The sequence below is a fragment of the Paenibacillus sp. B01 genome (assembly GCF_009649995.1).
GTDB classification, from domain to species: domain Bacteria; phylum Bacillota; class Bacilli; order Paenibacillales; family Paenibacillaceae; genus Paenibacillus_O; species Paenibacillus_O pasadenensis.
The window spans coordinates 574,774-632,444 of the sequence record NZ_CP045802.1 but is presented as its reverse complement, the minus strand read 5'-3'; the positions used below and the strand labels follow the sequence as shown (position 1 = coordinate 632,444).

Here is a 57,671-nt window from a genome sequence, read left to right as displayed (position 1 = left end):
CGACCTGATCACGCTGCTGCTCATCTTTTTCGTCGTGCTGTACGCGATGAGCCAGCTGGACGTGAAGAAGTACGAGGTGCTGGCGCAGTCGCTGCAGCTCCAGTTCGCCAAGTCCGACTCCGTCATCGAAGGCGGCAAGGGGCTGACGGGCGAGCTGCTCGCTGGCGGAACGACTCCCGTGCCGTCCCATAGCGCCAAGCCGCGCGCCTCCGAGTCGCCCCAGCAGCAGCTGAAGCGGCTGCAGGAGGAAGAGCTGCAGAACCTGCTCAAGCTCATCCAGACGTACATCCGGGAGCATAAGCTGCAGGACAAGGTGACGGTCGCCGACACGCCCAAGGGCATCGCCATCCGGCTCAACGACCTGTTCCTGTTCGATCTCGGCAAGGCGAAGCTGAAGCCGGAGGCGACGCCGGTGCTGGACCGCCTGTCGACGCTGTTCCGCTCGCTCGGCAACACGGTCAGCGTCGAGGGCCATACGGACAACCTGCCGATCGGAGCCGGCGGGCAGTACGGCGACAACTGGGAGCTGTCGGCCGCCCGCTCGCTGTCGGTGCTGCACTATTTCATCGGTACGAGCAAGCTCGCCCCGGACAAGTTCGAGATCGCCGGCTACGCGGACACGCGGCCGGTCACCTCCAACGCCACCGAGGCGGGACGTTCCAAAAACCGCCGCGTCGAGATCACCGTGCTGCGCGCGAGCGCGGACGCGGGCGGCAGCTGAGTCCCTTTTCATCCAAACAAGCCCCGAGGAGCGATCCGTTCGCTCCCTCGGGGCTTGTTTTTGTGCCGGCAGGCGGCGGATGGGACGGACCGCGCTCAGGCGTCGCCGAAGCGCTCGATCGCGGAGATCGCCGCGAACGCGCTCAGCAGGCCGAGCAGGCACAGCGCGGCTGTCGTCAGGACGGGATCGAGCGAGAGGCCGAGGAGCGGGGAAAGATTTTGGAACTGCGCCAGGAAGATGGCGATCAGCACGGCGGGAATCGTCGCCCTTTTCCAGACGCCGAACACGAACAGCGGGATGTGGCTGATGACGGCGACCGCGGCGGAATGAAGGACAGCCTTCGCCACATAGCCGGCCACGGCGCCCGTCGTGAGCTCCTCGCCGATGAAGCCGAAGCTTTCGTCGAGCAGGAGCGTCGAGACGCCGACCAGCACGAACGACAGCAGCGTGCCGGCGAAGACGAGCAGCGAGATGAGCAGCGCCTTGGCCAGGAACAGCCGGCGGCGGGGGATCGGATAGCCGTAGGACAGCGAGATCGTCCGGTTGCGGAACTCGTCGATGACGACCTGGTTGATGAGCGACGCTCCGAACAGCACGTACGAAAGATGCATCGAGACGATCAGCCCCGTAATCGTGGCGTAGTCCTGGCCGAAGTCCGCGTTGACCGAACGGGCGAACAGCATCGGCAGGAACAGCATCACCGCCACATAGACGGCGTACTCGCCGACGATGTTCAGCCGCTTCAGCTTTCTCCATTCGAGCTTCATCAAGTTAGCCAATGCGATCGCCCCCCGTGATCTGGTGATAGAAATAATCCTCCAGCGTGCCGACATGCTTCTGGATGCCCTCGATCTCGACGTCATGCAGCACGAGCATCCGCGAGATCTCGCTCTGGGAGCGGCTCAGGTCGTAGACGCGCAGCCTGCCTCCGCCCAGCAGCTTCAGGCTCGCGATGCCGAGCTCATGCTCCAGCAGATAGGCGGCCCGCTCGGCCTGCGGAGTCGCGATCTCGATATAATCGGTGCGCTGCTTGGCGATGTCCTCGAGGCTCATCTCCGTCGTCAGCCGTCCCTCCGAGACGACGCCGATCCGGTCCGCGACCTGCTCGATCTCGCTCAGGATGTGGCTGGACACGAGGAAGGTGATGCCGTAATCCTGGTTGAGCATCCGCACCAGATCGCGCATGTCCTTGATGCCGACCGGGTCCAAGCCGTTCGTCGGCTCGTCGAGGATGATCAGCTCCGGCTTCGTTATGACCGCGCGGGCGATGCCCAGGCGCTGCTTCATGCCGAGCGAGAACTCCTTCACCGGCCTCGCTCCGGCGTCCTTCAGCCGCACGAGCTCCAGCGCCTGCGCGATCGCCTGCTCGTCGTAGAATCCGAGATATTCGGCATGCAGCCGCAGGTTGTCGATCGCACCCATATGTTCGAAGAATACCGGATACTCGATGATGCTGCCGACGCGGCTCAGCGCCGACTTGGAGCTTGGCGTCAGCCGCTGGCCGAACAGCGAGATCTCGCCCGCGGTCGGAGCGATATGCCCCGCCAGCATCTTCATGATCGTCGTCTTGCCGGCGCCGTTCTGCCCGAGCAGGCCGTACACCTCGCCTTGGCGGATGCGCAGCTCCACGTCCGCGACCAGCTTCCTTCCCTTGACCGTCCGGCTCAAGCCCGTCGTATGGACGATGTCCTTCATCTTGCCCCGCCTCCTCGTCTGCTTCCTTGCTTCTGATCTCATCTTAGTCAGGAGAGATGTCTTATTCCTGTCTGGATCCTGACAAGTTTCTTACGTTTGCGGATCAGAAGCTCAGCTTCGGAAACGAGACGACGAACGAGGTCCGCTCATAGGGCACGCTGCGCAGCGAGATCGAGCCGCCCATCGCCTCGGCCAGCCGCTTCGTGATGCTGAGCCCGAGCCCGCTCCCCTGAAAGCGCGGGTTGCGGGAGTCGTCGAGCGTGTACAGCCGCTCGAACACGCGGTCGTGGTGGACTTCGGCGATGCCCCGTCCGCGGTCCCACACCTCGATCTCCACCGTCTCGCCGCGGTCGCGGAGCGTCAGGCCGAGCGCCTTTCCCTCGCCGCCGTAGCGGATCGCGTTGGAGATGAGGTTGCGGAGGATGCGCCCCAGCGCCTCCTCGTTGCCGAGCATATGGAGAGGCTCGTCCGGAATGTCGAGCTCCACCTCGAACCGGCCGGACTCGAGCAGCTCGTAGAACTCCAGCACGTTCCGCCGGCAGAGCTCGTTCAGCGCCAGCTTGGCCTTGGGCATCGCGTAATCGTCCGAGTCCATCTTGGCGAGGTCGAAAAAGCGGTTCATCAGGTCGATCAGGGACAGCACCTTCGCCTGCAGCGCCTCCACCGTCCGCTCCCGCTCGGCGGCGTCCAGCTCCTCCCCGCGCCGCAGCTTCTCCGTGTAGCCGAGCAGCACCGCCAGCGGCGTCTTCAGGTCATGCGACATGTTGGAGATCATCCTTCGGGAGCTTTCCTTGGAACGGGAAAACTCCGCCGCCGTCCGCTGACCGCGGTCCAGCAGGCGGTTGAGCTGCAGCAGCAGCCGGCGCAGCTCGGCGCGCTCGGTCCGCAGCAGCACCTTTTCGGCGCTGCCGCTCCGCAGGATCTTCTCCAGCCTGCGGCCAATCTCGTCCGCATCGCGGCGTTCCCGTCGGCGCGCGGCGTACAGATAGGCGCAGGCTGCGGCCAAGGCCGCGCAAGCGAAGGCGAGCGCGACCGCCGCCGTCATGGCCGCTCTCCCAGCTTGTAGCCGATGCCCCAGACCGTGCGGATGAAGACGGGGCTGGAAGGATCCTCTTCGATCTTCTCGCGGAGGCGCCGGACATGCACGTTGATGACGTTCTCGTTGCCGTAGTAGTCCTCTTCCCAGATGGACTGGTAGATCTGCTCCTTGGTGAACACGCGGCTCGGGTACGTCAGGAACAGCTTGAGCAACTGGAACTCCTTGGCCGTCAGCTGCGCCGACCGCTCCCCGATCCGGACCGAGTAGGTGTCCAGATCGAGCTCCAGCTCCCCGTGCCGAAGCGCCTTCGGCGCGGAGACGGGAGTGGCCGCCGGCGCGCCCGCGTAGCGGGTCGCCCGGCGGATGGCGGCCTGCACCCTCGCGGTCAGCTCGATCATGGAGAACGGCTTGCTCAAGTAATCGTCGGCGCCGAGGCCGAGGCCGAGCGCTTTGTCGAGATCGCTGTCCTTGGCAGAGAGGATGAGCACCGGCACGAGGCTCGTCTCCCGCAGCGCTCGCAGCACCTCCATGCCGCTCCGCTTCGGCAGCATCAGATCGAGCAGCACGAGGTCGAACTCGCGGCTCGCCAGCTGGGCGAGCGCCTCCTCCCCGTCCAGCGCGGCCTGCACCTCGCAGCCTTCCCGCTCCAGATGCTCCGCTACCAGCCCGCTGATCTCCTCGTCGTCCTCGACGAGCAGAATGCGCGTCGTCATGACTTCCTCTCCTTTCATTCGCGCTTGGCGATGACGGTCCCATCCGGCCAGGGCGGATTTCACCCCTGCCTTCCGCGCGTGGTATACTCCTTAACAAGTGAACGATTCGGCAAGCGAAAGGATGATACACCGAATGGACTCCCTGCACATCCGCTCCCGCAGCGGCACGCTTCAAGGCATCCGCGCGAACGGGACGCGCGCGTGGAAAGGCATCCCGTTCGCGCAGCCGCCAGTCGGCGATCGGCGCTTCCGCCGGCCGCTCCCGCCCCAGCCGTGGGCAGGCGTGCGCGACGCCTCGCAGCCGGGGCCGCTCGCCCCGCAGCCGATCGACCCGACCGGCGGCTCGTTCGGCATCCCGCGCACCGGCATCCCGCAGTCGGAGGACTGCCTCTATCTGAACGTCTGGGCGCCGGAGGAGCCGTCCGCCGAGCCGCTGCCCGTCATGGTGTGGATCCATGGCGGCTCGTTCGTCACCGGCGGCGGCGGGCTGCCGGTCTACGACGGCGCGAGCCTCGCCCGCCGCGGCGGACTGATCGTCGTCAGCATCAGCTACCGGCTCGGCGCGCTCGGCTTTCTCCACCTGGGGCCGCATGCGGACGAGTCCGATCCCGACGGCTACGTCAGCAACGCCGGCCTGCTCGACCAGATCGCCGCGCTGCAATGGGTGCAGGCCGACATCGGCGCCTTCGGCGGCGATCCGTCCCGCGTCACCGTGTTCGGCGAGTCCGCCGGCGCGATGAGCATCGCCGCGCTGCTGGCGATGCCTGCCGCCAAAGGGCTGTTCGCCCGCGCCATCCTGCAAAGCGGCGCTTCCCAGGCGCTGCCCGACAAGCAGGGCCGCGTGCTGGCCCAGGCCTACTTGGACATGCTCGGCGCGCAATCGCCGGAGCAGCTCGCCGGCCTGACGGCGGAAGAGCTGCAGCAGGCGGCCGACCGGCTCAAGCGCGCGGCGGGCGAGAGCGCGATCATGCTGTTCCAGCCGGTCGTCGACGGCCGGACACTGCCGGCTCCGCCGGTGGAGGCGGTCGCGGCCGGCTCGGCGGCCGGCGTCGACCTGATCGTCGGCATCAACCGGCATGAAGGCGCGCTGTTCGTGCGGCCGGGCATGAAGCTGCTCTCGGACGAGCAGAACGCGCGCGCCTACGTCGCCGTCACCGGCGCGCCGGAGGCGGCCGGCTGGGTGCTCGACTATCCGCGCACGACCGAAGGCCAGCAGCAGGCGATGACCGACCTGTTCTTCCTCCGCTCGGCGCTGCAGCTGGCGGAGGCTCAGCTACGCTACGGACGCGTCTGGTTTTACCGCTACGACTTCGTCTCGCCCGGCCATCCCGTGCTGCAGACGGCGTTCCATGCGGCGGAGGTCCCGTTCGTGCTCGGCAACCTGGAGCTGCTGCGCGAGCATGGCTGGACGATCGACGAGCGCATGGAGCGCGTGTCGGCGGCCGCCATGGACGCCTGGCTCGCATTCGCCCGCAGCGGCAGCCCCGCGACGGCGGAGCTGGACTGGCCGGCGTACGAGGCGGAGCGCCGCGCGGTCATGCTGCTCGACGCCGACAGCCGCGTCGCGCTCGATCCGGAGCCGGACAAGTGGGCGCGGCTGACGGGACGGAGCTAGGCAGAGCCCGATCCATAACATTCCGAAGGGACGCTCAAGCGTCCCTTTTTCCGTTTCTGGCGATCCGCACCAGCTCGCCGTCCATGCCTGCTCCCCCTCCAGGTCGTGATGGCAAACTCGCCCGCACCGTCAGTACACGTAACGCTCCAGCAGCTCATTGCGGAACTTGCGCTCCGGGTCCTGCCGCAGCAGCAGCCGCTGGAAATCGGGCAGCCGCTCGTACTGCTCCCGCACCTCCGCGGGCGGCAGCGCGAACAGCTTGGCCCAGTGCGGCCGCGCGCCGAACGGGCGCAGCGCCGACTCGAGCTCGGGCAGCAGCCGGGCGACCGCTTCGCCGAGCGGCTTCCAGGTGAAGTGGATGCCGACGGAATCGCGGCCGTGGCAAGGGCTCATCCACAGGCGGTCCGCCGCGATCGTGCGCACCTCCGAGATGAACAGCAGCGGCGCGATCCGCTCGCGCAGGCGGCCAAGCGCCTGCAGCGCCTCCAGCGCCCGCTCCCGGGGCACGAAATACTCCGTCTGCAGCTCCTCGCCCGCGCTTGGGGTGAAGTCCATGCGAAAATGCGGCAGCCGCTCATGCCAAGGACCGACGGCGCCGAGCTGGCCGCTGCACACCTCGCCCGAGTGGCCCGGCACCGGATGGCGCGGCCCGCCCGCCGGCGCCGCGCCGTGGAAAGGCTCGGCCGGATCGAGCGTCTCGGAATCGCCGACGCGGTGCTTGATCCACACCTGGTTGATCGCGGAGGAGGTCCAGTCGGTGAACAGGCTGACGCTGTACGCCGCGGAGAGGATCTCGTCGAAGGCCGCCTCCAGCCGCTCGGCCGGCAGGTCCTCGTACACGCGCTGGCTCATCTCGAACGCGGGCACGACGTCGAGCGTCAGGCGGGCGACGACGCCAAGTCCGCCGAGGCCGACGACCGCGCCCTCGAATGCGGCGTCCTCCCGCGTCAGCCGCTGCAGCGCGCCGTCGGCCGCGATCAGCTCCAGCCCGCGCACCGCCGTCGCCAGATTGCCGTGCCGCACTCCCGAGCCATGCGTCGCCGTGGCGACCGCGCCGGCCACGGAGATATGCGGCAGCGAGGCCAGATTATGCAGCGCGAAGCCTGCGGCATCGAGCTGGCGCGCCAGATCGCCGTAGCGGATGCCGCCCTCGACCGTCACCGTCCGGCGCTCGGCGTCAAGCGACACGAGCCGGTTCAGCTTTTCTATGGAGATCAGGCTGCCGGCCGTATCGGCGATGCCGTTGAACGAATGCCGGGAGCCGAGCGCCTTCACCCTCGGACTGCGGGCGACCATGTCCCGCGCCTCCTCCACGCTCTCCGGCACGAGCAGCTCCGCCGCTCCGTACGTATAGTTCCCTGCCCAGTTGCGCTCTTTCGCCATCTTCCATCCACGTCCTCTCGGTTGAGTCCTGCTGATCGGTACTACTTCGGCTCTCTTCGACGGAATCCCTACCGGCCCCCGAAAAGAGCGCCGCGCCTGCGGGCTCTGCCGGAGCCGATTTCGCAGAATTGTATAGAAACCCCTCGTTTGTACACACGCAAAATGTCGCGATCGTGCACAGATCAACGATCCGATCACTGTTGAAGTCATATCGCACAAGCTATAATGAAGGTCATTCCGGCATCGAGTCGCGGGAAACAGCAAGGGGGGTCCGCTATGCGATTGAATCGAATCCGACGGAGCGATCAGCTCTACGTCAAGCTGCTGATCGGCATCACGCTGTGCATCGTGGTCGCCATCTTCGTCAGCTCTTCCATTTATTACATCACATTTGCCCGAATTCTGCAGAACGACGCGTTCGAGTCCAACCTCGCGAACTTGCGCGATACGAGCAGGACCGTCGCCAAGACGACAGACAACGCGCAGACGCTCGCCTTTCAAATCTATCGCAACAGCGCCATCTCCAAGCTGCTGTACTACAGCAAGCCCAATCCTTTCGATACGCAAGCGGCGATGATCGATCTGAGCAACTACTTGACGACCATGCCCTTCATCCATTCGATCTACGTCTATAATCCGGCCTCCGGCCTCTACTACATCACGAGCCAGAACGGACAGAAAGGAATCGTGCCGGAGCATCTGCTCAAGGACAAGAGCATCGCTCAGATCCTGAAAAACTACGAGGACTACCAGCCGTTCGCCCCGGTGCCGCGGATCATCGCGGCCAGCGACCGCAGCATGGAGGAGACCAGCGTCTACTCCTATCTGTGCTACGACGCGATCGGAACGAGCCAGACGATCAACTCGGCCGTCATCGTCAACATATCCGCATCCTGGATCAATCAGGAGCTCGGCCAGCATCTGTCCGGCAACGACCAGACGCTCTATATCGACGATCACGGCAAGGTGCTGTCGGCTCGCGACCTGCGGCCTGTACCGCTCGGCGACTCGGATCGGACCTTGATCGGACAGCTGGTGGAAAAGGAGGAGCTCGGCTACCGCGTCACCCGCTTCGAAGGCGAAAAATCGCTCGTCACCTATACCGCGCCGGATGCGTTCAACTGGCAGTACGTCCGCGTCACGCCTTACAGCGAAATTACGAAGAAGCTGAGCGGCATCGGCTGGACGACGCTGCTCATCGCCTGCATCGTGCTTGCCGTCGGGATCTGCCTCGCCTGGCTCGTATCCAAGTTCCTCTACGTCCCGATCGACAAGATCAAAAACCGGATGAAGGATCTGGAGTCGGAGAAGCGCAACAGCAGCTATACGCTCCGGCAAAATACGATGCGCAAGCTCATCCAGATCCAGGAGTTCAACGCCGACCTGCAGGCGGAGAAGCTGAAGAAAATGGGCATCTCCTTCGATTTCACCAAGCCTTACCGTCTCGCCTATTTGCGGATCGACCGGTTCGATGAGCTGAAGGAGATGAACCCGAAGGATCTGCTGACGTACAAGTTCGCCATCATGAATATCGCGACGGAAATCTGCTCCAGGCAGTATATCGTGGACTCCATCGACTTGGACGAGGACAGCATGCTGATGCTGATCAATACGTTCGAGGACCAGCCCTTCGACTGGAGCGAGCATGAGCTCATGCTCAAGGACATCCAGAACGCCTGCATGGAGTATATCCGGATCGGGCTTACGATCGCCTTGACGCCGGTATCCAGCAACCCGCATGAGCTCCACGATCGGTTCAAGCTGGCCAAAGAGGCTTCCAACCAGCGCTTCTTTGCCGGAAGAGGCGCGATCATCGAGGCCGACCTGCTTCAATCGGAGGCGAAATACTGCTTCCCGATCGGCAAAGAGAAGCGGATGATCGAAGCGCTGGCGGGAGGCAAGACCGAGGAAGCGAAAGCGCTGTTCGACGCCATCATGCAGGAGACGGTGCCCTACTCGTTCCCGGTCGCGCACTCCGCGGCGACGCATCTGTCCGTCACGCTCGACAACATGCTCATGGAGATCGAGCGGAACGGCTCGCTTCCGCTCGGTCTCGGCGAGCTCGTCATTCCGCGCATCGAGCGCTACGAGACGCTGGAGGAGATGACGGAGGCGTTCCATCGGTTCTTCGACCAGCTGAAGACGAAGCTCGTGGAGAAGCGCAGCAGCAAGCAGGACGACCTCATCCGCAAAATCAACGACATCATCCAGAGCCGGTTCCATGAGCCGAACCTGAGCCTCAACTATGTGGCCGAGGAGCTGAAGATGTCGACCTACCATATCAGCCGCGTCTACCGCCAGCAGACGATGTCCACCATCGTCGATACGATCAATGCGGTCCGCATCGAAAAGGCCAAGGAACTTCTGCTGGCGACGGAGCTGTCGATCGCCGACATCTCGGAAAGGACGGGCTATACGAACAGCTCGTACTTCCACCGCATCTTCAAGAAAGGAATCGGCGTCACTCCGACGGAGTTCCGGAAATCGGGCCGCGGATCGGCGGAGTAACGACAAAGCGTCGGCAACGGATGGCAGGACCATCCGTTGCCGACGCTCTTTTTGATCAGGCTGGGGGAGCCGGGCGCTTCGCTCTTACTGAATGCCCTTCTCCGTCAGGTAAGCCAGCCATTGCTTCTTGTAGGAATCCTGGATCTTTTGCAGTCCGGCCTGGTTCGCCTTGCTCATGAAGGTTTTGAGGCCCTCTTCCACGTTCTCGACCTGGCCTGCGAGCAGCGGAAGCAGGTATTGCTTCATGACTTGCTCCATCGCCGCGCGCTCCGATTGATACTCCGTATAGTCCTCGGCGAATCCGGTATAGATATCCGGCTTCTGGATTTTGTCCAGCTCGTCGAAAATCTTCTTCACGCCGTCATAGCTAGGCTCGAACAGCATGTATTCCGGATTGCGCCAAGCCCATCCGTTCATGCCCTCGCGCGGGAAGCCGTTCGTGTTGGAGTCGCCGAGCATTTTGTAGTAGCCGTCTTGGACCGTATAGTTCACGCCTTCGACGCCGTATTGAGTCAGCAGGTTGTAGCGCTTGTCGGTGACCATCTTCTCGTAGAACGCCAGCGCGCGCTCCGGATTTTTGCTGCTCTCCGGAATGGCGAAGCCGTTATGGATCGGATGGACCGGAGTCGCGTAGCCGTTCGTCACGCCGTATGGCGTATAGCCGAGCTCCCAGTCCGGATGAAGCGATTTCATGGTTTCCATCGTCGCATTGAAGCGGGTCGGGTTGTCGCCCATGATGGCGGCCGTCGATCCGTTGGAGAGCTTGTCTTGGATCGTCTCGGTCTCGTTCAGCTCGTTTTTGGAGAAGTAGCCTTTCTCCGCCCAGCTCCGGAACCGCTTCAGATCCTCAAGATGCTCCGCCGAGCCCCAGTACGGCATGATTTCCGCAGGCTTGTCATACGTGGCGCGCATGCCGTTGAGCATCGGGCCGACGTTTCTTCTCTCGATGTCCAGATACATGAGAGCAAGGCTGTTGATGATGTCCGCGCCGAACGAGACCGGCTGGAGCTTCGGCTCGTTTTGCTTGATTCCTTCGAGATAAGCCTCGAACGTATCGATGTCGACCGGCGTCGGCAGATTGTATTTCTTGCGCAGATCCTCGCGCCATACGAAGCCGTTCGTGACGTACTCCTTGTATGTCGCCGGCACCGTGTAGATGCTGCCGTCGATCTTGACCGCTTCCCACATGTCCTGCGGGACGAACTTCTGCAAAGTCGGCGCGGCGACGGGCAGCAGCTCATCCAGCGGCTTGAACGCTTTTTTCTTGGCGTATTGCTGATACTGCGTCCAATCCGCCGTGAAGATCAGGTCGACGTTCTGTCCGGTCGAGAGCAGCAGCTTGTACTTCTGATCCCAGTCGGTCCAGGTCGTATAGTTGAACTTGACGGTAGCATTCAGGTCTTCAAGCGCCATCTTGTTGATCTGCTCTTCGATTTTCGGGAGATCCTTCGGAGCGTTGCCAAGCATGTAGAACTGCAGCTGGACCTTCTTGGACGTATCGATGCCGGCGGGCTCGGCTCCTGCATTCGAAGCCCCATCATTGGCGGCGCTGCCGCTGTTCGCCGCATTGGCGGCGCCGTTGTTCGCTGCATTGCTGCCGCCGTTGTTGTTGCCGCATGCCGTGAAGATCGACATCGACATGACGGTCGTGAGAAGAAGGCCAACCGCTTTTTTTCTTTTGCTTCCCATTTGAATCCTCCCTTTTCGTGTCACTCTTTTATGTCAGCTGGATCGCTCCAGGTCTAACCTTTGACGGCTCCGATCGTCAGCCCTTTGACGAAATAGCGCTGGATGAACGGATAGAGCAGCAGGATCGGACCGGTGACGATGATCGCCATCGCCATCTTCATCGATTCGGAAGGCACGCCCTCGGACAGCGTCACGCCGGCGCCCGCTCCGATGCTGTTCAGGAAGTTGGAGGTGTTGATGATGTTGTACAGGTAGAACTGCAGCTGATATTTAGCGGCGTCCGAGATGAAGAGCGCCGAGGAGAACCAGTCGTTCCAGTATTGCAGCGCGAGGAAAAGTCCGATCGTCGCCAGGCCCGGAACCGACAGCGGAAGCACGATCCGGTAGTAGATGACGAAGTCGTTGGCGCCGTCGATCTTCGAGGATTCGATCACCTCGTCCGGCACCGCGGAGGTGATGAAGCTTCTCATCAGGATGATGAGGAACGGCGTCATCAGGCCGGGCCAGATCAAGGCGTACAGCGAATTCGTGAACTGCAGGTAGTTCGTGATCAGCATGTAGTAAGGAACGAGTCCGCCGCCGAACAGAGTGGTGAAGTAGATGAAAAACGCGAACACGTTCCGGTACTTGAAATCCTTCCGCTGCAGGACGTATCCCGCCATCGTCATGAGCAGCAGGCCGATCAGCGTGCCGACTACGGTGACGAGCGTCGTGACGCCGTAAGCCCGCAGCACGTCGTCCGGAACCTCGAAGATGATTCGGTAGCCCTCCAGCGAGAATTCCTTCGGAATCAGATGATAGCCCTCGTTCAAAATGGACGCGTTGCTGGACAACGAAGCGGACAATATGAGCAGGAAGGGCAGCAGGCACAAGACGCATCCTACAAGGACGACGACATATGCGATCAGCCGAAACCATTTTGTCGAGCTTTCTTCTTTGATTTTCAAGCGGATCCCCTCCTTCTAGAACAGCGCGTAGTCTTTGTTGACTTTCCGAATGATCGCGTTGACGATCATGATGAGCGTGAAGCCGAACAGCGATTGGTAGACGCCGGCCGCGGTCGCCATGCCCATGTCGAACGTCACGCGCAGCGAGCGGTAGACGTACGTGTCGATGATGTCCGTCGTGCTGAACAGCAGGCCGTTGTTGCCGATCATCTGATAGAAGAGGTCGAACTGGCCCTTCATGATGCTGCCCAGGGCGAACAGCAGCAGGATGACGAACGTATTTTTCAGCATCGGCACCGTAATATGCCAGGCGCGCTGGAAGGCGTTGGCGCCGTCGATCTTGGCCGCCTCGTAGTAGTCCTCGCTGATGCCCGTGATCGACGCGAGGTAGATGACCATGCTGTAGCCGAAGTTTTTCCACAAGTAGAACATAATGATGAAGAAGATCCATAGCTTCGGCTTGCTGTACACGTCGACCGGGTCGGCGCCGAGCTGCTGCAGCACCGTGTTCAGCACGCCTTGCTCATAGTTGAACAGATTGAAGACGATGACGCTCAGGATGACGAAGGAGACGAAGTAAGGCAGGAACAGGATCGACTGCGAGATCTTCTTGAACCACTTTCCCTTGATGTCGTTCAGCAGGATCGCGACGAAGATCGAGAGCACGTTCCCGAGAAAGATGAAGACGATATTGTAGCCGATCGTGTTGAAGGTCAGCTCGACCAGCTTGCCTGATTTCCATAGGAACTCGAAGTTCTTGAGTCCGACGAAATCCATCTTGAACAGGCTCGTATTGAAATCGAACTGCACGAAGGCGTAGTAGATGCCGATCATCGGCAAGTAGTTGTTGACCAAGAAGTAAAGCAGCGTCGGCAGCAGCATGAGGAACAAAATTTTGTTCGTGTAGAGCTCATGCAGGATTCCTTTTTTCTTGAGCATGGTTTTGGACTCCCTCCTCATTTATTTTTTTATTTGGCTGGCAGGTCTCTCTCCTGGTCCAACTATAGGAGAAGGCAGGGTGAACGAGTAGTGAAAAGATCGTGCAATTCTGGAAAAACGAGCGGTTTGAAACGTGAACGATAGCGGCATTTATGAAGAATGGCTGCATCGCCCTCCCGATCCGGCCGGCGCTCCCGGCCAAACGACAGAAAAAAGCCTGCGATTCGCTCGAATCGCAGGCTTTGGGGATCGACGATCAGCCTCACTGCGGCTTCTCTCCTTGATTGGAGACGATGCCATTCGCAAGATAATCCTTCCATTGCTTCATATAGGATTGCTGGATTTTGGGGAGCCCGGCTTCGTTCGCTTTTTCCATGAAGATCGCCAGCCCCTCCTTGACGTCCTCGATCTGGCCCGCCAGCAGCGGGTACAGGTATTGCTTCACGACCTGCTCCAGCGCCGCGCGCTCAGCCTGATATTCGGTGTAGTCCTCCACGAACCTCGTATAGAGGTCCGGCTTCTGGATCTGGTCCAGCTCGTTGAAGATCCGCTGCACGCGTTCATAGCTGGGCTCGAACAGCATGTAGTCCGGGTTTCGCCAAGCCCAGCCGATCATGCCCTCGCGTTCGAATCCGCTTTTGTCCAGCGCGTGGTAGAAGCCGTCCTTCACCTCATAATGGACGCCTTCGATTCCGTATTGCGTCAGCCGGTTGTACCGCTCGTCCGTCACGAGCTTCTCGTAAAAAGCGAGCGCCTCTTCCGGATGCTCGCTCCCCGCCGCGATGGCGAATCCGTTGTGCATCGGATGGACGGGCGTCGCGTACCCGGTCGACCGGCCGAACGGCGTGTAGCCGAGATCCCAGTCCGGATGCTGCGCCTGCATCTGGCTCAGCATCGCGTTGTAGCGCGTCGGATTGTCGCTGAGCAGCGCCGCCGCCTCCCCGCTTGCGATCTGATCCTGCATGGATACCGGATCGTTCAGCACATTTTTGGAGAGATAGCCTTTTTCGGCCCAGCTCTTGTATTTCTTCAAGTCTTCGAGATGGCTGGGCGTTCCCCAGTACGCCCCGATTTCATTCGGCTTGTCATAAGAGGCGTACAAACCGTACGGCATCGGCCCGACCGCCTTCCGCTCGACCTCCAGGTAGGCGTGCTGGATGGAGGAATCGACGAGCGAGCCGAACGCGGCCGGCTGAATGCCGGGCTCATGCTGCCTGATCCCCTCGAGATAGGCCTCGAAGCTCGGCAGGTCGACCGGCGTCGGCAGCCCGTGCTTGCGCCGCAGATCCTCGCGCCAGATGAAGCCGCCCGTGACGTACTCCTTGTAGGTCGACGGCACCGTATAGATGCGGCCGTCGATCCGCACCGCGTCCCACATCTCTTTCGGCACGAAAGCCTGCAGCTTCGGTGCGGCCAGCGGCAGCAGCTCGTCGAGCGCCATGAAGGCTCCTTGATGAGCGTACTGCTGGTAGAAGGCCCAGTCCGAGGTGAAGATCAGATCGACCGCCCTGCCGGTCGAGAGCAGCAGCTTGTACTTCTGGTCCCACTCGGTCCAGGTCGTATAATGGAACTTGACCGCGACGTTCAAGTCCTCCAGCGCCATCTCGTTGATTCGTTCCTCGATTATCGGCAGGTCCTTCGGAGCGTTGCCGAGCATATAGAACTGAAGCACGACCGGGCCGGACCGGCCTTCCGTGCGGCTGGTCAAGATCGAGCTGCTTTTGCCGTCGGCATCGCCGGGGCGGGCGGAATCGTTGTTGCTGCTGCAAGCGGCGATAAGGAAGACGGCCATCGCGACCGCGACCGCGGCCGCGCTCATTCGACTGCGCCTCATCGGAATTCCCTCCTCTGCGGGTTCGGTTCGGTTCCCTGAGCCTGGAACCCCCTTCATTTTAGTCCTTCCTGGCGCTCCCGTCATCCGGCAGCCAAGCCAGGGTTCGTTGTCATTGTAGGTTCAGGAGCGGCGGCAGGCCAGTGAACGATTCGGGGATTCATGAACAAATGAGGGATGTTTCCTTTCGGGCCTCTTGTCTTGCCGGTGTTCATCCGCTATACTTGGGAAAATTCAAATCACGCATGCGATGAACGGGCAAGTACCCGGCCGCAGCCGCGAGCAGAGAGCCGGGAGGGTGGGAACCGGCAGCGGCAGGCCGGCGGAAACGGACCCGCGAGCTGGCGCCCGAAGTCCGCTCCGCGCGGATGCGTAGGCGCGCCCGGACTGGCCGATACCCTGACGAGCAGCCGCGCGCTGCAGCCGGCTTCCTTCCGCCCCGATGCGGATGCGGCCGCTGCGCGCCCGGCGACAAGAGTGGCACCGCGGACCGAGCCTCCGTCTCTTTTTGAGACGGGGGCTTTTTGCCGTTTCCGCCCCCGCTCGCCCGTTCCATCGCCAAAGGAGGAACCCTGCTATGACCATGCCAGCTGCAACCCTGCTCAAGCAAGCGGCGGCCGCCCTGCTCGCTCCGCTGACCGGGGTCGGCGAAGCCGAGCTCGCCGCCCGCCTGGAATGCCCGCCGGACGAGACGCTCGGCGACCTGTCTCTCCCCTGCTTCGCCTTGGCCAAGACGCTCCGCCGCGCGCCTGCGGCGATCGCCTCCGAGCTGGCCGCCCAGGTGAACGGCCAGGAGGAAGCGTGCGCAGCGGAGGCTGCCGGCGGCGAGGCCGATCCGGCTCCGCCGATCCGCTGGCGTGCCGAAGCGGCCGGAGGCTTCCTCAACCTGCGCGCCGCTGGCCGCGGCTGGATCGAGGCGCTGCTGCGCCAGGCCGAGTCGCCGGCGCTCGGCCGGCTGGAGGACGGCGCGGGCAAGCGCGTCGTCATCGACTATTCGTCGCCCAACATCGCCAAGCCGATGAGCGTCGGCCATCTGCGCTCGACCGTCATCGGCCGCGCGCTGGCCAACCTGCACCGCACGGCTGGCTGGGACGTGCAGACGGTCAACCATCTCGGCGACTGGGGCACGCAGTTCGGCAAGCTGATCGCCGCGACGAAGCGCTGGGGCTCGCGCGAGGCGATCGAGGCCGATCCGATCGGGGAGAGCCTGCGCCTGTATGTCCGCTTCCATGAGGAGGCCGAGCGCGATCCCGCGCTCGTGGACGAAGGCCGCGCCTGGTTCCTGCGGCTCGAGCAGGGCGACGCCGAGGCGCGGGAGCTGTGGGCGTTTTTCATCCGCGAGAGCCTCAAGGAATTCCAGCGCATCTACGGCCGCCTCGGCGTCGAGTTCGACCATCTGCTCGGAGAGAGCTTCTACAACGACAAGATGGAGGCGGCGGCGCAGCGGCTGCGGGAGGCCGGGCTGCTGGAGGAAAGCGACGGCGCGCTCGTCGTGCGCCTCGACGAGCAGGGGATGCCGCCCTGCCTCGTGTTCAAGTCGGACGGCTCGACGATCTACGGCACGCGCGATCTGGCGACGGCGCTGTACCGCCGCGAGGCGATGGGCGGCGACAAGCTGCTCTATGTCGTCGGCGCCGAGCAGACGCTGCATTTCCGCCAGGTGTTCGCCGTGCTGGAGAAGCTCGATCCGACCTGGGAGCAGGTGGAGAAGGTCCATGTGCCGTTCGGCCTGATGCGCATCGAAGGCCGCAAGATGTCCACTCGCCGCGGCAAGGTCGTCTTCCTGGACGAGGTGCTGGACGAGGCCGTCCGCCGGGCGCTCGCCGTCATCGAGGCCAAGACGCCGGACCTGCCGGACAAGGAGGCGGTCGCCGAGGCGGTCGGCATCGGCGCGATCGTGTTCGGGGATCTGCGCAGCCGCCGCATGCTGGAGATCGACTTCAGCCTCGAGGAGATGGTGAGCCTCGACGGCGAGACCGGCCCTTATGTGCAATACACCTACGCCCGCGCCTGCAGCCTGCTGCGCCGCGCGGCGGAGGCCGGCACGGGCAGCGGCGCCGAGCGCGGGGATGCTTCCGGGCTGGAGGCTCTCGGCTCGCCCGCCGCGCGCGCCTGCCTGCTCAAGCTCGACGCTTACGGCGAGGCGATCCGCGGCGCGCTGCGCGAGCATGAGCCGTCCGTCCTCGCCCGCTACCTGCTGGAGCTCGCCAAGGCGTTCAACCGCTTCTACAACAGCGGCCGCATCCTCGGCGCGGACGGCGGCGGGGAGACGGCCGCCAAGCTGCGGCTGACGGCCGCCTGCGCCGCCGTGCTGAGCCACGGACTCGGACTGCTCGGCTTATCGGCCCCGTCACGAATTTAACAAATAAGTCCAATTTAACCCTTGCTTCATCTGGATAGGGATGGTAAACTTGGATTCACGAACAAGTGTACCTATCTTCCGAAGAAAGGCTGATTCCGATGAGCGAGCCCAAGCATCCTCCGATCGCGAGCGTCACCCCTACCCCCGAGCACAAGGAGGATCCCGTCCTGCTGCTGGCCCGCCAGCTGCTGCTGCTGCACCGGCGCGCCTTCCGCCGCATCTCGGAGCGGTCATGACGGAGCAGCTCACCGTCCCGCAGCTGCTGGCGATCCACATGATGCACCAGGACCGCTTCGACGTCAGCCCGGGCTTCCGCAATCCGGGCTTCCTGCTCCAGCTCGTCGACCGTCCCCTGCTGGAAGGCTTCTCCGGAGGAGGCGACCGCTCCTCGCTCATCCGCCAGGCCGCGCTCTACTGGCATGGGCTGGCGCGCGCGAGGGCGTTCCGCGACGGCAACGCCGCGCTCGCCATCCATACGATGATGACGTTCCTGCTGCTCAACGGCCAGGAGCTGCGCCTTGACGAGGATGAGCTCGTCGAGGCGGCGCTGCTGTGCAGCGAGTGGCAGATGGAGCTCGAGGACTGCGAGGCGTGGATTTCCAGCCGCCTGGTCCGCCCTGCCCCGGGGGAGCCCGAGGCCCCGATTCCTTCTATGGACAAAGTATTCCCTCCGTCTTATGATAGATAGGATTCGATTTTGACTACGGTTGTACGGGTGCCTCGGTCGGCCTTCATCCGGCCAGGCTTAATAGGGAAGTCCGGTTCCAATCCGGCGCGGTCCCGCCACTGTACGAGCGCCGCAGCCCCGCATGACGCCACTGTCCGTTCGGACGGGAAGGCGCGGGGACGCGATGGCGCTCCAGCCAGGAGACCTGCCCGTACGACCTCGCAGAAGTCCTTTCGGGGGGTGGAGGACTTCTGCAGCGCTCCTTCTCGGGCGCCGCTTTTGGCTTCGCCTGCGTTCCGGCTGGGGTCCGACTCGATCGGCCTAGAGGCGTCTGGACCGCATGGCTTTGGCCGCTGGCGGTCTTTCCGTCCGCGGGAGCGTCGGGATTTCGTCTTTTCGCCGCCCTTTTGGGCGGCTTTTTTGTTTTCCGGGTCCGCTGTCGCTGCGCAGCCTCCCCGCCCCTGCCCTGCAGCCAATTTGATTTTAATAGGTAGAAAGAAGGTGTTGCTGGTGAAAGCCCTGTTCAACCGCGCCGTACTGGCCGCTCTGCTGGCCGTCGCCCTGATCGTGCCGGCCGTACCGGCCGGTACCGCCTCGGCGGCTGCGGACACGTCCGCCGTCCTCCGCCAAGCCGGAGACGCGCTGCTCTCGAGCGGCATCCGCTCCGACTGGGACGCCATCGCCGCCTCCCAGGCCGGCTACGAGCTGCCGGCGTCGTATCTGTCCAAGCTGTCCGACGCCGTGCGCAAGGACGCGCCTGCGTTCCGCAACGTCACCGACTTCGAGCGCACCGCGCTCGCCGTCACCGCCGCCGGCCAGGACGCGACCGCTTATGGCGGCATCGACCTGATCGAGCGCATCACAAGCAGCGACCGCATGCTCAGCCAAGGCATCAACGGCCCGATCTACGCGCTGCTCGCGCTCGATTACGGCGAGTACGAAGTGCCGGCAGGCGCCAAGTGGTCCCGCGACAAGCTCGTCGCCGAGCTGCTCAAGGCCCAAGCCGCCGACGGCAGCTACGCCTTCGCAGGCGAGAAGGCCGGCAGCCCCGACCTGACCGGCGCCGCACTGACCGCGCTCGCTCCGTACATCGGCCAGCCGGAGGTCAAGCAGGCCGGCGAGCGCGCCGTCGCCTGGATCAAGTCCCAGCAGGACAAGGATGGCGGCTTCACGAGCTACGGCGAGTCGAGCAGCGAGAGCGTCGCGCAGATCGTCATCGGCCTCGCCTCCATCGGCTACGATCCGGCCGGAGCCGACTTCACCCGCGACGGCGCGAGCCTGATCGACAAGCTGCTCACGTTCCGGGGCGCCGACGGCAGCTTCTCGCATGCGCTGCCGCTCGCTCCCAACGCCTACGGCGCCTACCAGTCCGTGCAGGCGCTCGTCGCCTATGAGAAGTTCAAGGCCGGCACCGGCCGCCTGTACAGCAAGCCGGCCGCTTCCGTCTCGGTCCGCGTGGAAGGCCCGAGCTCGACGATCGGCTCCGGCGTGACGCGCGCCGTCTACGCGCTCGACGCGCTGACTCAGGTCGGCGCGGCCAAGAAGCTGGACGTCGTCGTCAAGGAGATGTCGTTCGGCAAATACGTCGACGCCATCGGCGGCATCGCCGGCGGCACGTTCGGCGGCTACGACGGCTGGATGTACGCCGTCGAGCGCCGCGGCGCCTGGATCAATCCTTCCGTCGGCATGGGCGACTTCAAGCTCAGCGCCGGCGACCGCCTCGTCGTGTTCTATGGCGACGGCACCAAGCTGATCTCCCGCATCGCGGCCGAGCCGCGCCAGCCGCGCGACGACGAGCCGTTCGCCGTTCAGGTGAGCCAGCAGGAGTGGGACTACACGGCCAATGCGTTCACCGTCACTCCGGCGGCCGGCGTCGCCGTCTCGGCTGGCTCCGTCACCGTTACGACGGACGCTTACGGCAACGCCTCGTTCCCGGCGCTGCCGGCGGGCAGCTACGAGCTGACGGTCACCGGCTACAGCCCGTCCAAGGCGCCGAGCGTGCTCAAGCATGCCGTCCCGCTGACGGTCGGCTCCACCAAGATCAAGTTCGCCGACGAGAAGAAAATCGCCCCTTGGGCGCTGAAGTCGGTCAAAAACGGCTACGCCTCCGGCCTGCTCAGCGGCACCGGCACGGGCGAGGCTCCGACGTTCTCGCCGAAGGACAGACTCACCCGCGCCCAGTTCGCGGCGCTGGCCGTACGTCTGCTCGGCCTCGATGCCGGCATGGACGCCGCAGCTCCTTCCTTCACCGACGTGAAGGCCGGCAGCTGGTACGAAGGCGCCGTCCGCGCCGCAGCCGCGCAAGGCATCGTCTCCGGCACCGGCGACGGCAAATTCCAGCCGGACGCGCCGGTGACCCGCCAGGACATGGCGGTCATCCTCGCCCGCGTCCTCAAGCTGGACGCGACCGCAGCCGGCGACGGCTCGATCCGTGACCTCGCTGCGGCATCCGCCTACGCCAGAGGCTCCATCGCCGCCGTCCACGCCAGCGGGCTGATGGTCGGCGATTCCGCCGGCAACTTCCAGCCCAAGGCGCAGGTCAGCCGCGAGATGGCCGCCGTCGCGATCGTCAACGCGTACGAGTCGCTGAAATAAACGCAAGGCCGGAGCGCGAGCCGAGCTGGACGCTACGGCTTGCGTCCGGGCCGTTGCCGCCTCGGCTCGCGTCCGGCCGCGGCTCGCTTCGACCGCGGCCTGCGCTCTGTCGGCTTGCGTCCGGACCGTTGCCGCCTCGGCTTGCGCTCCATCGGCCGCGACGCTGCTCCGCAGCTCCCTTCGTTTGTAAATGCCCTTGGCGGGCTTTACAATGAAGGGAGCTTTTTTTATTGATCGGCCCTGCAATCCGCTGTGCCCCGGCCGTTCCGGAAGGAGAGTACCCGTACCCGTGTTCGAAGAGCAACCGAGCCGCGCCAAGCGCTTCTGGCTCAGTCCGTTCGTGCTGTTCACCGTCGCCCTCGTCTTCAAAATGTACCTTGCCGCCTACGTCATCTACGGCCTCGAGCATCCGTGGCTGACGCTGATGACGGGGCTTCCGACCGTCTGGGCCGCCTTTTTCCTGATCGAGCTGCTCGCCCGCAGGCGCAAGCTCATGGCTTATCTGATCGTGAACCTGCTGTTCACCGCGATTTATTTCGCCGTCATCATGTACTACAAGTACTTCGGCATCATCGTCACCTACCATGCGCTCAGCCAGGCCGGACAGGTCACGGAGGTGAAAGGAAGCGTCTTCCAGCTGCTGCATCCGTACTTCATGCTCATCTTCGTCGACATCGTGCTGTCATGGCTGCTGCTCGGCTTCAGCAAGCGGCTGCGCCGCGGCTGGCAGCGGGCGGCGAACCGCCGCTTCATCGGCTGGCGGCTCGCGCTGCCCGGCTTCGTGCTGGCGGCCGCGGCCTGCCTCGCGCTCATCTGGCCGCATCGCGGCATCGCCAACGAGCTGGTGCAGACCGAGCGCATGGGCATCGTCAACTATGAGCTGTTCCTGATCGCGACCGGCGGCAACGAGAGCTTCGTGCCCGTCTCGTCGGTGACGCAGGCGGAGATCGACCGGCTCAAGGGACTGCCGCAGCCGGCGGCGGAGCCGGCCTCGTTCGGAGCGGCCAAAGGCCGCAACATCATCGTCGTGCAGCTCGAGGCGCTCCAGAACTTCCTGATCGGCAAAAGCGTCGACGGCAAGGAGATCACGCCGAACCTGAACGCCCTCATCCGCGAGAGCGTCTACTTCCCGCGCTTTTATCAGCAGGCGGGCTCCGGCAATACGTCCGACGCCGAGTTTCTGACGAATACGTCGCTGTACGTGCCGCTGCGCGTGCCGGCGACGCAAGCGTACTCCGGCCGCTCGCTGCCCTCGCTGCCCAAACTGCTGGAGCGCGAAGGGTACGAGACGATGACGTTCCATACGAACGACGTCTCGTTCTGGAACCGCAGCGAGCTGTACCGGGCGCTCGGCTTCGACCGGTATTACGATACGGAGTTTTTCGGCGACGAGGACGTCGTCGCGTTCGGCGCCTCGGACGAGGTGCTTTACCGCAAGAGCGTGCAGGAGCTGGCCAAGGTGCGCGAGGAGACGGGCAAGCCGTTCTATTCGATGCTCATCTCGATGTCGTCGCATCATCCGTACAACATCCCGGAGCGCAAGGTGAAGCTCGACCTGCCGGAGCGGTACGACGACAGCTTCGTCGGCGACTACCTGCGGGCGCAGAACTACACCGACTACGCGCTCGGGCAGCTGATCCAGGAGCTGAAGGACGAAGGGCTGTGGGAAAACAGCCTGCTCGTCCTCTACGGCGACCATATGGGCCTGCCCATCTACTCGCTGACGGAAGAGGATCTGCGGCTGCTCGAGGAGCTCGACGGCCGGAAGTACGACTCGTCGCAGATGCTGAACATCCCGCTCATCGTCACCGCGCCGGGCGCGCTCGCGCCAGCGGTCGAGACGGGCATCGGCGGGCAGAGCGACATCATGCCGACGATCGCCAATCTGGCGGGGCTGTCGCTGGACGGCCAGCTGCATTTCGGGCAGGATCTGCTGAACGAGCGGGCCAACCTGCTGCCGGAGCGGTACTACCTGCCGTCGGGCTCGTTCATCAATGACCGGGAGATCTTCATCCCGGGCACCGGCTTTGGCGACGGCAGCCGCCTCGAGCTGCCGTCGGCGGAGGCGGCTGCCGGCTGGCTGGCCGCTGCCGTGGAAGGCGGCGCTGGAGCGGCGGCAAGCGGGGCCGAGGGCGGAGATGCGGCAGGCGCTGCCGGGGCCGGCGACGCAGCAACGGCGGTGAATGCCGGCTCCGGCGAGCCGGGCGCCGGCGGCTCGAGCGAGGCCGCAGGCGCCGGGCAGACCGGGCCTGCCGCGGGCGAGGCGCCGGAGCGGGCGACAGCTCCGGGCGGCAGCTCCGGCTTGGGGCAAAAGGCAGCGACCGGAGCAGCCGGGTCGGCTTCGCCTGCTGCGAGCGCAGCTCCGGGCGGCCCCGGCGAGCCGTCCGGCGCGGCCGGGGGCGAAGGCAGCCTCGGCGGCAGCGCCGACGACCGCAGCGACGGCGGACCGGTCTCTGCCACGCAGGACCAGTTCGACCGCGCGCTCAAGCTGCTCCGCATGTCGGACAGCTACGTGCGCTCGCTGCCGACGACCGAGGGCGATCCCGCTCCCGTCAACGGAGCGGCGACGGATTCTTCCGCGAATGCGGACTGACCGATCCAACCTCGAATCATGCAGCCTGCTTTCCAATAGGAGAGCAGGCTTCTTTGCGTGCCCCGGCTCGGCTGCGCCATGAGCTCAACCCGATTTTTTCGGTTTGCAGCTCGTTGTCCGCCTCCCACAGCGCCTGCAACCCGATTTTTTCGGCTTACAGCTCGTCCTCGGCCTCTCGCATCGCCTGCAACCCGATTTTTTCGGCTTACAGCTCTTTCTCGGACTCTCGCTGCGCCTGCAACCCGATTTTTTCGGCTTACAGCTCGTCCTCGGCCTCCCGCATCGCCTGCAACCCGACTTTTTCGGCTTACAGCTCTTTCTCGGACTCTCGCCTCGCCATGCAGAGTTACTCGGGTTTTCCGCGCAACTCCGGCGTTGGGGCATCGGTTCGAGTCGAGTTACTCGGGTTTTCCGCGCAACTCCGGCGTTGGGGCATCGGTTCGAGTCGAGTTACTCGGGTTCTCCGCGCAACTCCGGCATTGGGGCATCGGTTCGAGTCGAGTTACTCGATTTTTCCGCGCAACTCCGGCGTTGGGGCACCGGCTTGAGCAGAGCTGCTCGGTTTTTCCGCGTAACTTCAACTCCATCGGACCATCCTCCGCCGACTCCCCCGCTAGCCATCCCGCCGCAACACAAAAGGGCTGTGCGCTCGCGCCGATCCATCGGCGAGAGCGCACAGCCCTTTGTTCATCTGTAGCTATAGCTCAGCAGCGGCACGCCGGTAAAAGCGTCGACGACGACGTTGGCCTCGCTCAGCGAGCCGCCACCGCCCGTGCCGCCGGGAGGGCCCTGGATGCCGCTCGGCGCCCGCACGCCGCGGAACGTCACGATGTAGACGGGCGTGCGGCTGAGCTGCCCCGCCTCGCGCAGATGCGGGTTGGCGGCCAGCGCCTCCGGAGAGAAGCTGCGGAAGTCGCGGCTCGTCATGAGCCGCAGCGCGCAGCCGACGGAGTCGGCGCTGTCGGCGAGCCATGGATACGACCGCTCGGCATTCCGCCTCGCGGCGGCCTCGCCGACCTGGCTCAAGCCCCGGGGCCCGGGCGGCAGCGCCTCGCTGTCCGGACGCTCCAGCCGGATGCCGAGCCGCTGCAGCAGCTCCTCGTCGCCGCTCGCGACGACAGGCAGCGCATTCGGCTGGCCGGCGGCCGCATCGGCCACGTTGCCGGGCTCGCTCTCATTGAAATACCAGCCCGCCGCGCCAAGCAGCAGCCCCGCCGCCATGATGCACAAGCCGATCCATCTCGCCGCTCCCGTCCGCATGCGCCGCCTCCTTTCTCCGCGTCATCTGGATGCCGTCTACGAATCGCCTGCCCATGTTCCTTTCCCTCTTAAACGAAGCCCGGTCCAGGAGGGTTGCAGGCCCTTCGTTGGAATCGACTGGGAACAAGGAATCATTTCGGTCCGGACAAGCTCCTTTCCCCTCTAGTACCCTACAGATCCTTGCGCTGAAACCGAAGGATGCCGATCGCGAACGCGACGGCCGCATAGACGGCCGCATAGCCGAGGAAAGCCGGCGTCGGCGCCGAGCCGACGCCCAGCATGAGGAACAGGTCGTCGACCCTCAGTCCGATCAGCTCCTGGACGCCGGACAGATTGAACAGCCGGTCCAGCATCATCCGCTGCAGGCCGTCGGCCGGCATCGCCAGCGACAGCAGGCCGGAGATCGTGCTCAGCGAGTCGCCGATGCCGTCCCCCGCCCGCCCCGGCTGGAGGGACGCGAACTGCGAGGCGACCTTTTCGATCATGCCGCCCAGCCAGCCGCCGCCGTACAGCATCGTCATGAGCACGCCGTTGCCGATGCCGGACAGGAACGTCGAGCCGAGCATCGAGACCGTCACGAGCAGCGGCACGACGGAGGCGAACAGCAGGTAGGCGAAAAACAGCGAGCCGACGTCCCGAGGCACCCCTGCATGAATGGCCGCGATGCCGAGGATGGCCGCGAACAGCGCGAGCGCGTACAGCATGCCGAAGCTGACATAGCCGAGCCAGCGGCCGGCATACCATTTCCAGCGCGGCAGCGGCCGCGGCATGAGCGCCTGCAGCACGCCGAGCTCGGCCTCGCCCGAGATGACGGACGAGCTGCTGAAGATCGCCAGGAACGCGACGACGAACGTGCCGAAGAAAAAGCCGAGGCTGAGGATCATCATGCCGCGGGTGAACCGCTCGATGACGTACATCGGGTCGTTCTCGCTCAGGCCGAACTGGCCGATCTCGCCGCCGATCGTCGACGCGATGAACCAGTAGGCGATCAGGAAGACCGCCGTCATTATGCCGGTCAGCAGGACGACGCGCTTGCGGATGAGCTCCTTCCAGGTCATGCTCCAGATGATGCTCATGCCTTCTCCCCCCTATGGCTCTTGCCGGACAGCTCGGTGACGAACCACTCCTCCAGCTTGGTGCGCACCCGCGCGCTCTCGTACAGCGTCGCGCCCTGGCCGATCAGCAGGCTGTGCAGCCAGCCCGCCTGCTCCTCGTCCGCCAGCTCCGCCTCCAGCACGGCCGAGCCGTCCGCGGCCGCCTCGGCCTCGCGCACCGCGATCCCCGTCTCCGCGCGCAGCCAGTCGAGCAGCGGCGGCGCGTAGCCGCCGATCCGCAGCCGCCAGAGCGGCCGCTGCAGCAGCACGTCCTCGACGCGTCCCTGCTGCAGGATGCGGCCGTTGTTCAGCAGCGCGACCCGGTCGCAAAGCGCCTCGACGTCCTCCATCAGATGCGAGTTGAGGAAAATCGTCTTGCCCTGGCCCTTGAGCTCATGCAGCAGCTGCCGCACCTCGCTGCGCCCGATCGGGTCCATCGCCGAGGACGGCTCGTCCAGGAACAGGATGCGCGGATCGGCGACAAGCGCGCAGGCGAGGCCGAGCCGCTGCTGCATGCCTTTGGAGTAGCCTTTGACCCGGTCGCGCGAGCGCAGGCCGATGCCGACCCGCTCCAGCAGCTCCGGCACGCGCCGATTCGCCTCCTCGCGGCCGAGTCCGGCCAGCTTGGCGTGCAGCCGCACGACCTCGTCTCCGGTGAGCCACTCCTGGTAGCGGTACAGCTCCGGCAAGTAGCCGATGAGCCGCCTCGCCTCGACCGTGCCCGCCTCCTGTCCAAACAGCGAAGCCCGACCTTCCGTAGGGAAGATCAGGCCGACGAGCATCTTGACGCAGGTGCTCTTGCCCGCGCCGTTCGGGCCGAGGAAGCCAAAGGCTTCCCCTTCCCGCACCGTAATCGTGACGTCGCTGCAGCCGCGCCCGTTCGGGTACCGCTTGGTCAGCGACTCGGTCTGGATCGCGAAGGCATTCACGCTCCGACCAGCTCCTCAAGCTGCTTGGCGAACCAGGCTTGCGCTTGCTCGCGCGTCATCGGTCCTTCCTCGACGTTCTGATACATCGAGGCGACCGTCATGACGCCGTTCTTGACGAAGGTCGCTTCCTTATTCAAGTTGTTGTCGCCGTAATTGCGCTCCGTAACGAGCACCGGCACGCCGCCGATCTGCAGCCGCTCCGCCTTGCTGTTCTCGTCGGTGAACACCGGCAGCGGAAGCTCGCCGTTCGTCAGCAGCCTCGAGCTGGACAGGCTCTGCTTGAGCTGCTCCGGCATGAGCGGGAATTGCAGCACCGCTTCGACCGCATCCTCGAGGTCTACCCCCGCCTCGACGTCGACGACCGGCGCCTTCATCTGCTGTACGTTCAGGTTCATGCCGTCCGCTTCGAACGAGTAGTTGACCGATGGTCCGATCGCGAGCGTCAGCTTCTTGCCGTCCACGCTGGCCGGGAACAGCTTCGTCGCGCCGAGCTGCTTCATGGTCGCGTTGATCTCCTCCACGTCCAGCTTGATGCTCAGGTTCTGGCTGGCGCTCAAATAAATCTTGTCCTGCTTGCCGGCCAGCGACTCCGGCAGCAGCGCGAAGCCCGCCGCCTGCTCCGCCTCCGCGCGGCTCATCTCGCCTCTGCTGCTTCCCGTCTCGACCTTGAACTCGCCGTAGCGGTTGACCGCTTCTTCCGACACGCCTTCGCTGAAGACGCTGTTGAACAGCTGCTGCAGGTCCGCCTCGTTCACCTCGGTCACCTGCTCCATGCGGAACTGTCCGAGCAGCGCGGCCAGCGCCTTGTTGCCCATCGGCGTCGCCACCGCGGTCACGACGACGGCCGCCGCCGCCGCCCCGGCCATCCAGCGGCGCGCGCGGCCGCTCATGCGGCGCGCTCGCGGCGCCGTTTTTTCCGTTCCTGCGTCCATTCTCGTTTCCTCCATCCGTTCGTTCATCTTTCGTTCCTCCTCGAGTCGAGCCAGGCTTGCCGCCTGCTCCTTCTGCTCGGCGCGCAGCGCCTCTTCCCGCGCTTCCGCCTGCCGCTCCAGCTCCGTCCAGGCCGGCGATATCGGCTCCTGCTCCATCGCCTGCATGAGCCGTTCCCAGGCCCGGTCCGTGCGGGCGGACGCTTCCGGCCGGTCCGCTTCGCCGCGGATGCTTTCAGCCCCGGCTGGATTCGGCCGGAACGTCCGGCGATCCTGCTCCTTCATGCGCTCGTCCTCCCTTGTCGTCTGTGTGGTTAGTGAAGCTCCAGCCGGCTTCGATAGCCGGCTTCCGGCGAAGCCTCCAGCCGCCTGCGGTCTGTCTCCGCCTGCTCCGCGCAGCGCCGCAGCTTGTCGGTCGCCCTCGCCAGCATCGTGCCGACAAGCGGCGGGCGCAGGCTCAGCTCGGCGGCGATCTCCGCGTAGCTGTACCCCGAGTAGCGGAGCAGCAGCGCCTTGCGGTCGCGCTCCGGCAGGCCGTCCAGCCACTGCCGGACCTCCTCCTGATCGAGCCGGCGCATCAGCTCGGCCTCTCCCGAGGGCGAGGCGCCGACGCTCGCGGCCAGCTCCCGCTCCTGCTTTTCCGTGAGCCGGCGGTCGCGCGCCGCTTTGTCCATATGGTCATAGGCGAGTCGGGTGGCGACCCGATGCAGCCAGGCGCCGGGGGCGTCCAGGTTGTCGGGCGGCTGACGGTACAGCTTCAGGAACGTCTCCTGAGCCAGGTCCTCCGCCAGCGCCTCGTCGCGCAGCAGCGCGGCCAGCTTGCGAAGCACGCCCGGGTAATAGTCGTAGAAAATCTGCTTGTATCGCTTGGATTCCGGAATCCCCATCTCGATTGTCCGCTCCTCCCTTCCTTGCTGCAGCTATGAGTAAGACGGACGAAAACCGCTCCTTGTATCCGCCTGGCGCAAAAAAAGCCCGAATCCGCGGAATTTCCTGATATTACCTGACCGTCACGGCCTCTGGCATGCTTTCCTGCTTTTTGACAAGGCGTCGGAGCCGCCTCATAATGTACACTAGCCTGTAGAGCTTTCGCCCGGATCAGCCCGATCCGCCGGCGCCAACGCCATTTCACGTCGTTCAGTCCTACCCGAAAGGAAGTTGTCCTCGTGCGGCAAAATGTAGCGACCCGGCTGCTGACAAGCCGGCCTTTTCTGTTTTTCTCCGTCATCCTGCTGCTGAAGAGCATGCTGACGTGGTTCGTCATCTTCGACGACGGCCCGTCCTGGGCGATCCTCATCACCGAGCTGCCGTTCGCCTGGCTCATCTTCGGCCTGATCGAGATGCTCGCGAGCAAGCGCAAGCTGCTCTACTACGTCATCGCGGACGCCGCGCTGACCGGCATTCTGTTCTCCGTCTTCATGTACCATAAATACTACGGCGTCATCGCCACCTGGCACGCGCTGCAGCAGGTCAACCAGGTGACCGCCGTCAGCAACAGCGTGTTCTCGCTCATGGATCCGTACTACACGCTGATCTTCCTCGACATCGTCGTCCTCGCCTGGATGCTGATCCGCGGCCGCAAGGAGCTGTTCCAGCCGGAACGCGCGCCCGGCGCCGCGCGCAGCCGCCGCCGGATGGCGTTCGGCGCCGTCGTCGTCGCCTCCGTCGGGCTTTGCCTGTTCAATATTCTGCCCAATCGGGCAAGCATGAACGAGCATACGAAGGCCGAGGACATGGGCATCCTCAATTACGAGGCGTACGCCCTGCTCGACACCGGCAGCGAGGAAGAGCTGCTGGAGCCCGAGGAAGTGACGCAAGCCCGCATCGACGAGCTCAAGGGCTTGCAGCCCTCGTCTTCTCCGGCCTACTTCGGCGCCGCCAAGGGCAAAAACGTCGTCGTCGTGCAGCTGGAGTCGTTCCAGAACTTCCTGATCGGCCTGAAGCTCGACGGCCAGGAGGCGACGCCGAACCTGAACCGGCTGGCGCAGGAAAGCTTCTACTTCGACCGCTTCTACCAGATGGTCGGCCAAGGCAACACCTCCGACGCCGAGTTCGTCGTCAACACCTCGTTCTATATTCCGGAGAGCGGCGCCGCGACGATGGACTACGCCTACAAGGACGTGCCGAGCCTGCCCAAGCTGCTCAAGGCGCAGGGCTACGACAGCGCGACGTTCCATACGAACGTCGTCGACTTCTGGAACCGCCGCGAGCTGTACAAGGCGGTCGGCTTCGACCAGTTCTACGACAAGCCGTTTTTCGGCGAGCAAGACTCGGTCTACTTCGGCGCGGACGACGAGGTGCTGTACGCCAAGACGCTCGACAAGCTGAAGGAGATGGACGCGAGCGGCAAGCCGTTCTACGCCCAGCTCATCTCCATGACGGCCCATCACCCATTCACGCTGACGCCGGAAATGCCGGCAGGCCAGGAGCTCGTCCTGCCGGAGCGCTACGAGGATACGCTCGTCGGCGACTACATCCGCTCGCAGCATTATGCCGACTACGCCTTCGGCCGGTTCATCGAGGGCCTCAAGCAGTCGGGGCTGTGGGAGGACACGCTGCTGGTCGTCTACGGCGACCACCAGGGCTTGCCGATCTTCTCGCTTGACCGCAAGGACAAGGAGCTGATGGCGGAAATTTTCGGGCATGAGTACGGATACCCGGACATGATCAACATCCCGCTCATGATCGCCTCCCCCGGCGTGACCGAGCCGCGCCGCATCGAGACGCTCGGCGGGCAGGTCGACCTGCTGCCGACGATCGCGAATCTGGCCGGCGCTTCGCTGGACGGCCAGATCCACTTCGGGCAGGATCTGCTGAACGCGACCGCCAACCTGATCCCGCAGCGGTACTACCTGCCGTCAGGCTCCTTCCTCGGCTCCGGCTCGCTGTACATCCCCGGCGTCGGCTACGAGGACGGCACGCGCTACGCGCTCAAGTACGGCCAGCCCGCCGACGGCGCCAGCGAGGACGACTACGGCCGCGCGCTCGAGCTGCTGCGGCTGTCCGACAGCTACATGACCGCGCTGCCCGAGCATGGCGGAGCGGAATATCCCTCCGACTCCGACTCCGGCCAATGAGAAAAAGGAACGGGCCCCGCGCGATCAAGCGCCGGCTCGTTCCTCTTTTGCGTGCTCTTTAAGATGGGAAGATTTCCTCTATCCTCTGGTGGAAAACCGCCGCGCCCGGGTAATAGCGGGTACAAGACCGACTAGATGGAGGGAGAGAGGCGGCGGATGATGAACCGGTTGAAGGAATGGCTCGGCGGCACGGGAGGCGCGCCGGACGAGGCGGATCAGCGATATCGCCCGCTCGCGGCATCCGGACTGGAGCTGCGGGAAGGGCTGCCGGCCTACATGGCCGAGCTGGAGGCGAGGCTCGACGAGGCGATGCCCGAGGAATGGCTGAGGCAGGTGCGCGAGCGCATCCGCAGCAGCGATCCCGAGCTGAGCGAGATCAAGCATACATGGATGGAGCGGGAGCTGAAACGGCATTTTTTCCTCCTCGCGCTGCTCCGGAAGCCTCCGCTGTACAGCGCTGACCTCGAACGAATGTGGAGGGAGATGGAGGCGTTCTCCCGCGACTACGAGCAGTTCTGCGAACGCTATGCCGGGTACTACATCCAGCCGCAGCAAGCGGCTCCGCCGTCGCCTCCCGGAGCGGCCGCCCGCCAAGCGCGCGGCGCGTACGAGCTGCTGTACGGCTGTCTGTTCCACGTGCAGCCGGAATCCCAGCTGCTGATCGGGCCGTTCCATCGCCTCAAGCTGGACGCCGAGTCGCTGGAGGAGCTGCAGGCTTCCGCGTCGCCCTGCGCGGCGCTCGGACTGCTGGAAACCTCGCAGGACGAAAAAAAGGCCGCCATCGAGGCGCTGCGGCAGCGCCTGCGGGAGCGCTGCGCGCTCGCAAGGCGGTATCACGAGGCGGAGTCCGCCGAGGACCGCGAGCGCTGCCGCGACGAAAGCGACCCTTCCTGGGTGCTGCTGGCGTACAGCCTCGAGACGGAGCAGTCGCCGTACGATCCGCTGTCGCGGGCCGTCCGGCCCGAGCCGGCAGCGGAATTCGAGTCGGGCCGGACCGGCTCGTCCGTCCGGAGCGCGATCCAGCCGGGCTGAAAGGCTTGCGGGCAAAAGTCCCGCTTCGCCGCCAAGCCTGGCCCTCGGCGAAGGCGAAGGCGAAGCGCTAGCTTCCGAAGTCGCCTCCGAGCAGGCGCAGCAGCTGCGCAGGCCCGTCCGTCTGCTTCTGCCGCGGCTCCTCGAGCAGCGCGGGCAGGAAGTCCTCGGCCTCTTCCTCTTCCGCCTGCAGCGATTCCACCTCGCGGTGAAGCCGCTCCATCTTGAGGTCGAGCGCGGCGGCCGAGTCGGCCGCTTCCTTCAGCTCGCGCAGCAGATGGTCCGGGACGGCCTTGTTGTACTTGTAGTACAGCTTGTGCTCCAGGCTCGCCCAGAAGTCCATCGCGATCGTGCGGATCTGCACCTCGACGAGCACCTTCTCCTGGCGGTCCGACATGTACACCGGCACCTCGACGAGCACATGCAGGCTCTGGTAGCCGTTCGGCTTGGGCTCGGCGATATAGTCCTTGACCTGCACGATCTTGAGGTCCTGCTGCATGCGGAGCATGTCGCGGATGCGGTAGATGTCGGAAACGAACGAGCAGGTGATGCGCAGGCCGGCGATGTCCTGGATCGACTGCTTGATGGAGGACAGCGACAGCTCGCTGCCCTTGCGGTGCACCTTGTTGATGATGCTCTCGGGCGATTTCACGCGCGACTTCGTATGCTCGATCGGGTTATAGTCGTGGAGAAGCTGGAATTCCTCCTTGAGGATCTCGATCCTCGTCTCCATCTCGTCCAGGGCGAATTTATACATCATCATGAAGCGGGTGATCTCGTTCTTGAGCTTCTTGAGCTGCGCAAGCTGCGGAGAATTCATCGCATGGCTCCTTGTCCGGCCCGTCAGGCCGCTGTAATCTATACCTATCATCTCACAACCGACGGCTCGATTTCAAAAAACGGGCATTCTACACCATGACGAGGCCAGCCATCATCCCATCCCGGCTATCGAAGGAGGACCATTCGCGATGAACCTGAACCGCTACCGCATCGGCGCGGACGCCAAGCTGAAGCTGAAGGCGTTCGATCCCGCAGACACGAACGGCATCGAGGACAAGAAGCAGATCGAGGACGAGCAGCGCGAGCTGCTCGGACGGCTCGAGGAGCAGCAGGAGCGGCTTTTCGCCTCCCGCACCCACGGCGTGCTCATCGTTTTTCAGGGCATGGACTGCAGCGGCAAGGACGGCGTCATCAAAAAAGTATTCCGCGGCATCGACCCGGGAGGCTTCCGCGCCTACAGCTTCAAAAAGCCGACCGACGAGGAGGCGCAGCACGACTTCCTCTGGCGGACCCACCGCAGCGTGCCGGCGCGCGGCTGCATGACTGCCTTCAACCGCTCCTATTACGAGGAGGCGCTCATCACGCGCGTGCACGGCTCGATCGACGACAAGGAAGCCCGCCGCCGCCTGAAGGCGATCCGCCACTTCGAGGAGATGCTGGAGTCGCAGCAGATCCGCGTCCTCAAGTTCTTCCTCCACATCTCGCCCGAATTCCAGCTCGAAAAGCTCCGCGACCGCATGGAGAATCCGGAGAAATGGTGGAAGTTCGATCCGAACGACCTCGAGGAGCGCAAGCATTGGAAAGAGTATCAAAGCGCCTACGAAGACGCGATCCGCCGCACCGCGACGGACGCCTCTCCCTGGCATGTCGTGCCGTCCGACAACCGCTGGTTCCGCAACTACGTCGTCCTCCGCACGCTCGTGGAGGAGCTGGAAAAGCTCGAGCTGTCCTACCCGCAGCCGCACGAGGAGGTCGCGAGCCGCATGGACGAGCTGAGAGACGGAATCGATCCCGGGCCGGCATGAGCGCCCGGCCGATCCGCCCCGCTGCCGATTTTTGATCCAGCCGCCCTCCGGCGGCGTTATCCAGATTAGAGCCTGTCCGCCTGTCCAGGAGGCCCGCTCTTCCCCTATCCTCATCCTCATGTTCAAGGGAGAATCCGACATTCATGCTATCGTACCGCAACCGCTTCATGCTCCGTTCCGCCGCCGTACTGGCCTTGCTCGGCGCCGCCATCCACTTCGCGCACCGCTCGCTCGGCTGGTTCCCGTCCGGCATGGGCCACGCCATGCCCGGCCACGCCGCCGAGGGAGATCCGTTCTCGCTCAACGTCCTGCTCGTCCTTCCGTTCCTGCTGCTGCTCGCCGCCTTCTGGCTCGGACGCGAGCGGGGCGGCGCCCTCGAGCGGCTCGTTCCGCTGCTCGCGACGCTTTCGCTCACCTTTTCCAGCATCTCCATCATCGCCGGGTCGGGCGGCAGCGTCGAGTTCCACTTCTCGATCTTCATGGTGCTCGCCCTTGCCGCCTATTACGAAAGCATCCGCCTGATCGCCGTCATGACCGGCTTGTTCGCCGTCCAGCATCTGGGGGGCTATCTGCTTGCGCCGGAGCTCGTGTTCGGCATGAGCCGCTATCCGTTCTCGATGGTGCTCATCCATGCGCTGTTCCTGCTGCTGACGGCGTTGTTCACCTGCCTGCAGATCCGCAGCAAGGCCCGCGAGGTCGCCCGGCTGGAGACGGAGCGGCAGCAGAAGCAGGAGCAGCTTGAAGGGCTGCTGGGCCGCGTCCGCGCGCTGAGCGCGGATCTGGACGCCGCAGCCGGCTCCGTCGCCGAGCTGTCGCGCGAGAGCGCGGCCCAGAGCGCCGAGGTCGGCAGCGGGCTCGCGGAAGCCGTCCGCCTGCAGCAGCTGCAGCAGAGCGCTGTCGCGCAGGCGCAGTCCAGCTTGAACGACATCGCCGCCAAGGCTCGGCAGGCGGCCGAGGTTACCGGCGGCACGCAGGACAAGGCGCTTGCCGCCGATGCTGGCCTGGAGGAGCATCGCCTCGGCATGGAAAGCTTGCTGCGGCAGGTCGCCTCCGCAAGCGCGATCCTGCGCGAGACGGCCGCCTCCGCCTCCGCCATGGTGACCGCGTCCGAGACGGCCGAAGAAATGGTCGATGCGGTTCGCGAAATGGCCGAGCAGACGAGCCTGCTCGCGCTCAACGCCTCCATCGAGGCGGCACGCGCCGGAGATTCCGGGCGCGGCTTCGCCGTCGTCGCCGGCGAGGTGCGCAAGCTCGCCGCCCGCAGCAGCCGCACCGCAGAGCAGATGCGCGAGATCGTCAGCTCCATGCGGCAGGAGAACGAGCGCACCGCCGCTCGCGTCGAGGAAGGGCTGCACGCCTCCGAGGCCGCGTCCGGCCGGGCGGAGCAGTCGCTCGGACAGTTCCGCTCCTTGCAGCAGGAGCTGCTCGTCATGTCGGAGGGCATCCATGGACTGACCGCGACGATCCGCGAGATGGATGCCGGCTGCGAGGCCGCTTCCCGGCGCATGGCGGACATCGCCGCCGGAGCGGATCAGACCAGCCAGTCCGCGCAGCGGCTCTCGCAGCTGTCGGAGGCGCAGCGGACGGCCTCCGAGCAGACGGACGGCGAGGCCAGGCGCATCGCCGGCCTCGCCTCCGATCTGCTGGCCGGCTTCCAGGGCGGCGATGCGGCGGCCATCGCGGCGGAGGCCCGCCTGGCCCGACCGGGCAGAGACGACGCCCCCGGCTCGGATCTGCCTCGACCGGCCTGATCGGCGGATCGAGCCGACGCCCTTCGTTCCTGGCGGTTCGATCGCTCTACTCCCTGTGATGAAAGGAGCGGCTCCTCTATGGCGACCTCTCTCCCCATGCCCACTCCCGACTACAGCCTGACTCCGGACCAGCTCGCCGAGCTGTCCGACCGCAGCCTGCTCATCCGCTTCCTCGAGCCGGTGCTCGCCCCTCTGCGCGGCGCGTCCGATATTCGCAAGAAAGAAGCGTTCGATGCGCTGCCGCAGAAGCTTCGACCGCTGTTCCTGCTGCGCGTGCTCGACAGGCACGCTGCCGGATCCGCCTGGGAATACTATGTCTGGACAGGCATGCTGCTCCAAACGCCTGATACATGGGCGGGGCTGCTTGCAGCTTTTCGGGAGCTCGGCTCGCTGGAGCTGCTCGAGACGCTCGCCGATACGGCCGCCGTCCATCGCAAGCGGCTTGAAGGTAAATCGCCGGCTCCGCCTCCGGCCGCATCCGATTTCGAGCGCGAGCCGGGGCTTCGCGCGGAGATGGAGGCGCTCCATGCGGCTTACGAGCCGGCAGTGGCCGAGGCTTACCGCGCCGCCGCCGAGCGGGTGCGGTCCGCTCTTCGTCAAGCAGCCTATCCTCCGGGTGCCGGGACAGGCTCCGAATAGGATCGGGCCCGCATGGGCGGATCAAGCCTCTGGAAGAGTACGCGGACGAGATCGGAGCCTTGCCGGCATCCGATGCCGTACGCCCATCTGTACGAATTCCTGCTCTGACCTGCCACACGAACCAAGAGGTGATCGCATGTCACGACCGACCTTTCTGCTCGCCCCCGATTCGTTCAAAGAAAGCATGACGGCCAAGGAAGCCTGCATCGCGATGGAGGCCGGCCTGCGCAAGGCGTTCCCCGACGCCCGCTTCATCCACGTCCCGATGGCCGACGGCGGAGAAGGCACCGTCCAGTCGCTCGTCGACGCGAGCGGCGGCAAGCTCGTCGCCGAGGAAGTGGCCGGCCCGCTCGGCGAGCGCGTCCTTGCCCGCTACGGCATCCTCGGAGACAGCGCCACCGCCGTCATCGAGACGGCGTCCGCCAGCGGCATCCAGCTCGTGCCCAAGGAGCAGCGCAACCCGCTCCTCGCCACCACCTACGGAACCGGCGAGCTCATCCGCGCCTGCCTGGACCGGGGCATTCGCAAAATCATCGTCGGCATCGGCGGCAGCGCGACGAACGACGGCGGGGCCGGCATGGCGGAGGCGCTCGGAGCCCGGTTCCTCGATGCGGACGGCGCCGAGCTGCCCCGAGGCGGCGGCAGCCTCGGGCGGCTGGCCCGGGTCGACGTGTCCGGGTTGGATCCGAGGCTGGCCGAGGCCGAGATGATCGTCGCCTGCGACGTCACGAATCCGCTTTGCGGCCCGACCGGAGCGTCGCATGTGTTCGGTCCGCAAAAAGGCGCGACGCCGGAAATGGCGCTGGCGCTGGACGCCGCCCTGTCCCGCTACGCGTCCGTCCTCGCGGAGCAGCTCGGCAAGCCGGTCCGCGATCTCCCCGGAGCCGGAGCGGCCGGCGGACTCGGAGCGGGATTGCTCGCGTTCACGCCGGCGACCTTGCAGCGGGGAATCGACATCGTCATCGACTGCGCCGGGCTGCGCGAGAAGCTGGCGGAGGCGGACTATTGCTTCACGGGCGAGGGCGGCATGGACTTCCAGACCCGGTTCGGCAAGACGCCGTTCGGCGTCGCGAAGGCGGCCAAGGAGGCGGGCAAGCCCGTCATCGCGCTGGCCGGATATGTCGGCGACGGCGCGGAGACGCTGTACGAAGAGGGCATCGACGCGATCTTCGGCATCGTGCCGGGAGCGTCCGAGCTGGAGCGGCTGCTCGCGGACGGGCCGAAAAACGTGGAGCGGACCTGCGAGAGCATCGGCAGGCTGCTCAAGCTCCAGCAGCCGCCGCGAGAAGCGCTGTAAGCCCGCCCTGCGCTCCCGGTAGCCGCCCTCCTGCCGGCCATGCTACGATAGGGAGAACACGACCATCCCGCCGAGAGGAAGCTGACCCCGTGAATGAACCCCTGCTGACCTACACCCTCGCCGATGCGCGTCCGGAGGACCTGCCGGCGATCGTGGACATCTACAATACGACGATCGCGGGCCGCATGGTGACCGCCGATCTGGAGCCGGTGACGCCCGCCCAGCGGCAAGCCTGGTACGACGAGCACTCGCCGGAATTTCGCCCGCTCTGGGTGCTGAAGGACGGCCAGGGCGCCGTCGTCGCCTGGCTGAGCTACCAGTCGTTCCACCCGCGCGCCGCCTACAACGGCACGGCCGAGATCAGCATCTACCTCTCCCCGGCGCTGCGCGGCCAAGGCCTCGGAGGCCGGCTGCTGCAGCGCGCGATCGACGCCTGCCCGGGCCTCGGCATCCACTCGCTCGTCGGCCTCGTCTTCGGCCACAACGAGCCGAGCCTGCGGCTGTTCGAGAAGCATGGCTTCGACGTCTGGGGCCGCCTGCCCCGCGTCGCCGTCCTCGACGGCGTCGAGCGCGATCTCGTGTATGTCGGGCGAAAGATCTCTGCAGCCTGACTTGCGCGATCGCGCAGAAACAAAAGAGCTGCCTCTGCGGTCCATCTCATGGACGGCAGAGGCAGCTCTTTTTTCAGCGTTCGGACAGCCGGGCATCCGTTCCTACGACAACGACCTTGCGTCCGGTCGAGGCGCCGCGCAGCAGCTCCTTGGCGGCGGCCGGCACCTCGGTCAGCTCGACCTCGGCGATCAGCTCCTCCAGCCGGCGAGGCTTCAGATCGCCGGCCATCCGCTTCCACAGCCGCTTGCGCAGCTCTCTCGGCGCCCATACGGAGTCGATGCCGTGCAGGCTCACGCCGCGCAGGATGAACGGATATACGCTCGTCGGCAGCTCGCCGCCGCCGGTCAAGCCGCAGGCCGTGACGGCTCCGCCGTACTTCATGCGGCTGAGCAGGCTGGCCAGCATTGTGCCGCCGACGCAGTCAACCGCTCCCGCCCAGCGCTGCTTGTCGAGCGGCCGCGCCTCCTGCGGCTGCAGCTCCTCGCGAGGCAGGATCCGCGCCGCGCCGAGCTCCCGCAGCCGCTCATGCGCCTCCTCCTTGCCGGAGACTGCCTCCACCTCGTAGCCGAGCCGGGCCAGCATCGAGACGGCGAGCGTGCCGACGCCGCCGCTCGCGCCGGTGACGACGACCGGTCCCGACGACGGAGAGACGCCGCTGTCCTGCAGCCGCTGCACCGACATCGCCGCGGTCAGGCCGGCCGTGCCGAGCGCCATCGCCTCTCGCTCGGTCAGGCCTTTTGGCAGCGGAACCGCCCAATCGCCGGGAACCCGCGCGAACTCGGAGTAGCCTCCGTGCTGGCTGACACCGAAGCCGTAGCCCGTCACAATCGCTTTGGTCCCCGGCTTGAGCCGCTTGTCCGAGCTCTTGACGATCTCGCCCGCCGCGTCGATGCCCGGGATATGCGGGTAGCGGCTGACGATGCGCCCGTCGGGCTCCATCGCCAGCGCATCCTTGTAGTTGATGCTGGAATAAGCGACCTTCAGCAGCAGGTCGCCCTCCGGCAGGCGCGCCTCCTCCACGGTCTGGACGGACGCCTCCGCTTGATCCTCCCGACGGTCCGCCACGAGCGCTCTGAAATGCATGGGGATTCCTCCTATCGGCAGCTTGTTGTAGAAGCGGCTTGCCGAGATCGCCAACCCGCCCTTGGATCCATTCCCTCTTATTCTATCGAATCTGCCCTGCGAAATCTAACGGCTGACCGATTGGCGCGGATCCCCCCGGCCGCACTCGCGCGAGAGCTTCTTTTTAAAAGGAGCCCGCGGGCCGGCTCCTTATTCCAGCTCCTCCGCCCAGCGGACCTGGTTGCGGCCGCTCCGCTTCGCGCGGTACAGCGCCCGGTCCGCCGCGGCGAGCAGCCGCTGGAAGTCCGCCCGATCGGCGGAGCTCGCGGTCGAGCCGCCGATGCTGACGGTCACCCGCGCCGGCCGGCTCTCCTCCTCGGCCTCCAGGCCGGCTCCTTCCATAACCGCCCGGCGGATCCGCTCGGCCAGCTCCTGCGCCTGATCCGCCCGGACTCCCGGCAGCGCGACCGCGAACTCCTCGCCGCCGATCCGGCCGAACAGCGCGCGCCGCTCGACGACCTGCTGCACGGAACGGACGAAGCCCTTGAGCGCTATGTCGCCGACTTGATGCCCATGCTCGTCGTTGATCCGCTTGAAGTGGTCCAGATCGAGCACGATCAGGCTGAACCCCTCCCCGTCCTCGAGGCTGAGCGACAAATGGCGCTGCGCCCGCTCCATGAAGCCGACTTGATTGTAGATGCCGGTCAGCCCGTCGGTCGATGCGCGGCGGCGTAAGTCCTGCTCCAGCCGCTTCGTCTCGGTAATGTCCGCGATGACGGACAGGCTGCCGAAGTAGACGCCCCGTTCCGACTCCAGCGGCGTCACCGTGATGCTGAGCCATACCTGCTGCTCGCTGCTCCCATCCGGGAAGGAGAGCTCGATCTCCAGCTCGCTGCGGCGCTCATGCGCCTGCAGCCACGACTCCGCTCCCGGCAGCAGCAGCGACAGCGGCAGCGCCGTCCAGTTGCTCCCCTCCTGCGCTCCGGCCTTGACCAGCAGCCGATAGGCGGAAGGATTGTAGTCCATCAGCCGATGGTCGGCATCGAGCACGACGACGCCCTCTTTCATGCTCTCGATCAGCTTGTCGCGGGCGAACGGCACGATATGCAGCAGCTGATAGCGGTAAAGGCCGTAGAAGATCATGATGCAGGCGGGAAGAAGCGAGGACAGGATCGAGCCGGCCGGAGTGGCGGACAGCTCGGGGTAGATCAGATTCGCGCTGATGCCGAGCACCGGCAGCAGCGCGCCTACGGCCATCAGCCCAAGCTGCCTGCGGCGCCGGCCGGCAGCGTCCCAAGCCGCTCGGAGCAGCAGCGACGCCCCGACCAGCTGGACGAGCTGCGTGTAGCCGATGAACAGCGTGCCCAGCGTCGTGCGGTGCGCGACGGTCAGGCCCGATGCGCTCACATGGACCTCCTGCCGCATCAGATGATGGGCGGTGTCCGTGAAGAACAGGATGAGCGCCGTGAGCGAGACGACCGACAGGGCGATGATGAGGCCCGGACGGATCCAGCGCTCGAGCTCGGCATGGACCATCGAGAGGAACAGGCTGGCAATCGGGAACAGGAAGATCGAGATTTGCGTCGCATTCCGCCAGAACAGCTTGGCTTCGAATTCCGGCATGGAATACTGCATGAGCACGGTGAAGCTGAAAAAGGCCGACAGCACCGCCATCCATATATAAAAGATCGTCCCCGGCACCTGCCGGAAACGGAATAGAATCAGCGACAAGGCAATCGGCACGCAAGCCGCCACAAGGCAGGAAGCGGTCATCAGCATAAGCAGTCCTCCACCAGTACGATTGATCCCCGGCCTTTCTCGGCCGCCGGGAAGCGGACGGATTCCGGGATATCTATTTCTTCGGTAAATTAGGCAACGAGAGTTAATTCCGGCCGCGGATCGGCATGCGTCGATCAAGTGAACAAAGCGGCATCATGTTAGAATGACTCCTGCAAGCGGATTCATAGGCAACGCAATGCGGCATTTCGGCCGACCTTCAAGGAGGAGGAACAGAACCATGAATCAAGATCCGATCCGCATCGGGGTCATCGGACTCGGCAATATGGGCTCCGCGCATGCCGGCTATTTGGCGCGGGGCGAAGTAGAGGGAGCGGTGCTGACGGCAGTCGCCGATCCCGTCGCGGCGCGGCGCGACTGGGCCCAGGAGCAGCTCGGGAACGAGGTGCGGACATACGGCAGCACGCAGGAGCTGATCGCCTCGGGCGAAGTCGACGCCGTGCTGATCGCGACGCCTCATTACGCGCATCCGGAAGAGGCCAAGGCGGCATTCCGCGCCGGACTGCATGTTCTGGTCGAAAAGCCGGCCGGCGTCTACACGAAGCAGGTGCGGGAAATGAACGAGGCCGCAGCGGCGAGCGGGCGCGTCTTCTCCCTCATGTACAACCAGCGCATGAATCCGCTCTACCGCAAGATGCGGGAGCTGATCGCGGACGGCGAGCTCGGCGAGCTGCGCCGGATCAACTGGATCATCACCGACTGGTACCGGCCGCAGAGCTATTACGACAGCGGCGGCTGGCGGGCGACCTGGGCCGGAGAGGGCGGCGGCGTGCTGATGAACCAGTCGCCGCACAACCTCGACCTTTTCCAATGGATTACCGGGCTGATGCCGTCGCGCATCCGCGCCTTCTGCGGCTTCGGCAAGCATCGGGACATCGAGGTGGAGAACGACGTGACGGCCTACGCCGAGTATGCGAACGGCGCGACCGGCGTCTTCATCACCTCGACCTGCGACGCCCCCGGCACGAACCGGCTCGAGATCAGCGGGGAGCGGGGCAAGCTCGTCGCCGAGGACGGCAAGCTGACGTTCTGGAGGCTGCGCGTCCCCGAGCCGGAGTTCAACCGCGACTACAAGGGCGGCTTCGGCTCGCCGGAGACGTGGCGCATCGAGGTTCCGCTGCCCGGCGGAGATCCGCAGCATCACCGCGCCGTCACGCGGAACTGGGTGGACGGGATCCGTACCGGCGCTCCGCTCGCCGCTCCGGGCGAGGAGGGCATCCGCGGACTCGAGCTGTGCAACGCCATGCTGCTGTCGACGTGGACCGACGGCTGGGTGGAGCTGCCGCTCGACGAGGAGCGCTACCTCCAGGCGCTGCAGGAGCGGATCGACGCCTCCAGCAGCCGCAAGGATCCGGCCGCGGCCGGCGCCAGGCTCGACGTGCAGGGCACGCACTGAGCCCGGCCGGTCAGGGAAGCTAGACGCAGGACCGAGAAAAAGGAGGAAGAACACCGATGAGCAAGGACGGCATGAACTACGCGCCGGAGGGCAAGCCGCGGCCGGTCGTGGAGCAAGGGGAGTTCCGCTTCGCGGCGGCGCATCTCGATCACGGCCATATCTACGGCATGTGCAACGGCTTGACCGAGGCGGGCGGCACGCTCGCCGCGGTCTACGATCCGCAGCCGGAACGCGCGGCCGCGCTGGCCGCGCGCTATCCCGGCGCCGTGGTGGCCGGCTCGCTGGAGGAGATTCTCCAGGATCCGGACATCCGGCTCGTCGCGGCGGCCGCGGTGCCAAGCGAGCGAGGCCCGCTCGGCGTGCGCGTCATGGAGCACGGCAAGGACTATTTCACGGACAAAACGCCGTTCACGGAGCTGGCGCAGCTGGAGCTGGCGCGCCAGACGGCTGCCCGCACCGGGCGCAAATACGCCGTCTACTTCAGCGAGCGGCTGCATGTGGAGAGCGCCGTCTTCGCCGGCAAGCTCGTCGAGGACGGCGCGATCGGGCGCGTCGTGCAGGTGATCGGCACCGGACCTCATCGGCTGAACGCTCCTTCCCGGCCGCGCTGGTTTTTCGAGCGGGAGCGCTACGGCGGCATCCTGTGCGACATCGGCAGCCATCAGATCGAGCAGTTCCTGCACTACGCCGGCTGCCGCGACGCGCAGGTGCTGAGCAGCAAGGTCGGCAACTTCGCGAACCCGGACCATCCCGAGCTCGAAGACTTCGGCGATGCGACGCTGCTCGGCGACAACGGCGCGAGCCAGTACTTCCGCGTCGACTGGCTGACGCCGGACGGACTGTCGACCTGGGGCGACGGCCGGACGATCCTGCTCGGCACGAAGGGCTACATCGAGCTGCGGAAGTACGTCGACATCGCCCGCGGCTCCGGCGGCGACCAGCTCTACCTCGTCGACGGCCAGGGCGAGCACCGGATGGAGCTTGGCGGCAAGGTCGGCTTCCCTTATTTCGGCCAGCTGATCCTCGACGTGCTGAACCGCACGGAGAACGCCATGACCCAGGAACATGCGTTCAAGGCGGCCGAGCTCTGCCTGCGCGCGCAAGCTCAGGCGATCCGGATCGACAGCGGAGCGGGCGTCCTGCAGGCGCAGGCCCAGGCGGCTTCCGCCTCGGCAGCCGCGCAGGAATCCCGATCCGACTCCCCGCAAGGAAAGGAGCTCCGTCCATGAGCATTCGCCTGTCCGTCTTTACCGTCGCCACCCCGGACCTGCAGCCGGAGGAGCTCGCCGCCTCGGCGGCCGCCGCCGGCCTGCAGGGCATCGAGTGGCGCTACGCCCGCACCTCCGACGAGGCGCGCCAGCAGGCTCCGTCGTATTGGGGCAACAACCTCGCCACCATCCCCGTGGACGCCTCGGAGGAGGAGCTGGCTCGCTACGAGCGGGCCGCCTCCGCCGCCGGACTGCGCAGCATCGGCATCGCTCCCTATCTGCGCTGCGGCGATCTCGACGCGGCCGAGCGCGTGCTGGCCGCCGCTCGTTCGCTCGGCGCGGACATGATCCGGCTCGGCCTGCACGGCTATGACCGCACGCGGCCGTTCGGCGAGCTGTACGAGGAGCAGCGCCGCTACTTGGCGGAGGCGGCCGTATTATGCCGCCGCTACGGCGTCAAGGGCGTCCTCGAGACCCACCACGGCACGATCGCGCCGAGCGCCTCGGCGGCCGCGCGCCTGCTGGAAGGACTTGATCCCGATGCCGTCGGCGTGCTGCTCGATCCCGGCAACATGGTCCACGAGGGCTTCGAGAACTACCGGATGGGCATGGAGCTGCTCGGGCCGCATCTGGCTCATGTGCACATGAAAAACGCCGCTTGGACCTCGACCGAGCGCGAGGACGGCAGCGTGCGGTGGACATGCGGCTGGGCGGGCATGCGCCGCGGCATCGTCGACTGGGCGCAGGTGACGGCGGATCTGGCCGCCGTAGGCTACGACGGCTGGATCGGCGTCGAGGACTTCAGCGGCGAGCACCGCTCGCCGGAGATGCTGCGGCAATTCGCCGCCTACATGCGCGAGCTGCTGCAGGAGAGCGCGGCCCGCTAGCCGAGCCGGACGCCTCTTGCGCGGGGAAAGGGGCGGCGCGGCTCTCGCGGCGCTCTGCGCCGTGCGAGATGCCGGGAGATGGACCGCTCTCGCTTAGGCGGGCGGCAAGAAAAACGGGACGAAGCCGTCATCGACGGCCTCGTCCCGTTTTTTTGGGGGGAAAAGGATTTCTTCGAACTCCCCGGCAACCGACGGCGGAGCTTCTCCGTGCCATATTTGCCACTGAGGAGAGCTATTCCTCGCCGGCCGAGCTACACCCGCGGCGGCTGCATGCCGAAGCCCGCCCAATCCTCCAGCACCGGTCCGTACAGATCGACCGGGCGCAAGCCGGCCTGGCGCATGAGCACGGACAGCTGGCCGCGATGATGCACTTCATGCTGGATCAGAATTCTCAGCGTGAGCGAATTGGACCACGGCTCCCCGTACATGTCATGCCGCGTCGCAAGATCGCCGTCCCTCCACTGCTCCCGCACCGCATCGGCGATGCTGCTCGCCGAGCGCTCGTACGCCGCGGCGATGTCCGCCGACGACGCCGGCACCTCCTCTTCCCGCCCCGGCTCCGCGAGCCGCAGCCCCGTGCGCGTCAGCATCTCGTACGGGCTGAACGCGATATGCCAGGCCAGCCGCCCCAGATTCCGTCCCTCTTCCCAAACGGGCTGCGTCAGAGAAGCGTCCGTCAGGGCTTGCAGCATCCGCAGCGTCCCCTTCGACTCCAACGTCCATTCCTCTACGAATTCATCAACGGTCTTGAACATTTCATTTCATCCTCCCGGAGATCGATTCCGGCCGCGCCTCCCTGCGAAGCAAAGAGATGCCGCTAGCCTCTCCGAGCATAACCCGCTTCCGCTGACAGCTGCCTGTCAGCGGCGGCCTGCTCCCGCTCGCCGGCAACGCCGTACAGGCGCGCGACCGCCTCCGCCTCGGCCCGGACGGCCTCGGCCAGCTCCGGCGGCGACAGCACGCGAGCGCCCGTGCCGAAGCCGAGCAGCCATGCGACCAGCCAAGGCTCGTCGGGCTGCCGCGACTCCACGAGCAGCGCGCCGCCCGGCCGCTCCTCCATCCGGATCACGCTGTCGAGCGTGCCGAAGTAATCTTCGGCACGGGTCCGCGATTGCCGTTCGAAGAGCACCGCGATGTCCTTCACGCGATGCCCTCCCTCCATGCCCGAGCCGAACCAGGCGAGCGACTCCTCGCCGCCTGGATCCTCCCGGCGCACGAACGTCTCTGCGCCCGCCTCCAGCTCGCGCGCCCGCGACAGGCGGAACAGCCTCCAATCCTGCCGCGTCCGGCAGAAGCCGTGCATATACCAGACGTAGCCCTTGAGCACGAGCCGGTACGGCTCGCAGCTGCGCTCCGTCCGCTGTCCGCCGGCATCCGTATAGGCGAAGCGGACGACGCGCCGCTCGCGGATCGCTTGCCGGAGCGTGGCGACCTTATCCTTTTCCCGCGCGCCGCCTCCCCACGGGTTGAAGTCGATGACCATCTCCTCGGACGCGCCGCCGATCCGCTCCCGGTCCGCGGAGGACAGCATCGCCCCGACCTTGTCGAGCAGCCGGGAGATGTCCCGGTCCTCGAGCGTGGAGGAGATGCCTTTGAGGGCGACGACGAGCGCCTGCAGCTCCTCCATCGTCAGAAACTGCCTCTCCAGCCGGTATCCCTCCATGATCTCGTAGCCACCGCCCTCTCCGGCGTACGAGACGATCGGAATGCCGGCCATGCTGAGCGTCTCCATGTCGCGATAGACGGTGCGCAGCGACACTTCAAAGCGCTCGGCCAGCTCCTTGGCGCCGATCCGCTTCCGCCCCAGCATGAGCATCGTAATCGCAAGCAGGCGGTCCAGCTTCATCGCGCCCATCCTCCCTCGTTTTCGTCCAGACTGAGTTCCTGCGGCTATCGTACCCTGCCCGGCCTCCGCCATCAAGGGCGCTATTGCGAAATAGAAGGAGGAACGAACTGGATCCGGATCTGCGAAGGACCCGTGCGCTCCAGCACCCGGTACCCGCCGGGAGCGGCCGTCGCCGTGCCCCCCGCGGCAGGCCGGCACCAGCCATCCGGCTCGCAGGTGCCGTCGTCGCGCACGAGCAGCTTGCCCATCAGGCCGACGGCGACCCATTCCGGCCGCATCCGCCTGGATTCGTAAAGGCGCGACGGATCCCAATCCGGGTTCAGCTTCGGCACCGTCCGGGTCGAAGCCGGCTGCAGCAGCCGGCCGTTTTCGTCCAAGCGCTCCGGCACCAGCAAGTCCTCATACAGGACCCGGCCCCACTCGTCGCGCAGATAAGCCCCTTGCCAGCGCAGCTCGGCCGCATCGCCGACGATCGCCGGCGAGCCGCTCACGATGCCGAGCACATAGGTGTCCGCGGCTTCCGCCTTGCGGATCTTCATCCCTGCCAGCGTCACAAAGCACCCCGGCTCGAGCGCCGCCCCGTCCGCCGTCTCGTACATCTCCGCGTAATCGGCTCCGCCGGTATTGTAGGTGCCGTCGATATACATGTTGCCCGTGCTGCCTTGAAGCACGGCGGCCAAGCCCGGCGCCGCCTCATTGGCGCCGTTGGCGACATGCCAGGAGTACGGGTAAAGCGTCGAGCCGTACTGGCCCATGATATGGGAGTTGTAATGCCCCGCCAGCACCGTCGTCGACTCGCCTTCCGCATGGGAACCGGAAGAGGCGGCTGTCGTATTCAGTCCTTCGGCATGGCTGGCAAAGGCGGACGCCGCCGTATTGACGCCTTCCGTATGCGAGCCGAATTGGCTCGACACCGTGTTGCTCCCTTCTGCATGCGAGGCGTATCCCTGCGCGGTGTTGTTGAAGCCTTCCGCATGGGAGTATTCGCCCGAAGCCGTCGCGCTGCCTCCTTCCGCATGGGACACGCCGCCGGTGGCCTGGCTGTAGTAGCCTTCCGCATGCGAATACAGGCCGGATGCCGTCGTATAGCCGCCCTCGGCATGGGCGACGACTCCGGTAGCGAGCGATTGGAAGCCCTCCGCATGCGAATAGCTTCCTTGCGACTGCGTCTGGTACCCTTCCGCATGCGAGTAGTTGCCCGCTGCGATCGAGCCGCCGCCCTCCGCATGGGAGGTCAGTCCGGTCGCCTGCGAGCCGTTGCCTTCCGCATGGGAGAAGTCTCCTTCCGCCTGCGTCGCCGTCCCCTCCGCATGAGACGCCTCGCCGATCGCCGCCGTGCCGTCGCCCTCGGCGTGCGAGGCGACTCCGGCCGCGTTGGTCAGGATGCCTTCCGCATGAGCCGCCGTATTGCCCGCCGTCGTCTCGAAGCCTTCCGCATGGGATGCCGAGCCGCCCGCCGTCGTCGTCGAGCCCTCCGCGTGGGAGCTGTCCGCCGCCGCTTCGGTCATGTAGCCCTCGGCATGCGAGGTCGCTCCAAGCGCCCGCGTCGCCTCCCCCTCGGCATGGGAAGACGCTCCGACCGCCGTCGTCAGACTGCCCTCCGCGTGCGCCGCATCCGCTTCCGCGATCGAGCGGAAGCCTTCCGCATGGGACGCCGAGCCGGCCGCGACCGTCGTCGAGCCTTCGGCATGAGCGCTGTCCGCCGTCGCTTCCGTCAAATAGCCCTCCGCATGGGAGCCCGTGCCGAAAGCCGCCGTCAAATGGCCCTCGGCATGCGAGGCGATGCCTGGAGCCGACGTGCCCGAGCCTTCGGAGTGCGAGGCTCCTCCGGATGCGCTCGTCTGGCTGCCTTCCGCATGCGACGCGTCCGAGCTCGCCGTCGTACGGAAGCCCTCCGCGTGCGAGGCGGAGCCTTGGGCGACCGTGCCCGAGCCTTCCGCGTGCGAGCTGTCGCCGATCGCCTCCGCGAGGTAGCCTTCCGCATGGCTGCCGCTCCCTTGGGCGAGCGTCTCGATTCCTTCCGCATGGGAAGCGAATCCGAGGCTGTTCGTCGCCGAGCCTTCCGCCGTGGAGCAGGGACCGGCCGCATTTCTCTGACAATCCATGATCCTTCCTCCCGTTCTATGAATCTCGTATTGGTCAAGCTTGTTCACTTTATTCATCCAATCGGATTTCGTCCGGGCGGCGCGGCAACGACCCATTGGAAAGAGGCTGGTCACTCGCGATGGGGAATGCTATGCTGGCACTATCCGTCCCACGAGGAGGCGAACGACATGCTCCCGGCAATCAGCGACCGGCAAGGGATGATCGAATTCTCGTACCGCTCGACCTACCCGGTCTTGCCGGATTTCCATTCCCATACCCATTATGAAATCTACTATTTTCATGAAGGCGACTGCACCTACCTGATCGGCAACCGGATCTACCGGCTGGAGCCGGGCGACATGCTGCTCATGTACGGGATGACGCTGCATCGGCCGAAGGTTTCCGGTCCTGCGCCGTACGTGCGCAGCTTCATCCACTTCGATCCCGAGCCGCTGCGAGCCGCCGAGCCGCCGTCCGCCCATACCGGCCTGCCCGGCTCGGTGCCGCTGCTGCAGCCGTTCGAGGAGCTCCGCAATTACCGGCTGCAGCTGCGGGGCGAGCTGCGGGCCGAGGCCGAGGAGCTGCTGCTGCGCATGCATCGGCATCAAGGGGAGGAAGGCGCGGTCGCCGCGCGGCGGCTGCGTCTGGCGTTCGAAGACCTGCTCTGCTTCGTCTACGAGCGCTGTCGCGAGCCGCTGCGCCTCGGGGCGGGCGGGGGAGGGCGCGGCTCCCGCGACAAGGAGGCGATCGCCCAGGAGGCGATGGATTACGTCGAGCGGCATCTGAGCGAGGAGCTGGAGCTCGGCGGCATCGCCAGCGAGCTCCATGTGAGCCGCTCCTACTTGTCGCGCACATTCAAGGAAGTGACCGGCGTGGCGCTGTTCGACTATATTTACCGGCAGCGCATCAACCAGGCGCGCATCCGCTTCCTGCTGGAGCCGGACGCCTCCGTCACCGACGTCGGCTATGCGGTCGGCTTCAAGCATCCCGCCCACTTCAGCCGCTTGTTCAAGCGCCTGATGGGCGTGTCGCCCGACCGGTATCGGCGGGGGATGTGACGGCTGTCGATTCGCGTCAGATATGATCACATAGACCTATTCTAAAATCAAGACTAACAGCCCATTTCTTTTTTAAGAAACGGGCGTTTTTTCGCTTTTATTTGAAAACGAGCAAGAAAATAAATCATTGTAGTAAAGCATCACCGCAATTATCGGGTAAAGTTTCAGCGTATAGACGCATAAAACACATCTGTTTTTCCCCAATTTCTGCTAGACAAGCCCAATTTGTCAGAGTATTCTTAGATTACTTTGTTGAAAGATGACAGAATTATCGACCGTCAATGTTATTTAAGCTGTCATCTCAACAACGCCCTCATCCTTTTACAGAAAGAAGGTCCTTGCTTGCACAATTCGAAACGCAAAGCCATCTCCAAGGCGCTGTCGGCCACGCTGACCGCAGCGCTCGTGTTGACGCCGTTCGCGTCGACCGCAGCAGCGGCCGAGCCGGCCGTGACGCCGGGCATCCTCGCCGGCAGCCTGTCCAAAGGCCTGCAGCCGCTCATCTCTCCTCGCCTCGACACGACCTCCTCCGAACGGATCAAGGTCATCGTCCAGCTCGACGGAGCTTCCATCTCCGAAGGCAAATACGCCGCGAAAATGGGCGTCAAGTCCCTGAGCGCCGAAGCGACCGAGGCCAGCATCAGCGGGCAGCAGTCCCGCTTCATCTCCCAGGCGCAGAAGCTCGGCATCTCCCTGGACGTTTCGTACCAGTTCGACACCGTGCTGAACGGCATGGAAATCGAGCTCCCGGCCAATCAGATTCCGAAGCTCGCCTCCCTCTCCGGCGTCAAGTCGGTCTATGAGAACCGGACCTTCTACTCCATTCCGGATACGAGCCCGACTCCGCTCGGCGCGGACCCGGCCGACTGCAAGTGCGACATCAGCCCGCTGACCCAGATCGGCGCTCCCGATGCCTGGGCCAAAGGCATCACCGGCAAAGGCATCAAGGTCGGCGTCATCGACACCGGCGTCGACTACCTGCATCCGGACCTGAAGGACGCCTATGCAGGCGGCCACGATTCCTATTTCAACGATGACGACCCGTACGAGGAAATCCCGGACGCCAAGAGCGGCAACACTGGCACCTCGCACGGCACACATGTGTCCGGCACGATTGCTTCCCGCGAAGCGAACGAGACCGAGTACTCGCAAAAAGGCGTCGCGTACGAGTCGGAGCTGCATGTGTACAAGGTGCTCGGCTTCAACTATGAGACGGGCCGCTCCTCCGGCTCCTCCGCGCAGGTCATCGACGGCATCGAGCATGCGGTCGAGGACGGCATGGACGTCATCAACCTGTCGCTCGGCTCCGACGATGCCAAGGACGCGTTCACGCCGGATGCGATCGCGCTCAACAACGCCGTGCTCGCCGGCGTCGTCGCAGTCGTAGCCAACGGCAACAACGCCGAGGATTCGGAGCAGCACTTCTATTCGATGGGCTCCCCGGCGTCGAGCCAGCTGTCCATCTCCGTCGGCGCGGCGACGAGCCCGAGCGCTACATACGGCGCGGAAGTGACGGCATCCGTCTACCGCAAGGACAGCCTGGAGACGGTGACCGGCTCCGTGTATGATCTTGACCTGCCGATCGTCTCCTGGATGATCAAGCACAACGACTTCGCATCCGATATCGGCACCGGACCTCAGGAAGCGATCTACGTGAATCTGGGCGCCGAAAAAGATTATAAAGACAAGGATGTCAAGGACAAGATCGTCCTCGTCTCCCGCGGCTCGACGACGTTTGTGGACAAGTTCCTCCAGGCCCGCAAGCATGGAGCCAAGGCGGTCGTCATTTTCAACGGCAAAGATGACTTGAAAGGCAATGCGGACCTGAGCGAATCGATTCCGGACCGCGACGGCGAGATCGGCAACTTCTACGGCGACGGCTTCACCGTTCCGGTGCTCGATCTGGACGGCAAGACCGGCCGCGCTCTGGCACGCTTCGCGACCGCGAGCGGCAACTCCAACGTTTGGTTCGACTTCGCCAAGTACACGTCCGAGCAGGACCCCGGCGACCGCATGGCGGGCTTCAGCTCGCGCGGACCGAACGCCGACGGCATCCTCGGCATCAAGCCGGACGTCGTCGCTCCGGGCGTCGCGGTCATGTCCACCTGGCCGGCCTACGGCAAGGGCATCCCGGGCGCGTCCTATGACGAAGCGTACAGCCGCAGCAGCGGCACGAGCATGGCGACGCCACACGTAGCCGGCCTGGCGGCTCTGCTGCAGCAGGCTCATCCGGAGTGGACGCCGTTCGACATCCGCGCGGCGCTGGCCAACACCGCCGATCCGATCTCCGACGAGGACGGCATCCGCTATGACGTCTATTCCCAAGGCGCAGGCCGCGTCAACGTCGCCAAGGCGCTGGAAACTCCGGCCCTGCTGCAGACCGTCGAGCAGCTGACGCTGTACGACGTGAACATGAATCCGGTGCCGACGACCAACTACGGCGACAACGCCAGCTTCGGCGTCATGGCCGCCGGCAGCGCGGAGAAGTCCATCACGCTGCAGCTCAACAACGTGTCGGACAAAGCTCTTACCTACACGGCTTCCTACGAGCTGCACACGAGCGTGACGTCCGATCCGGCAAACCCGATCGCCACGCCGGATACGAGCAAGATCCAAGTCTCCTTCGGCGGACTGACCGGCCAGACCGTGACGGCCAACGCCTACAGCAAGCAGCCGTTCAGCCTGAGCGTCAAGCCGGCAGCCGATGCGGAGGCGGGCGTCTACGAAGGCTCGGTCGTGCTGAAATCGGCCGGCCATCCGGATCTGCACATTCCGTTCGTCGTCCATGTCGGCGACAAGACGCCGGACACGGGCTACGGCATCCAGGACGTAGCGCTTACCTCGCGCCAGCTGTCTCCGAACGGCGACGGCGTGAATGACAGCATCGAGCTGAGCTTCCGCCTGGCTGCGGAAGGCATGAACTATTACGAGGTCGCCATCTCCGACATCAATGACGATACGATCGGCTATCTCAACGTCACGGACGCCACCGGCTCTGCCAAGGCGTTGGAGAAGAAGACGTACAAGCACAGCTTCAACGGCATCTATTCGCTCGATGCGGATTATGAGGACGTAGACGGAGCGCTCAAGGACGGCTCCTACGCGTTCACGATCGTCGCGGCGAAAATTGCAAACGGCAAAGTCGCCGCGCAAACGCTCGGCTACATTCCATTCTCCGTCGTAAACAGCAACTACAGCACCGGCGGCGGCGGCGGAGGCTTCCCAGGCCCGATCGTCGCTCCGTCCCCGACTCCGACTCCGGCGCCTGCGGCAGCCGGCGAGGCGCTGAAAGCCATCGCAGCCCAAGGGCTGGCGCAGACGACCGTGAAGAGCACGACCGCCTCGGAAAGCGCAGCGACCGTCACGACGGTCACCTACGCCGACCTGCAAGCGGCGATCGGCACCGGCAGCGTCAAGCTGGCGCTCGTCGTAAACGCGGCGGCCGAATCCGGCAAAGCATCCAAGCTGAGCCTGCCGGCCGATCAACTCCAGCTGCTCGGCACGGCTCCGGCCGGCAGCGCGCTTTACCTGAACACCGGCAAGGAATCGCTTGAGCTGCCTCTGTCCGTGCTCGCCTCCGTGCCGGCCGGCAGCGGACTGGAGCTGATCATCCGCTCCGCCGCGGATGAAGCGTCCAAGTTCTCCGGCGCGACCGTGCTCGGCACGCCAGTCGCCTTCGAGGCGAACGTCGTGAGCGCGAGCGGCTCCGTTCCGCTGAACGTTCCGTCCAAAACGTTCCTGAAGCGCAGCTTCACGCTGGACAAAGGCGTTTCCGCCGAAAAAGCGGGCGTGCTGTTCCTCGCGGGCGGCAAGCAAGCTCCGGCTCCAGCCGTATTCACGACGCACGAGGACGGCACGACGACCGTCGTCGTCAGCCGCCCTGGCTTCTCTACCTACGCTGCGGCAAGCGGCGGCGCGGCCTTCACCGACATCGCCGGCTCGTGGGCTCAGTCCCGCATCCAGTCGCTGTCCGACAAGCTGCTGCTGAACGGCACCGCTGCCGGAGCCTTCACGCCGAAAGCGAGCGTGACCCGCGCCGAATTCGCAGCGATGCTGACGCGCGGCCTCGGCCTCACGACGACGTCCAAAGCTCCGTTCACCGACCTCGCCTCCGGCGCCTGGTATACGGATGCCGTCAGCGCGGCCTATGCGGCCGGCCTGATCAACGGCTACGCCGACGGCACGTTCCGTCCGAACGGCATCATCAGCCGCCAGGAGCTGGCCGTCATGCTGGCCAAAGCGGCCGACCTGGCCGGAGCCAAGTCGGATAGCGGCAAGTTCACGACCTACAGCGACGCCGGCAAGTTCGGCGCGTTCGCCAAGGAAAGCATCGCTGCCGTCACGGCATCCGGACTGATGGAAGGCTCCGCAGGCGCCTTCGATCCGCTCGGCTCGACGACGCGCGAAGCGGCGGCGACCGTGCTGCACAAGCTGCTGAGCGGCGCCAAGCTGATCTAGCTTTCCCTCGCGGCCGGGAGGCGCTCCCCCGCTCTCCGGCCGCAGCTCCCGAAAGGCACCAGGATCCGACACTAGGTCCTGGTGCTTTTCTCTTTTATTCTCGTCTATGGTACTTCTTTCTCACTGATTCGACATTTATCTGATTATTCTGATCCTTAAGCGCCATTTCTTCCAAAGGAGGCAGGAGGCGCCCGTCATGCGGCGAATTCAAAGCAACCGCAAATCCATCCGGAAAGAAGGGAAATCATGGTCAAGAAAGGCTACAAAATCAACTTCATCGCGGCCGCGCTGGCGGCATCGCTGCTGCTGCCCGGCGGCACGTACGCTTCCCCAGCCGCAATCGCCGGCGAGCTGGCCGAATCCAGCTCCGCCACGGCCGCCTCGCAGGCGCTGCTTCAGAGCCGCCTGCAGCAAGGACTGGCGCCGTCCGGCTCCGCTCTCGCCCCGTCGCGCGCGCGGGGGCTCGCCACAGCCGACACGACGCCGGCGCTCATCTCGCCGAGCCTCGACACAAAATCCTCGGCGCGCGTCAAGGTCATCCTGCAGCTCGAAGGAGCCGCGGTCGCGGAAGCCGAGTTCGCCGCCCGCCAAGGGCTCGCGCCGGCCGCTGCGGTGACGCCCTCGGAGGTCGACGCCGAGCAGGAAGCGCTGCTCGCGGCCGCCCGCCAGCGCGGCCTGTCGCTGAAGGTCACCTATCGCTACGACACCGTGCTGAACGGCATGGAGGTCGAGCTGCCGGCGAACCAGATTCCTCTGCTCGCCCTGCTCCCCGGCGTCAAGTCGATCCATGAGAACCTGACGTACTCCGCCATTCCGGCGGAGACCGTCTCGCCGACGGCCCTCTCCTCCGAGTGCAAATGCGACATCGACCCGCTGAAGCAGCTCGGCGTGCCGGAAGCTTGGGCCGCAGGGCTGACGGGCCGCGGGCTCAAGGTCGGCGTCATCGACACCGGCGTCGACTACCTGCATCCCGATCTGGCCGGAGCGTACAAGGGCGGACACGACTCGTACTTCAACACCGACGACCCCTATGAGGAAATCCCGAACGCCGCCACCGGCAACCCGGGCACCTCGCACGGGACGCATGTCTCGGGCACGATCGTCGGCCGCGCGGCAGCGGACTCGGACGTCGTGCAAAAAGGCGTCGCCTACGAGGCCGAGCTGCACGCCTACAAGGTGCTCGGCTACAACGCCGAGACGGGCCGCTCGTCCGGCTCCTCGGCGCAGGTCATCGACGGCATCGAGCGCGCGGTGAAGGACGGCATGGACGTCATCAACCTGTCGCTCGGCGCCGACGAAGTCAAGGACCCGTTCTCCCCGGACGCGATCGCGGTCAACAATGCCGTGCTCGCCGGCGTCATCGCCGTCGTGGCGAACGGCAACGCCGCGGACGAGGGACGCTACTACTACTCGATGGGCTCGCCGGCGTCGAGCCAGCTGGCCATCTCCGTCGGCGCGGCGAGCAGCCCGAGCAGCCATTACGCGGCTACCGTCAGCGCGACCGTCTACAGCCACACCGTCACCGACGTCGCCTACGGCGGCCTCGACTATGGCCTGAACGCCATGGGCTGGCGCACCGGAGCGGAGGACTTCGCGTCGATCATCGGCACCGAGCCGGTCGAGGCGGTCTATGCCGGGCTCGGCGCGGAGAGCGACTACGAGGGACTCGACGCCGCCGGCAAGATCGTGCTCGTCTCGCGCGGCTCGCTCGCCTTCGTCGACAAGGCGGCCATCGCCAAGGAGCATGGCGCCAAGGCGCTGATCATCTTCAACGGGCTGAACGCCGGCGCGGCGGCCAACCTGAGCGAGTCGATCCCCGGACGCGACGGCTTCATCGGTCCGGTCGGCTTTTTCGGAGACAGCTTCCGCTATCTCCCGACGTTCGATATGGAAGGCGCCCCGGGCCGGGAGCTTGCCCGCATCGTGCTGGCGCATCCGGAGGCGGCGTTCACGCTGCAGTTCGGCGCCGACTACCCGCTCACGGTCGAGCCGGGCGACCGCATGGCGAGCTTCAGCTCGCGCGGGCCGGCCTCCGACGGCAAGCTCGGCATCAAGCCGGACGTCACCGCTCCGGGCGTGAACATCCTTTCGACCTGGCCGGCCTACGGCAAAGCAAATCCCGATGCCTCGTACGACGAGGCGTACAACCGCATCAGCGGCACGAGCATGGCTTCGCCGCATACGGCGGGCTTGGCGCTGCTGCTGCGCCAGCAGCATCCCGAGTGGACGCCGATGGACATCCGCGCCGCGCTCGCGAATACGGCGGATGCGATCTTTGACGAGACGGGCACGCTCTATGACGTCTACTCGCAGGGCGGAGGCCGCGCCAATATCGCCCAGGCGATCCGGACGCCGGCGGTGCTGCAGACGGTCGAGCCGCTCCAGCTGCTGGACGGCGATCTCCATCCGCTGGACGTGACGAACTTCGGCAGCAGCTACAGCTTCGGCGTCGTGCCGGCCGGAGCGGCTGCTCCGTCGGCTCAGCTGCGCGTCAAAAACACCTCCGGCTCCGCGGTGACGTACGCCGCCTCGGTCGAGCTGCACCCGTCCGTCACCTCCGACCCGGCGAATCCGATCGAGACGCCGGACGTGTCCAAGCTGACCGTCTCGCTGGACGGACTGTCCGGCGGCGGCGTGACCGCTCCGGCCGGAGGCACGGCAAGCTTTTCCCTGACCGCCTCCGTCGCGGACGATGCGGCCGAGGGCGCCTATGAAGGCTCCGTCGTGCTGACCGCTCCGGGACTGCCGACGCTGCGCCTGCCGTTCGCGCTGCATGTCGGCGACCGGCTGCCGGACAACGGCTTCGGCATCCAGGACCTGACGCTGTCCAGCCCGATCCTCTCGCCGGACGGCGACGGGGTGAACGATACGATCGACGCGAGCTTCACGCTCCACGCCGATGGCGTCAACCTCATCGATCTGGAAGTGTACGACGTGAACGACGATTACATCGGCATGCTGTTCCTCGCCGATGCGGGCATCGGAAGCTCCTTCCCTGCCGGCCGGTATACGGTGAGCGGCCTCGACGAGATGTATTATGACAGCTATGACGAGGACGGCCTGCCGATCTACAAGAAGCTGCCGGAAGGCACGTACACGCTCTACGTCGTCGCCACCGAGATCAACGCCAACAGGCAGCTTGTGAACCAGTACTTCACGACCAGGTCGATGGCCGTCGCCTACAACAAGACGGAGCTCGGCCTCGTCGCGAACGCCAAGGAGGCGTTCCAGGCCAACATCGTCAACACGACGGCCGTCGGCAAGCCGGTGCTGGAGCTGCCGGTCCGCCAAGGCGTCACGTACGCGGTGACGGGCAGCGACAAGCCGCAGCTGATCGCGGCGGACGGCGTGCTGGCCGCCCGTCCCAAGACGGACGACACCGTGACGCTGACCGTCACGATCGCCTCGGCCGCGGTGCCGACGATCCGCGACACCGTCCAGGTGCCGGTCGCGCTGAAGGGCGTGCCGGCCGAGCTCGGCGAGCGCGCCTTGAAAGGCGTGCTGCGCCCGTCCCAGACGAAGCTGCAGCTGAAGTCCTCCGTCTCCGCTGACGGTCTCGTCACCGTGACGGATGCCGACATTGCCGCCGCGCTCAAGGGCGCGAAAAAACCGCTCGCGCTCGTCGTCAGCGGCTCCTGGCTGGAGGACGGCGGAGCGGTCCGCCTGTCGCTGAGCGCCTCGCAGGCGACGGCGCTCGCCAAAGCTCCGCTCGGCAGCTCGATCGCGCTGAACGCAGGCCGGGCCGCCGCCGAGCTGCCGCTGTACCTGCTCGCCTCGCTGCCCAAGGGCGCGGGCGCCGAGCTCGCCATCCGCGACGCAGCCGATCAGGCCGCGGCATTCGCGGCGGCTCGCCCGGGCACGACGCTGCTCGGGTCGCCGGTGGCGTTCGAGCTCGGCTCGGTCGCCAGCGCCGGAGCGGCGCCGAAGCCGCTGCCGATTCCGGCTAGCGCGTTCGTGCGGCATGCGTTCGTGCTGGACGCCGGCAGCGACGCCTCCAAGGCCGGCGCGCTGTACCGGTACGGCAGCCAGGCGCTGCCGGCTCCGTCGACGTTCGCGGCCAACGCAGACGGGACGACGACCGTCACCGTCTCGCATCCCGGCTATGCCGTCTACACGGCCGCCAAGCGGACGGCCGCCTTCACCGACATCGGCGGC

The 57,671-nt window shown here is 65.5% G+C and carries 42 protein-coding genes and 1 riboswitch (2 of these 43 only partly in view); of the genes, 21 read left to right on the top strand and 21 right to left on the bottom strand.

Annotated features, from left to right (window positions below; translation table 11 throughout):
- A protein-coding gene (locus GE073_RS02720; protein WP_028597945.1) for a flagellar motor protein MotB crosses the window boundary here: on the top strand, positions 1-721 show its 3' portion. The gene continues 77 nt to the left of window position 1, outside the view; 721 of the gene's 798 nt are visible here — the last part of the coding sequence; its start codon lies beyond the left edge, outside the window; its stop codon occupies positions 719-721.
- A gap of 95 nt (positions 722-816) precedes the next feature.
- On the opposite strand, the gene GE073_RS02715 is transcribed toward GE073_RS02720, so the two are convergent.
- The 4 genes from GE073_RS02715 to GE073_RS02700 all read right to left on the bottom strand — a co-directional run bounded on the left by GE073_RS02715 (position 817) and on the right by GE073_RS02700 (position 4,168).
- Positions 817-1,500 carry an ABC transporter permease gene (locus GE073_RS02715; RefSeq protein ID WP_028597946.1) on the bottom strand — a complete coding sequence of 228 codons (684 nt, stop codon included), beginning with the start codon at positions 1,498-1,500 and terminating at the stop codon, positions 817-819.
- Entirely contained in the window at positions 1,493-2,416 is a 924-nt protein-coding gene (locus tag GE073_RS02710) for an ATP-binding cassette domain-containing protein (RefSeq protein WP_028597947.1), read from the bottom strand. Before GE073_RS02710 ends, GE073_RS02715 begins: the two co-directional genes overlap by 8 nt.
- Positions 2,417-2,519: 103 nt before the next feature.
- Positions 2,520-3,461, bottom strand: coding sequence for a sensor histidine kinase (locus GE073_RS02705; RefSeq protein WP_043111032.1), 942 nt, complete (start codon positions 3,459-3,461; stop codon positions 2,520-2,522).
- The gene (locus tag GE073_RS02700) at positions 3,458-4,168 is read right to left on the bottom strand and encodes a response regulator transcription factor (RefSeq protein WP_153782728.1); all 711 of its coding nucleotides are present in this window, start codon (positions 4,166-4,168) and stop codon (positions 3,458-3,460) included. The genes GE073_RS02705 and GE073_RS02700 overlap by 4 nt, the downstream gene beginning before the upstream one ends.
- Positions 4,169-4,301: 133 nt before the next feature.
- Here GE073_RS02700 and GE073_RS02695 point away from each other — a divergent pair, with 133 nt between their 5' ends.
- Positions 4,302-5,783, top strand: coding sequence for a carboxylesterase/lipase family protein (locus GE073_RS02695; protein WP_153782727.1), 1,482 nt, complete (start codon positions 4,302-4,304; stop codon positions 5,781-5,783).
- A 129-nt stretch (positions 5,784-5,912) separates the two neighbouring features.
- On the opposite strand, the gene GE073_RS02690 is transcribed toward GE073_RS02695, so the two are convergent.
- On the bottom strand, positions 5,913-7,166 hold the full coding sequence (locus GE073_RS02690) for an FAD-binding protein (protein ID WP_028597951.1): 1,254 nt from the start codon (positions 7,164-7,166) through the stop codon (positions 5,913-5,915).
- A 276-nt stretch (positions 7,167-7,442) separates the two neighbouring features.
- Between GE073_RS02690 and GE073_RS02685 the strand changes: the two genes are divergently transcribed.
- Positions 7,443-9,674, top strand: coding sequence for an AraC family transcriptional regulator (locus tag GE073_RS02685; RefSeq protein ID WP_164820172.1), 2,232 nt, complete (start codon positions 7,443-7,445; stop codon positions 9,672-9,674).
- Positions 9,675-9,758: 84 nt separating this feature from the next.
- Here the strand turns inward: GE073_RS02685 and GE073_RS02680 are convergent, their stop codons facing one another.
- The 5 genes from GE073_RS02680 to GE073_RS02660 form a co-directional block, all read right to left on the bottom strand.
- Positions 9,759-11,369 (bottom strand): extracellular solute-binding protein, encoded by a 1,611-nt coding sequence (locus GE073_RS02680; RefSeq protein WP_373864128.1) that lies wholly within the window; start codon positions 11,367-11,369, stop codon positions 9,759-9,761.
- 47 nt (positions 11,370-11,416) lie between these two features.
- The gene (locus tag GE073_RS02675; protein WP_028597954.1) at positions 11,417-12,310 is read right to left on the bottom strand and encodes a carbohydrate ABC transporter permease; all 894 of its coding nucleotides are present in this window, start codon (positions 12,308-12,310) and stop codon (positions 11,417-11,419) included.
- A gap of 15 nt (positions 12,311-12,325) precedes the next feature.
- Positions 12,326-13,249, bottom strand: a complete 924-nt coding sequence (locus tag GE073_RS02670) for an ABC transporter permease (RefSeq protein ID WP_043111033.1) — start codon at positions 13,247-13,249, stop codon at positions 12,326-12,328.
- 62 nt (positions 13,250-13,311) lie between these two features.
- Positions 13,312-13,515 carry a hypothetical protein gene (locus tag GE073_RS02665; RefSeq protein WP_127464550.1) on the bottom strand — a complete coding sequence of 68 codons (204 nt, stop codon included), beginning with the start codon at positions 13,513-13,515 and terminating at the stop codon, positions 13,312-13,314.
- Positions 13,512-15,083, bottom strand: a complete 1,572-nt coding sequence (locus GE073_RS02660; RefSeq protein WP_028597956.1) for an extracellular solute-binding protein — start codon at positions 15,081-15,083, stop codon at positions 13,512-13,514. The genes GE073_RS02665 and GE073_RS02660 overlap by 4 nt, the downstream gene beginning before the upstream one ends.
- Before the next feature lie 574 nt (positions 15,084-15,657).
- Here GE073_RS02660 and argS point away from each other — a divergent pair.
- The 5 genes from argS (at position 15,658) to GE073_RS02635 (ending at position 23,297) form a co-directional block, all read left to right on the top strand.
- Complete coding sequence (argS, locus tag GE073_RS02655; RefSeq protein ID WP_228551242.1) at positions 15,658-17,442, top strand: arginine--tRNA ligase; 1,785 nt, start codon at positions 15,658-15,660, stop codon at positions 17,440-17,442.
- 98 nt (positions 17,443-17,540) lie between these two features.
- A complete protein-coding gene (locus tag GE073_RS02650) occupies positions 17,541-17,678 on the top strand; it encodes a hypothetical protein (RefSeq protein ID WP_153782726.1) in 138 nt (45 codons plus the stop codon).
- Entirely contained in the window at positions 17,675-18,130 is a 456-nt protein-coding gene (locus GE073_RS02645) for a type II toxin-antitoxin system death-on-curing family toxin (protein ID WP_043111034.1), read from the top strand. Before GE073_RS02650 ends, GE073_RS02645 begins: the two co-directional genes overlap by 4 nt.
- An 8-nt stretch (positions 18,131-18,138) precedes the next feature.
- Positions 18,139-18,337, top strand: a riboswitch (cobalamin riboswitch).
- A gap of 273 nt (positions 18,338-18,610) precedes the next feature.
- Positions 18,611-20,704 carry an S-layer homology domain-containing protein gene (locus GE073_RS02640; RefSeq protein ID WP_153782725.1) on the top strand — a complete coding sequence of 698 codons (2,094 nt, stop codon included), beginning with the start codon at positions 18,611-18,613 and terminating at the stop codon, positions 20,702-20,704.
- A 289-nt stretch (positions 20,705-20,993) separates the two neighbouring features.
- Entirely contained in the window at positions 20,994-23,297 is a 2,304-nt protein-coding gene (locus tag GE073_RS02635) for an LTA synthase family protein (protein ID WP_194843253.1), read from the top strand.
- 687 nt (positions 23,298-23,984) lie between these two features.
- On the opposite strand, the gene GE073_RS02630 is transcribed toward GE073_RS02635, so the two are convergent.
- From GE073_RS02630 to GE073_RS02610, 5 genes are all read right to left on the bottom strand, one after another.
- Positions 23,985-24,557: a hypothetical protein gene (locus tag GE073_RS02630; RefSeq protein WP_153782723.1), complete on the bottom strand. Its 573-nt coding sequence runs from the start codon at positions 24,555-24,557 to the stop codon at positions 23,985-23,987.
- Positions 24,558-24,727: 170 nt separating this feature from the next.
- Positions 24,728-25,633: an ABC transporter permease gene (locus tag GE073_RS02625; protein ID WP_028597959.1), complete on the bottom strand. Its 906-nt coding sequence runs from the start codon at positions 25,631-25,633 to the stop codon at positions 24,728-24,730.
- Positions 25,630-26,580 carry an ABC transporter ATP-binding protein gene (locus tag GE073_RS02620; protein ID WP_153782722.1) on the bottom strand — a complete coding sequence of 317 codons (951 nt, stop codon included), beginning with the start codon at positions 26,578-26,580 and terminating at the stop codon, positions 25,630-25,632. Before GE073_RS02620 ends, GE073_RS02625 begins: the two co-directional genes overlap by 4 nt.
- Entirely contained in the window at positions 26,577-27,794 is a 1,218-nt protein-coding gene (locus tag GE073_RS02615) for a hypothetical protein (RefSeq protein WP_153782721.1), read from the bottom strand. The genes GE073_RS02620 and GE073_RS02615 overlap by 4 nt, the downstream gene beginning before the upstream one ends.
- A 29-nt stretch (positions 27,795-27,823) precedes the next feature.
- Positions 27,824-28,396 carry a sigma-70 family RNA polymerase sigma factor gene (locus GE073_RS02610; protein WP_153782720.1) on the bottom strand — a complete coding sequence of 191 codons (573 nt, stop codon included), beginning with the start codon at positions 28,394-28,396 and terminating at the stop codon, positions 27,824-27,826.
- A 279-nt stretch (positions 28,397-28,675) separates the two neighbouring features.
- On the opposite strand from GE073_RS02610, the gene GE073_RS02605 reads away from it, so the two are divergent.
- A complete protein-coding gene (locus GE073_RS02605) occupies positions 28,676-30,586 on the top strand; it encodes an LTA synthase family protein (protein WP_228551241.1) in 1,911 nt (636 codons plus the stop codon).
- A 156-nt stretch (positions 30,587-30,742) separates the two neighbouring features.
- The gene (locus tag GE073_RS02600) at positions 30,743-31,618 is read left to right on the top strand and encodes a glycine-rich domain-containing protein (protein WP_153782719.1); all 876 of its coding nucleotides are present in this window, start codon (positions 30,743-30,745) and stop codon (positions 31,616-31,618) included.
- Positions 31,619-31,685: 67 nt separating this feature from the next.
- Here GE073_RS02600 and GE073_RS02595 read toward each other — a convergent pair whose 3' ends face one another.
- Positions 31,686-32,435, bottom strand: a complete 750-nt coding sequence (locus tag GE073_RS02595; protein ID WP_153782718.1) for a GTP pyrophosphokinase — start codon at positions 32,433-32,435, stop codon at positions 31,686-31,688.
- 148 nt (positions 32,436-32,583) lie between these two features.
- On the opposite strand from GE073_RS02595, the gene GE073_RS02590 reads away from it, so the two are divergent.
- From GE073_RS02590 to GE073_RS02570, 5 genes are all read left to right on the top strand, one after another.
- The gene (locus GE073_RS02590) at positions 32,584-33,420 is read left to right on the top strand and encodes a PPK2 family polyphosphate kinase (RefSeq protein WP_153782717.1); all 837 of its coding nucleotides are present in this window, start codon (positions 32,584-32,586) and stop codon (positions 33,418-33,420) included.
- Between the two features lie 143 nt (positions 33,421-33,563).
- Entirely contained in the window at positions 33,564-35,171 is a 1,608-nt protein-coding gene (locus tag GE073_RS02585) for a methyl-accepting chemotaxis protein (RefSeq protein ID WP_153782716.1), read from the top strand.
- Positions 35,172-35,249: 78 nt separating this feature from the next.
- The gene (locus tag GE073_RS02580; RefSeq protein WP_153782715.1) at positions 35,250-35,810 is read left to right on the top strand and encodes a hypothetical protein; all 561 of its coding nucleotides are present in this window, start codon (positions 35,250-35,252) and stop codon (positions 35,808-35,810) included.
- 136 nt (positions 35,811-35,946) lie between these two features.
- Complete coding sequence (locus GE073_RS02575) at positions 35,947-37,107, top strand: glycerate kinase family protein (protein WP_101808458.1); 1,161 nt, start codon at positions 35,947-35,949, stop codon at positions 37,105-37,107.
- 89 nt (positions 37,108-37,196) lie between these two features.
- Positions 37,197-37,718 (top strand): GNAT family N-acetyltransferase, encoded by a 522-nt coding sequence (locus GE073_RS02570; RefSeq protein ID WP_228551240.1) that lies wholly within the window; start codon positions 37,197-37,199, stop codon positions 37,716-37,718.
- A 73-nt stretch (positions 37,719-37,791) separates the two neighbouring features.
- On the opposite strand, the gene GE073_RS02565 is transcribed toward GE073_RS02570, so the two are convergent.
- Positions 37,792-38,802, bottom strand: a complete 1,011-nt coding sequence (locus GE073_RS02565) for an oxidoreductase (RefSeq protein WP_153782714.1) — start codon at positions 38,800-38,802, stop codon at positions 37,792-37,794.
- 189 nt (positions 38,803-38,991) lie between these two features.
- Positions 38,992-40,560, bottom strand: a complete 1,569-nt coding sequence (locus GE073_RS02560; protein ID WP_101808457.1) for a histidine kinase N-terminal 7TM domain-containing diguanylate cyclase — start codon at positions 40,558-40,560, stop codon at positions 38,992-38,994.
- A 238-nt stretch (positions 40,561-40,798) separates the two neighbouring features.
- On the opposite strand from GE073_RS02560, the gene GE073_RS02555 reads away from it, so the two are divergent.
- From GE073_RS02555 to GE073_RS02545, 3 genes are read left to right on the top strand one after another with little or no spacing between them, the layout of a single operon-like run.
- Positions 40,799-41,974 (top strand): Gfo/Idh/MocA family protein, encoded by a 1,176-nt coding sequence (locus GE073_RS02555; RefSeq protein ID WP_028597974.1) that lies wholly within the window; start codon positions 40,799-40,801, stop codon positions 41,972-41,974.
- Positions 41,975-42,030: 56 nt separating this feature from the next.
- Complete coding sequence (locus GE073_RS02550; RefSeq protein ID WP_084136775.1) at positions 42,031-43,203, top strand: Gfo/Idh/MocA family protein; 1,173 nt, start codon at positions 42,031-42,033, stop codon at positions 43,201-43,203.
- A gap of 2 nt (positions 43,204-43,205) precedes the next feature.
- On the top strand, positions 43,206-44,069 hold the full coding sequence (locus GE073_RS02545) for a sugar phosphate isomerase/epimerase family protein (protein ID WP_028597975.1): 864 nt from the start codon (positions 43,206-43,208) through the stop codon (positions 44,067-44,069).
- Between the two features lie 251 nt (positions 44,070-44,320).
- Here the strand turns inward: GE073_RS02545 and GE073_RS02540 are convergent, their stop codons facing one another.
- From GE073_RS02540 to GE073_RS02530, 3 genes are all read right to left on the bottom strand, one after another.
- Complete coding sequence (locus GE073_RS02540; RefSeq protein WP_028597976.1) at positions 44,321-44,824, bottom strand: DinB family protein; 504 nt, start codon at positions 44,822-44,824, stop codon at positions 44,321-44,323.
- A 62-nt stretch (positions 44,825-44,886) separates the two neighbouring features.
- Positions 44,887-45,915, bottom strand: a complete 1,029-nt coding sequence (locus GE073_RS02535; protein WP_228551239.1) for a helix-turn-helix transcriptional regulator — start codon at positions 45,913-45,915, stop codon at positions 44,887-44,889.
- An 80-nt stretch (positions 45,916-45,995) separates the two neighbouring features.
- Entirely contained in the window at positions 45,996-48,020 is a 2,025-nt protein-coding gene (locus tag GE073_RS02530; RefSeq protein ID WP_153782712.1) for a peptidase G2 autoproteolytic cleavage domain-containing protein, read from the bottom strand.
- Between the two features lie 168 nt (positions 48,021-48,188).
- Between GE073_RS02530 and GE073_RS02525 the strand changes: the two genes are divergently transcribed.
- The 3 genes from GE073_RS02525 to GE073_RS02515 form a co-directional block, all read left to right on the top strand.
- Complete coding sequence (locus GE073_RS02525) at positions 48,189-49,058, top strand: AraC family transcriptional regulator (RefSeq protein ID WP_028597978.1); 870 nt, start codon at positions 48,189-48,191, stop codon at positions 49,056-49,058.
- 342 nt (positions 49,059-49,400) lie between these two features.
- Positions 49,401-53,516, top strand: a complete 4,116-nt coding sequence (locus tag GE073_RS25910) for a S8 family serine peptidase (protein WP_323744185.1) — start codon at positions 49,401-49,403, stop codon at positions 53,514-53,516.
- 246 nt (positions 53,517-53,762) lie between these two features.
- Positions 53,763-57,671, top strand: partial view of a S8 family serine peptidase gene (locus GE073_RS02515; RefSeq protein WP_153782711.1) — the 5' portion only. The gene runs 384 nt beyond the window's last position; only the first 3,909 of its 4,293 coding nucleotides appear in the window; it begins with the start codon at positions 53,763-53,765; the stop codon falls past the right edge of the window.

What these genes read in the sequence shown, in the direction of transcription:
- GE073_RS02710 (WP_028597947.1), bottom strand. Translation starts at nt 2,416, where the DNA reads ATGAAGGACATCGTCCATACGACGGGCTTGAGCCGGACGGTCAAGGGA.
- GE073_RS02705 (WP_043111032.1), bottom strand. Translation starts at nt 3,461, where the DNA reads ATGACGGCGGCGGTCGCGCTCGCCTTCGCTTGCGCGGCCTTGGCCGCA.
- GE073_RS02700 (WP_153782728.1), bottom strand. Translation starts at nt 4,168, where the DNA reads ATGACGACGCGCATTCTGCTCGTCGAGGACGACGAGGAGATCAGCGGG.
- GE073_RS02695 (WP_153782727.1), top strand. Translation starts at nt 4,302, where the DNA reads ATGGACTCCCTGCACATCCGCTCCCGCAGCGGCACGCTTCAAGGCATC.
- GE073_RS02690 (WP_028597951.1), bottom strand. Translation starts at nt 7,166, where the DNA reads ATGGCGAAAGAGCGCAACTGGGCAGGGAACTATACGTACGGAGCGGCG.
- GE073_RS02685 (WP_164820172.1), top strand. Translation starts at nt 7,443, where the DNA reads ATGCGATTGAATCGAATCCGACGGAGCGATCAGCTCTACGTCAAGCTG.
- GE073_RS02670 (WP_043111033.1), bottom strand. Translation starts at nt 13,249, where the DNA reads ATGCTCAAGAAAAAAGGAATCCTGCATGAGCTCTACACGAACAAAATT.
- GE073_RS02660 (WP_028597956.1), bottom strand. Translation starts at nt 15,083, where the DNA reads ATGAGGCGCAGTCGAATGAGCGCGGCCGCGGTCGCGGTCGCGATGGCC.
- argS (WP_228551242.1), top strand. Translation starts at nt 15,658, where the DNA reads ATGACCATGCCAGCTGCAACCCTGCTCAAGCAAGCGGCGGCCGCCCTG.
- GE073_RS02650 (WP_153782726.1), top strand. Translation starts at nt 17,541, where the DNA reads ATGAGCGAGCCCAAGCATCCTCCGATCGCGAGCGTCACCCCTACCCCC.
- GE073_RS02645 (WP_043111034.1), top strand. Translation starts at nt 17,675, where the DNA reads ATGACGGAGCAGCTCACCGTCCCGCAGCTGCTGGCGATCCACATGATG.
- GE073_RS02630 (WP_153782723.1), bottom strand. Translation starts at nt 24,557, where the DNA reads ATGCGGACGGGAGCGGCGAGATGGATCGGCTTGTGCATCATGGCGGCG.
- GE073_RS02625 (WP_028597959.1), bottom strand. Translation starts at nt 25,633, where the DNA reads ATGAGCATCATCTGGAGCATGACCTGGAAGGAGCTCATCCGCAAGCGC.
- GE073_RS02615 (WP_153782721.1), bottom strand. Translation starts at nt 27,794, where the DNA reads ATGAAGGAGCAGGATCGCCGGACGTTCCGGCCGAATCCAGCCGGGGCT.
- GE073_RS02610 (WP_153782720.1), bottom strand. Translation starts at nt 28,396, where the DNA reads ATGGGGATTCCGGAATCCAAGCGATACAAGCAGATTTTCTACGACTAT.
- GE073_RS02600 (WP_153782719.1), top strand. Translation starts at nt 30,743, where the DNA reads ATGATGAACCGGTTGAAGGAATGGCTCGGCGGCACGGGAGGCGCGCCG.
- GE073_RS02595 (WP_153782718.1), bottom strand. Translation starts at nt 32,435, where the DNA reads ATGAATTCTCCGCAGCTTGCGCAGCTCAAGAAGCTCAAGAACGAGATC.
- GE073_RS02590 (WP_153782717.1), top strand. Translation starts at nt 32,584, where the DNA reads ATGAACCTGAACCGCTACCGCATCGGCGCGGACGCCAAGCTGAAGCTG.
- GE073_RS02585 (WP_153782716.1), top strand. Translation starts at nt 33,564, where the DNA reads ATGCTATCGTACCGCAACCGCTTCATGCTCCGTTCCGCCGCCGTACTG.
- GE073_RS02580 (WP_153782715.1), top strand. Translation starts at nt 35,250, where the DNA reads ATGGCGACCTCTCTCCCCATGCCCACTCCCGACTACAGCCTGACTCCG.
- GE073_RS02575 (WP_101808458.1), top strand. Translation starts at nt 35,947, where the DNA reads ATGTCACGACCGACCTTTCTGCTCGCCCCCGATTCGTTCAAAGAAAGC.
- GE073_RS02565 (WP_153782714.1), bottom strand. Translation starts at nt 38,802, where the DNA reads ATGCATTTCAGAGCGCTCGTGGCGGACCGTCGGGAGGATCAAGCGGAG.
- GE073_RS02560 (WP_101808457.1), bottom strand. Translation starts at nt 40,560, where the DNA reads ATGCTGATGACCGCTTCCTGCCTTGTGGCGGCTTGCGTGCCGATTGCC.
- GE073_RS02555 (WP_028597974.1), top strand. Translation starts at nt 40,799, where the DNA reads ATGAATCAAGATCCGATCCGCATCGGGGTCATCGGACTCGGCAATATG.
- GE073_RS02550 (WP_084136775.1), top strand. Translation starts at nt 42,031, where the DNA reads ATGAGCAAGGACGGCATGAACTACGCGCCGGAGGGCAAGCCGCGGCCG.
- GE073_RS02540 (WP_028597976.1), bottom strand. Translation starts at nt 44,824, where the DNA reads ATGTTCAAGACCGTTGATGAATTCGTAGAGGAATGGACGTTGGAGTCG.
- GE073_RS02535 (WP_228551239.1), bottom strand. Translation starts at nt 45,915, where the DNA reads ATGAAGCTGGACCGCCTGCTTGCGATTACGATGCTCATGCTGGGGCGG.
- GE073_RS02530 (WP_153782712.1), bottom strand. Translation starts at nt 48,020, where the DNA reads ATGGATTGTCAGAGAAATGCGGCCGGTCCCTGCTCCACGGCGGAAGGC.
- GE073_RS02525 (WP_028597978.1), top strand. Translation starts at nt 48,189, where the DNA reads ATGCTCCCGGCAATCAGCGACCGGCAAGGGATGATCGAATTCTCGTAC.